The organism is Bacillus sp. IBL03825, assembly GCF_024712505.1.
In the GTDB taxonomy this organism is placed as follows: Bacteria; Bacillota; Bacilli; order Bacillales; family Bacillaceae_G; genus Bacillus_A; species Bacillus_A wiedmannii.
This window is the reverse complement of record NZ_JAMXKE010000001.1, coordinates 5104989-5162659: the sequence shown is the minus strand read 5'-3', so window position 1 is coordinate 5162659 and position 57671 is coordinate 5104989. Positions and strand designations below refer to the sequence as shown.

51 protein-coding genes and 1 pseudogene (2 of these 52 cut by a window edge) are annotated in these 57671 nt (G+C 34.5%); 41 read left to right on the top strand and 11 right to left on the bottom strand.

The features are described from left to right. From murA to galU, 21 genes and pseudogenes are all read left to right on the top strand, one after another. Positions 1 to 153: the 3' portion of a UDP-N-acetylglucosamine 1-carboxyvinyltransferase gene (gene murA / locus NHG49_RS26680; protein WP_000411269.1), read on the top strand. Its footprint begins 1152 nt before the window's first position; the window shows 153 of its 1305 coding nt (coding positions 1153-1305); its start codon lies beyond the left edge, outside the window; its stop codon occupies positions 151 to 153. A 265-nt stretch (positions 154 to 418) separates the two neighbouring features. After that, a complete protein-coding gene (spoIID, locus tag NHG49_RS26675; protein ID WP_258126743.1) occupies positions 419 to 1438 on the top strand; it encodes a stage II sporulation protein D in 1020 nt (339 codons plus the stop codon). Between the two features lie 114 nt (positions 1439 to 1552). Continuing rightward, a pseudogene (locus tag NHG49_RS26670) lies at positions 1553 to 2023 on the top strand (AMP-binding enzyme); the annotation flags it as partial. Positions 2024 to 2139: 116 nt separating this feature from the next. Next, positions 2140 to 3147, top strand: a complete 1008-nt coding sequence (locus NHG49_RS26665; protein WP_064476121.1) for a LytTR family transcriptional regulator DNA-binding domain-containing protein — start codon at positions 2140 to 2142, stop codon at positions 3145 to 3147. A 180-nt stretch (positions 3148 to 3327) separates the two neighbouring features. Next, complete coding sequence (locus NHG49_RS26660; RefSeq protein WP_064476122.1) at positions 3328 to 4170, top strand: ABC transporter ATP-binding protein; 843 nt, start codon at positions 3328 to 3330, stop codon at positions 4168 to 4170. Beyond that, positions 4170 to 4874 (top strand): ABC transporter permease, encoded by a 705-nt coding sequence (locus NHG49_RS26655; protein WP_000144455.1) that lies wholly within the window; start codon positions 4170 to 4172, stop codon positions 4872 to 4874. The genes NHG49_RS26660 and NHG49_RS26655 overlap by 1 nt, the downstream gene beginning before the upstream one ends. A gap of 162 nt (positions 4875 to 5036) precedes the next feature. Then, on the top strand, positions 5037 to 5942 hold the full coding sequence (gene spoIIQ, locus NHG49_RS26650; RefSeq protein ID WP_258126741.1) for a stage II sporulation protein SpoIIQ: 906 nt from the start codon (positions 5037 to 5039) through the stop codon (positions 5940 to 5942). A 287-nt stretch (positions 5943 to 6229) separates the two neighbouring features. Then, complete coding sequence (locus tag NHG49_RS26645) at positions 6230 to 6364, top strand: hypothetical protein (protein WP_000008903.1); 135 nt, start codon at positions 6230 to 6232, stop codon at positions 6362 to 6364. A gap of 166 nt (positions 6365 to 6530) precedes the next feature. Continuing rightward, positions 6531 to 7379: a polysaccharide deacetylase family protein gene (locus tag NHG49_RS26640; RefSeq protein ID WP_258126740.1), complete on the top strand. Its 849-nt coding sequence runs from the start codon at positions 6531 to 6533 to the stop codon at positions 7377 to 7379. Between the two features lie 325 nt (positions 7380 to 7704). Then, positions 7705 to 7977, top strand: coding sequence for a sporulation transcriptional regulator SpoIIID (gene spoIIID, locus NHG49_RS26635; RefSeq protein WP_000544012.1), 273 nt, complete (start codon positions 7705 to 7707; stop codon positions 7975 to 7977). A 161-nt stretch (positions 7978 to 8138) separates the two neighbouring features. Then, positions 8139 to 9140, top strand: coding sequence for a rod shape-determining protein (gene mreB / locus NHG49_RS26630; protein ID WP_048542658.1), 1002 nt, complete (start codon positions 8139 to 8141; stop codon positions 9138 to 9140). Positions 9141 to 9488: 348 nt separating this feature from the next. Further along, positions 9489 to 10748: a glycosyltransferase family 4 protein gene (locus NHG49_RS26625; protein ID WP_258126736.1), complete on the top strand. Its 1260-nt coding sequence runs from the start codon at positions 9489 to 9491 to the stop codon at positions 10746 to 10748. Further along, positions 10699 to 11997 (top strand): glycosyltransferase, encoded by a 1299-nt coding sequence (locus NHG49_RS26620; protein WP_258126734.1) that lies wholly within the window; start codon positions 10699 to 10701, stop codon positions 11995 to 11997. Before NHG49_RS26625 ends, NHG49_RS26620 begins: the two co-directional genes overlap by 50 nt. Positions 11998 to 12062: 65 nt before the next feature. After that, on the top strand, positions 12063 to 14786 hold the full coding sequence (locus NHG49_RS26615; RefSeq protein ID WP_258126732.1) for a bifunctional glycosyltransferase/CDP-glycerol:glycerophosphate glycerophosphotransferase: 2724 nt from the start codon (positions 12063 to 12065) through the stop codon (positions 14784 to 14786). Positions 14787 to 14790: 4 nt separating this feature from the next. Continuing rightward, on the top strand, positions 14791 to 15978 hold the full coding sequence (locus NHG49_RS26610; RefSeq protein WP_258126731.1) for a glycosyltransferase family 2 protein: 1188 nt from the start codon (positions 14791 to 14793) through the stop codon (positions 15976 to 15978). Then, positions 15941 to 18100: a CDP-glycerol glycerophosphotransferase family protein gene (locus tag NHG49_RS26605; protein ID WP_258126730.1), complete on the top strand. Its 2160-nt coding sequence runs from the start codon at positions 15941 to 15943 to the stop codon at positions 18098 to 18100. Before NHG49_RS26610 ends, NHG49_RS26605 begins: the two co-directional genes overlap by 38 nt. Before the next feature lie 219 nt (positions 18101 to 18319). After that, positions 18320 to 19603 (top strand): nucleotide sugar dehydrogenase, encoded by a 1284-nt coding sequence (locus NHG49_RS26600; RefSeq protein WP_258126728.1) that lies wholly within the window; start codon positions 18320 to 18322, stop codon positions 19601 to 19603. Beyond that, the gene (locus NHG49_RS26595; protein WP_098082142.1) at positions 19600 to 20406 is read left to right on the top strand and encodes an ABC transporter permease; all 807 of its coding nucleotides are present in this window, start codon (positions 19600 to 19602) and stop codon (positions 20404 to 20406) included. The genes NHG49_RS26600 and NHG49_RS26595 overlap by 4 nt, the downstream gene beginning before the upstream one ends. A gap of 15 nt (positions 20407 to 20421) precedes the next feature. Next, the gene (tagH, locus tag NHG49_RS26590) at positions 20422 to 22053 is read left to right on the top strand and encodes a teichoic acids export ABC transporter ATP-binding subunit TagH (protein WP_098082141.1); all 1632 of its coding nucleotides are present in this window, start codon (positions 20422 to 20424) and stop codon (positions 22051 to 22053) included. A 163-nt stretch (positions 22054 to 22216) separates the two neighbouring features. Further along, positions 22217 to 24265: a DUF6270 domain-containing protein gene (locus NHG49_RS26585; protein ID WP_258126726.1), complete on the top strand. Its 2049-nt coding sequence runs from the start codon at positions 22217 to 22219 to the stop codon at positions 24263 to 24265. A 51-nt stretch (positions 24266 to 24316) separates the two neighbouring features. Next, positions 24317 to 25198, top strand: a complete 882-nt coding sequence (gene galU, locus NHG49_RS26580; RefSeq protein WP_258126724.1) for a UTP--glucose-1-phosphate uridylyltransferase GalU — start codon at positions 24317 to 24319, stop codon at positions 25196 to 25198. Between the two features lie 57 nt (positions 25199 to 25255). Here galU and NHG49_RS26575 read toward each other — a convergent pair whose 3' ends face one another. Further along, positions 25256 to 25699, bottom strand: coding sequence for an SRPBCC family protein (locus NHG49_RS26575; RefSeq protein WP_098082138.1), 444 nt, complete (start codon positions 25697 to 25699; stop codon positions 25256 to 25258). Between the two features lie 503 nt (positions 25700 to 26202). Between NHG49_RS26575 and fabZ the strand changes: the two genes are divergently transcribed. The 14 genes from fabZ (at position 26203) to NHG49_RS26505 (ending at position 40079) form a co-directional block, all read left to right on the top strand. After that, positions 26203 to 26637: a 3-hydroxyacyl-ACP dehydratase FabZ gene (gene fabZ, locus NHG49_RS26570; protein ID WP_000884319.1), complete on the top strand. Its 435-nt coding sequence runs from the start codon at positions 26203 to 26205 to the stop codon at positions 26635 to 26637. Between the two features lie 387 nt (positions 26638 to 27024). Next, on the top strand, positions 27025 to 27222 hold the full coding sequence (locus NHG49_RS26565) for a hypothetical protein (protein WP_000982278.1): 198 nt from the start codon (positions 27025 to 27027) through the stop codon (positions 27220 to 27222). A 471-nt stretch (positions 27223 to 27693) separates the two neighbouring features. Then, complete coding sequence (gene tagU, locus NHG49_RS26560) at positions 27694 to 28605, top strand: polyisoprenyl-teichoic acid--peptidoglycan teichoic acid transferase TagU (RefSeq protein ID WP_258126723.1); 912 nt, start codon at positions 27694 to 27696, stop codon at positions 28603 to 28605. Positions 28606 to 28789: 184 nt separating this feature from the next. After that, positions 28790 to 29782 (top strand): UDP-glucose 4-epimerase GalE, encoded by a 993-nt coding sequence (gene galE / locus NHG49_RS26555; protein ID WP_258126722.1) that lies wholly within the window; start codon positions 28790 to 28792, stop codon positions 29780 to 29782. 121 nt (positions 29783 to 29903) lie between these two features. Further along, positions 29904 to 30575 (top strand): response regulator transcription factor, encoded by a 672-nt coding sequence (locus NHG49_RS26550; protein WP_088047769.1) that lies wholly within the window; start codon positions 29904 to 29906, stop codon positions 30573 to 30575. 11 nt (positions 30576 to 30586) lie between these two features. Then, on the top strand, positions 30587 to 32017 hold the full coding sequence (locus NHG49_RS26545) for a HAMP domain-containing sensor histidine kinase (protein ID WP_064476141.1): 1431 nt from the start codon (positions 30587 to 30589) through the stop codon (positions 32015 to 32017). Positions 32018 to 32083: 66 nt separating this feature from the next. Further along, complete coding sequence (locus NHG49_RS26540) at positions 32084 to 32866, top strand: DUF3919 family protein (RefSeq protein WP_000826638.1); 783 nt, start codon at positions 32084 to 32086, stop codon at positions 32864 to 32866. Continuing rightward, entirely contained in the window at positions 32863 to 33897 is a 1035-nt protein-coding gene (locus NHG49_RS26535; protein WP_088047771.1) for an ABC transporter substrate-binding protein, read from the top strand. The genes NHG49_RS26540 and NHG49_RS26535 overlap by 4 nt, the downstream gene beginning before the upstream one ends. A gap of 19 nt (positions 33898 to 33916) precedes the next feature. Further along, a complete protein-coding gene (gene pgtP, locus NHG49_RS26530; protein ID WP_046960113.1) occupies positions 33917 to 35251 on the top strand; it encodes an MFS transporter in 1335 nt (444 codons plus the stop codon). Positions 35252 to 35490: 239 nt separating this feature from the next. Further along, complete coding sequence (locus NHG49_RS26525) at positions 35491 to 36684, top strand: efflux RND transporter periplasmic adaptor subunit (protein WP_064476149.1); 1194 nt, start codon at positions 35491 to 35493, stop codon at positions 36682 to 36684. Next, complete coding sequence (locus NHG49_RS26520; protein ID WP_064476150.1) at positions 36681 to 37361, top strand: ABC transporter ATP-binding protein; 681 nt, start codon at positions 36681 to 36683, stop codon at positions 37359 to 37361. The genes NHG49_RS26525 and NHG49_RS26520 overlap by 4 nt, the downstream gene beginning before the upstream one ends. Further along, positions 37358 to 38560 carry an ABC transporter permease gene (locus NHG49_RS26515; RefSeq protein WP_000054368.1) on the top strand — a complete coding sequence of 401 codons (1203 nt, stop codon included), beginning with the start codon at positions 37358 to 37360 and terminating at the stop codon, positions 38558 to 38560. Before NHG49_RS26520 ends, NHG49_RS26515 begins: the two co-directional genes overlap by 4 nt. 128 nt (positions 38561 to 38688) lie before the next feature. After that, positions 38689 to 39390 carry a YknW family membrane protein gene (yknW, locus tag NHG49_RS26510; protein WP_064476151.1) on the top strand — a complete coding sequence of 234 codons (702 nt, stop codon included), beginning with the start codon at positions 38689 to 38691 and terminating at the stop codon, positions 39388 to 39390. Between the two features lie 218 nt (positions 39391 to 39608). After that, positions 39609 to 40079 carry a sigma-70 family RNA polymerase sigma factor gene (locus NHG49_RS26505; protein WP_258126720.1) on the top strand — a complete coding sequence of 157 codons (471 nt, stop codon included), beginning with the start codon at positions 39609 to 39611 and terminating at the stop codon, positions 40077 to 40079. A 55-nt stretch (positions 40080 to 40134) separates the two neighbouring features. On the opposite strand, the gene NHG49_RS26500 is transcribed toward NHG49_RS26505, so the two are convergent. Further along, complete coding sequence (locus NHG49_RS26500; protein WP_258126718.1) at positions 40135 to 40641, bottom strand: competence protein ComK; 507 nt, start codon at positions 40639 to 40641, stop codon at positions 40135 to 40137. A gap of 194 nt (positions 40642 to 40835) precedes the next feature. Here NHG49_RS26500 and NHG49_RS26495 point away from each other — a divergent pair, with 194 nt between their 5' ends. Then, positions 40836 to 41234 (top strand): DUF4359 domain-containing protein, encoded by a 399-nt coding sequence (locus NHG49_RS26495; protein WP_016085527.1) that lies wholly within the window; start codon positions 40836 to 40838, stop codon positions 41232 to 41234. A 19-nt stretch (positions 41235 to 41253) separates the two neighbouring features. Here NHG49_RS26495 and NHG49_RS26490 read toward each other — a convergent pair whose 3' ends face one another. Together NHG49_RS26490 and NHG49_RS26485 are read right to left on the bottom strand one after the other, a co-directional pair. Then, positions 41254 to 41469 (bottom strand): DUF2922 domain-containing protein, encoded by a 216-nt coding sequence (locus tag NHG49_RS26490; RefSeq protein WP_001197601.1) that lies wholly within the window; start codon positions 41467 to 41469, stop codon positions 41254 to 41256. A gap of 98 nt (positions 41470 to 41567) precedes the next feature. After that, complete coding sequence (locus tag NHG49_RS26485) at positions 41568 to 41792, bottom strand: DUF1659 domain-containing protein (protein ID WP_149173770.1); 225 nt, start codon at positions 41790 to 41792, stop codon at positions 41568 to 41570. Positions 41793 to 41902: 110 nt separating this feature from the next. Between NHG49_RS26485 and NHG49_RS26480 the strand changes: the two genes are divergently transcribed. Next, the gene (locus NHG49_RS26480; protein ID WP_064476155.1) at positions 41903 to 42388 is read left to right on the top strand and encodes a VanZ family protein; all 486 of its coding nucleotides are present in this window, start codon (positions 41903 to 41905) and stop codon (positions 42386 to 42388) included. A 24-nt stretch (positions 42389 to 42412) separates the two neighbouring features. On the opposite strand, the gene NHG49_RS26475 is transcribed toward NHG49_RS26480, so the two are convergent. Together NHG49_RS26475 and NHG49_RS26470 are read right to left on the bottom strand one after the other, a co-directional pair. After that, on the bottom strand, positions 42413 to 45169 hold the full coding sequence (locus tag NHG49_RS26475; protein ID WP_088047777.1) for a DEAD/DEAH box helicase: 2757 nt from the start codon (positions 45167 to 45169) through the stop codon (positions 42413 to 42415). Then, positions 45153 to 46772, bottom strand: coding sequence for an SWIM zinc finger family protein (locus tag NHG49_RS26470; protein WP_088047778.1), 1620 nt, complete (start codon positions 46770 to 46772; stop codon positions 45153 to 45155). The genes NHG49_RS26475 and NHG49_RS26470 overlap by 17 nt, the downstream gene beginning before the upstream one ends. A gap of 159 nt (positions 46773 to 46931) precedes the next feature. Between NHG49_RS26470 and NHG49_RS26465 the strand changes: the two genes are divergently transcribed. From NHG49_RS26465 to NHG49_RS26455, 3 genes are read left to right on the top strand one after another with little or no spacing between them, the layout of a single operon-like run. Beyond that, positions 46932 to 47423, top strand: coding sequence for a zinc ribbon domain-containing protein (locus NHG49_RS26465; protein WP_064476158.1), 492 nt, complete (start codon positions 46932 to 46934; stop codon positions 47421 to 47423). Between the two features lie 5 nt (positions 47424 to 47428). After that, positions 47429 to 48979 carry a zinc ribbon domain-containing protein gene (locus tag NHG49_RS26460; RefSeq protein WP_258126715.1) on the top strand — a complete coding sequence of 517 codons (1551 nt, stop codon included), beginning with the start codon at positions 47429 to 47431 and terminating at the stop codon, positions 48977 to 48979. Between the two features lie 12 nt (positions 48980 to 48991). Further along, positions 48992 to 50371, top strand: coding sequence for a zinc ribbon domain-containing protein (locus NHG49_RS26455; RefSeq protein WP_258126714.1), 1380 nt, complete (start codon positions 48992 to 48994; stop codon positions 50369 to 50371). A gap of 99 nt (positions 50372 to 50470) precedes the next feature. Here the strand turns inward: NHG49_RS26455 and NHG49_RS26450 are convergent, their stop codons facing one another. Both NHG49_RS26450 and NHG49_RS26445 read right to left on the bottom strand, forming a co-directional pair. Further along, the gene (locus NHG49_RS26450; RefSeq protein WP_098103004.1) at positions 50471 to 50773 is read right to left on the bottom strand and encodes a DUF3910 family protein; all 303 of its coding nucleotides are present in this window, start codon (positions 50771 to 50773) and stop codon (positions 50471 to 50473) included. A gap of 79 nt (positions 50774 to 50852) precedes the next feature. Continuing rightward, complete coding sequence (locus tag NHG49_RS26445) at positions 50853 to 51731, bottom strand: cell wall-binding protein EntA (protein WP_002167369.1); 879 nt, start codon at positions 51729 to 51731, stop codon at positions 50853 to 50855. A 664-nt stretch (positions 51732 to 52395) separates the two neighbouring features. Here NHG49_RS26445 and opuD point away from each other — a divergent pair. Then, on the top strand, positions 52396 to 53910 hold the full coding sequence (opuD, locus tag NHG49_RS26440) for a glycine betaine transporter OpuD (protein WP_064476162.1): 1515 nt from the start codon (positions 52396 to 52398) through the stop codon (positions 53908 to 53910). 610 nt (positions 53911 to 54520) lie between these two features. On the opposite strand, the gene NHG49_RS26435 is transcribed toward opuD, so the two are convergent. The 3 genes from NHG49_RS26435 to NHG49_RS26425 form a co-directional block, all read right to left on the bottom strand. Beyond that, entirely contained in the window at positions 54521 to 55822 is a 1302-nt protein-coding gene (locus NHG49_RS26435; RefSeq protein WP_154131443.1) for a glycosyltransferase family 2 protein, read from the bottom strand. Next, positions 55819 to 56574 (bottom strand): GGDEF domain-containing protein, encoded by a 756-nt coding sequence (locus tag NHG49_RS26430; protein WP_098094179.1) that lies wholly within the window; start codon positions 56572 to 56574, stop codon positions 55819 to 55821. Before NHG49_RS26430 ends, NHG49_RS26435 begins: the two co-directional genes overlap by 4 nt. A 260-nt stretch (positions 56575 to 56834) precedes the next feature. Next, positions 56835 to 57671: the 3' portion of a NupC/NupG family nucleoside CNT transporter gene (locus NHG49_RS26425; RefSeq protein ID WP_064476164.1), read on the bottom strand. The gene runs 375 nt beyond the window's last position; only the last 837 of its 1212 coding nucleotides appear in the window; its start codon lies beyond the right edge, outside the window; its stop codon occupies positions 56835 to 56837.

Here is a 57671-nt window from a genome sequence, read left to right as displayed (position 1 = left end):
GAAGGTTACACTCGTGTAACTGAGTTAAAGCATCTTGACCGTGGTTATGTAGATTTCCATAAGAAATTAGCTGCATTAGGTGCAACTATTGAACGTGTAAACGAAAAAGTAGAAGAAGTGAAAGAACAAGAAGTTTCTGATCTTCACGCTTAATTGAAATAGTCTCTACGTCTTTTGACGTAGGGGCTATTTTTTTGGGTTATTACTGTTATAGTCAATAAATTCTATACTTATGCACGTACCAGTAAAAATATTTAGAAAATTTTTGTTTTATCCTGCGTTAACTGCCCGTAAACATTCGATTGGTGCGGCTAATTAAAGTTCCACTTTATATGGTTCCCCTTCAGTATGTTCTAAAAGAAAGAGTTGTTCCATAAGAATGAATGGAGTAAAGCTTTTGGATATTGGGGGAAATAAGATGAAATTTTCAAAGCCACTTTTTATCACAGTAGCGCTTCTAATAGCGCTCGTTATCATTGTACCTGCTGCTCTTGTTATTCCGTTTGCGAAAGCAAAAGTAGGGGAAGAAGCAGCTTCTAAAACTCCTCCAGCGATAGATAGTATACCAGCTCCAGGGAAAGTGGATACAGCGATTCAAGTTGCTGTATATCGTGATCAGCAAAAGAAGGTAGAAACATTACCTATGGAGGAGTATGTGACCGGTGTAGTAGCTTCTGAGATGAATGCCAGTTTTGAAATAGAGGCGCTAAAGGCGCAGGCATTAGCAGCGAGAACATTTGCGGTGCAGCGTATGCTAAGCGGAGGAAAGAAAAATAATGCGGACGTGACAGATACGGTGAAAGATCAAGTGTACAAAAGTAAAGAAGAATTGAAGAAACAATGGGGTAATAACTACGAAAATAACTTGAAAAAAATCGAAGAAGCCGTTTCGAAAACCGCAGGACAAGTTTTAACATACGATGGAAAACCAATCTCAGCATCCTTCTTCTCAACGAGTAATGGCCGGACAGAAAATGCGGCTGATTATTGGGGAAATGATTATCCGTACTTAAAGAGCGTAGATAGTCCGTGGGATCAAGCCTCTCCAAAATTTACGAGCGAGCAAACTTTTACAGTAGCTGACTTTCAAAAACGTCTTGGTGTGAAGGTGTTGGCAGACGGGAAGGTTGGAAATATTAAAGATCTTACGGAAGGAAAGCGAGTAAAAGATGTAGAATTTCAAGGGAAAACATTAACAGGAAAGCAAGTTCGTGAAAAGCTAGATTTACGCTCTTCTGACTTCACGTGGAAACAAGAGAGGGATAAAATCGTCGTTACAACGAAGGGATTCGGTCACGGCGTTGGCATGAGCCAATACGGAGCAAATGGCATGGCAGCGGAAGGTAAGAAATATACAGATATCGTTGCTCATTATTATAAGGGTGTCGAAATAAAGTCGATGAATGATTATGAAGGAAAGTTAATGGTGAAGAAGTAGGGGGAAAAGAGACCGTTCCAAGAGATATATTGGGACGGTTTTCTTCTGTTAGTGGATAGGTTCCTTGTCGAATCGTTGATATATTAAAAAAATCGTCAATGTTCAGTGGTGACAGAACTCTGTTTAAGGGGCCCATGGATCGCTGGAAGCTATTATAAGGGTGAACGTACAGAAGAATCAATGAAAGACGGTTGACTCTATACAGGAGACATTGTCACGGTTGATTCGGAAGGATGTATTAAGATTGCTGATCGTACGAAAGACTGAATTAAAAGTGGAGGCGAATGGATTTCTTCCGTAGATTTGGAAAATGCCTTAATGTCGCACGATAAAGTGTTAAAAGCACCTGTTGTGGCGGTGCCGCATGAAAAATGGCAAGAACGTCCCGTTGCTTGCGTCGTATTAAAAAAGGGACAAGCAGTAGAAAGAGAAGAACTGTACGCTTTACTAGAAGTAGAATTTCCGAAATGGTGGATGCCAGATGATATTTTATTTGTAAATCAAATTCCGAAAACATCTGTAGGGAAGTTTTTAAAGAGAGCACTACGTGATCAGCTCGAGACTTATATGGTAGAACAAAACTAGAGAAGAAGGCTATCCTTTCATTTGGATAGTCTTCTTTTTATGGTGCTTCATAAAATATCAAAAATTTCCATTAATTGTTTGGTATAATGTGATAAAAAGCATTTGGGGGAGACAAAATGGCGTTATTGGAGTTGAGACAATTAGGGAAGACGAACCAGTTACCAGCAGTTGAACTGAAGGTTGAGCAAGGACAATGTGTTGTTTTGCAATGTAATAACCATACAGCTAAAGTGTTGCACCGCATTATTATTGGTGAGGAAGAAGCTTCAACTGGCAACGTGCTATTTGAGGGAGAAGCGATTGGAAAGAAAAATTATTCACGCATCGGTTTTTGTTTTTTGAAAGATGAAGCATACGACCGTTTGAAGGTAAAGGAATACTTCAAGTTTTTAATAGGACTTTATGAATCAAATATGAGCACGGAAGAAGTAGTACAATATGTCGGGCTCTTAGATAAATTAAACGTTAAAATAGAAAAACTATCATTTTCAGAGAAACGTCGCCTTCATATTGGGCGAGTTATGGTTCATAATCCAGATTTAGTTATTTTGGAAGAGCCAGAACAAAATGTAGATACAGAGAGTACGATTATTATTCGAAAAGCAATTATGAAAATGAAAGAGCAAGGAAAGGCCATTTTTATTACGTCATCGTTTCTATCGGACGCTCTTTCGTTAACAGAAGATGTATACATATTAAACAATGCTGGTGTGAAAAAAGTAGAAATCGAAAAAGAGGAAGTAGAAGAAGTTGATGAAGAAAAAGTCGTTCAAATGATTCCGCAAATGAAGTTAGAAAGAATACCAGCGAAAGTGAACGATAAAATCATTTTATTAGACCCGATGGAAATCCATTTCATTGAAACGCAAAACGGAGTGACACATATTCATGTGCGCGAAGGTGATTTCGTATGTGCATTAACATTAAGTGAACTAGAAGCGAGATTAACAGGATTCGGGTTCTTTAGATGTCATCGCTCGTACCTTGTGAATTTACAAAGAGTACGAGAAGTGATTACGTGGACTCGTAATAGTTTTAGTTTAATTTTGGATGACGAAAGAAAAAGTTCAATTCCGCTTTCAAAAGGACGAATGGATGAATTAAAAGGTGTGATTGGGCTATAAAAATTGCTCCAATAAGCTTAAAATACGATTCATTCACTGGTAAAAATACTCCTTTTACTGGTATTTTACTGCGTAACCCCGTTGTTTTTCATATGATTGAGTCAAGAAAAGCGAAACAAACAAACGAAAAGCGCTAAAGCGACTTTCATCTATAAAAAGAAAAACAAAGGGGATGACGGGATGACATTGGCAATTGAAATGAAAGATGTAATGAAAAGTTTCAACGAAAAAACGGCACTTCGAAATGTAAATATTGAGGTGAAGCAAGGAGAGATTTTCGGATTCCTTGGACCAAGTGGATCTGGAAAAACGACAACAGTAAAGATTTTAACTTCTCAATTACTCCATAGTGTTGGAACGGTAAAGGTATTAGGAAAAGATATTACAGGCCCAAGCAGCATCGATTATAAACGAATTGGTATTTTAACAGACAACAGCGGTTTATATGAAAGACTTAGCATTTATGATAACTTACTATTATTTTGTGACTTATACGATTGTAAAAAAGAACGAATTGATGAAGTGCTAGCGCAAGTGAATTTATTAGATGATAAAAAAACACCAGTAAAGAAACTATCAAAAGGAATGAAGCAGCGCGTTACATTAGCTAGAGCAATCCTTCATAAACCAGATATCCTCTTCTTAGATGAACCAACATCCGCACTCGATCCAGTAAACGTACAAAACATTCATAAAATCTTAAAAGACTTAAATAAAGAAGGAACGACGATTTTCTTAACGACTCACAATATGAACGAAGCAGAGACGCTTTGTAACCGCATCGCCTTTCTATGCGGCGGAGAAATTGTAGCGCTTGATACACCAGAAAACCTTCGTCTACAATACGCGAAAGATCAAATACAAGTTGTATTAAAAGATAAGCAAAAAGAAGTCGTGCAAAAAGATGAATTAGGTGCAAAACGTATTTCAGAATGGATGAAAAAAGGTGAATTACTATCCATTCATTCACACGAACCAACGCTAGGCGATATCTTTATTGAAGTTACTGGGAGGGGACTATAATGACATTTTCAATGAGACGTGTATCAGCTATTTTTAGAAAAGAAGTACAGGATTTTAAGACAAATTCACAAGTTTTGTTAATGGCATCTTTACCAATTATATTTGCATTTATATTTAGCCGATTTGGAGAAGGACAGGCAGGAGTTGGCATTATTACTTTAATGTCCTTTCTATTTGTAGCAGGGTTTGTTCAATCAATGGTAATTGCAGAAGAGAAAGAAAAACATACGTTACGTGTGTTAATGCTATCACCAGCTTCTTCTGTTGAAGTTCTTCTTGGGAAAAGTATATTAACAGCATGTTTAACGTTGGGCATTTCCATTGTAAACTTATTCATTTTAGATCAATTAAGTGGCAATCTCTTATTGTTAGCATTTATTTTCTTATGTGGAACAATTCTATTCATTTTAATTGGAACAGTGATTGGATTATTAGCTGAGTCTGTCCCGCAAACATCACTAATTGGAATGCCAATATTAATGACGATGTATTTAGCTGTACAATTTGAGCCAATGGTTGAAAATAAAGTAATTAAGACGATGATTAGTTATCTTCCAACATCTCATCTTGAAAAAGCGATTAAAAGCTTAGTGGATGGTGCTGGGTTTAGTAGTATTAGTGGGCATATGCTAAATGTTGGAGTGTGGCTCGTTATTTCACTTATTGCATGTTTAATCGTATATAAAAAGAAACAATTGGACTAAAAACTGAGCGGAAAGTGCTCAGTTTTTTCTTTTTTCTATCATTTCCTCGGAAATTTTACAATTCCTATACATATTTTTACATATTTTGTCGAAAAGTAATTAGTTATACGTTGTATAGGATACGTGAATATTGTTCAAAATGATTGCTGAGGTGATGATGGAATGCGAGGAAGAAATAATAAAAAGTCGCAAAAGGTAGTACATTTATTTCAAAAAAGATGGGTGTTTCCGGCACTATACATTGCATGTGCAGCGGTAATTTTAATGGTTGCGCTATGGTTCCAAGGAGCTAATCCGAAGAAGACTCCGAACCAAGATCAAGCAACACCGTATACACAATCGGAAGATCCAGCAGTACCAGTAACGAAATCTTCAGAAGTAGTGAAAATGCCAGCTGCCGCTAATGCGGAAGTAGTCGTGCAGAAGAAATTCTATGAAGATGCAGCAACTGAGGCGGAACAAGAAAAAGCACTTGTCTTTTATAACAACACATATTCCCCAAATAAAGGAATCGACATTGCTGCGAAGAATGGAAAAGAATTCAATGTAGCTGCTGCTTTAAGCGGTACAGTAACGAAAGCTGAAAAAGATTCACTTCTTGGTTATGTTGTAACAGTTGATAGTGGAAATGGTGTAGCAGCTTCTTATCAAAGCTTAGGTAGTGTGAAAGTAGAAAAAGGTGCACGAGTTGTACAAGGTGAAGTATTAGGAACATCCGGTCTAAGTGCAATGAATAAAGAAGCAGGTTCTCACGTTCACTTTGAAGTACGTAAAGACAATGTGGCTGTGAACCCTGAGCGCTACTTAAATAAGTCAGTAGCAGAAATTAAAGCTGATGCAGGTGCTGCAAAAGCAACGAATGCTTCTGGTAAAAAGGCTGATGACAAATCTCAAAAAGAAGAGAAGTCAACGAGCACGAAACCAGAAAGTAAAACAGAAGATAAGTCTCAAAAAGAAGAAAAATCAACAAGCGGTTCGACTAGTGACAAAAAAGAAGAGCCGAAGAAAGAAGAAAAATCAACAAATGATTCTACAGAATCATCTAACAGTTCTTCTTCACAAGAATAAGAAAGTGAAAAAATCAGTTCTCACTAGGAGAGCTGATTTTTTTACTTTTACCCCGCATTAACGGGCAGTAAGACCTCTACTTCAAAATTCAGTGAAAGCTAAGAAGTTAGGCCTGGGGTCAACTGCCCGTAAAAGCCCGATTGGTTCAACTAATAATCAGTGGGAAATGGCGCCCACTGATTAAAGTTTCACTTTATATAAAAATACTCAATTTCGAGAAAAAAGTTGCAATAACAAGGAAAAATGACGAGATTCTCGAATATATATTAAAAAAAGGAGGGGATACTGTGTCATTTTTATTTGTTCTGTCGACTGCTATTATTTTATTGTTTGTTTTATTCACTTTATATTATTATATTGCCGGTAAGAAAGAGGTTCCCCACCATCAATTGTTAGAAGAAGAGTTGGAACGAGAAGAATGACACTCTAAGAAAGAGTGTCTTTTTCTTTTTGTACACCTATTGGAATTTTTAAAGCTAGGCCGTATAATACTAATTGTGATTTTTTTACATAGGAAAACGATATTTGAATACAGTAGGAATCTAAAATACTGTGTTTTTTTGTTGTGGTTGAGGGGGAAGTTTTAAATTGAAAGCTAGAGAGAGTAAAAGTTCGAAAAAATTAATTATTTTAATGGCGGTTGTAGTAGCGCTAATCGCTGGGATTGGATTTTTTATTTTTAATAAAATGAGCACTGCAGGTAAGCAGGAGAAAGTGCCTGTTTTATTATATCATCATTTACTAAAGGGAACTGAAAAAGAAAATAGTGAAGCTTTTAAAAATAAAGGAACAGTTTTAGCGGTGGAGCAATTTGAGAAACAAATAAAATATTTAGCGGATAATAATTATAGAGCAATTACTGCAAAAGAATTAGAGGAATTTATAAAAAATAAAAAGAATCTTCCAGAAAAAAGTGTTTTAATTACTTTTGATGATGCATCAAAGTCAAATTATATTTATGCATATCCTATTTTAAAAAAATATAAAATGCATGCCATTTCCTTTGTTGTTACATCAAGAATTAACAATCAAGAAGAGAAATTTGATCCTAAGAAAATCCAAGCTCTAAGTAAATCTGAAATGGATAAAATGCGAGATGTTTTTGAATTTGGTAGCCATACTGATTCTCTGCATAAATTAGAAAAAGGAGAAGCTGTGGTATTTAATAAGAATAATGCGGAAATTAAAAATGACATTTTAAAGAGTAAAGATGCTTTAAAGACGGATTACCTTTCTTATCCGTTTGGAAAATACAATGATAAGATTGTTAAAGAATTAAAGGATTCTAAATTCCAGATGGCATTTGTAAACACATCTGATTATGCTACTAAAGAAAGTGATATATTAAAAGTTAATCGTTTTGTTATTAAGGCAGATTTAGATATAAAAACATTCTCTGAAATAGTAAAAGGGAATTATGGTAAACAAGATAAATAATCGAGATAAAGAGTATGTGGTATTTGATTTCAATTAAATACCACATACTCTTATTTTTTTATCATAAGGTGTTTTATAGATAAAATACTAAATTTGTAGCATCTTCTCTGTAAAAATATTGAACATGTAGCATATATCAGTAGTGCGGGCAATACAATGGTATAAACCAAAGCAAAGAGAGTGTTTGAGGTGAGAAATCGTGAATCATTTCATTATAAATCCAAGAATGTTTAACGCTTACAAACAGCACTCACACTTACTTCTTAGTCGTATGCAGCGAGGCTCATTTCACACTTCTCACATCCAATTTAGGGAGGCGAGTGGTGTGCACGATTACATCAAAGAGAGAACTATCAAGATTGGTAAGTATATCGTGGAGACAAGAAAGACAGTGCGTGTCATTGCAAAAGAATTTGGGGTATCAAAGAGTACAGTCCATAAAGATTTAACGGAACGTCTACCAGAAATTAATCCAGAGCTCGCAAATGAAGTAAAAGAAATTCTTGATTATCATAAGTCTATTCGTCATTTAAGAGGCGGAGAAGCAACAAAGCAAAAGTATAGAAAAGAAGATGTAGAAAAGCCGGTCCGTCAATAAATATGCGATCGCAAACATTCCGTTTCAATTCGGTAATATTTTTCAGAAGAATTCTTTTTGCGAATATTACGTTTCTGTTAAATTTATGATAAAATCAGAAATTAGGTGTAAAAGAATTCGGGTGTAACCTGATTTTGAATATCGAGGAGGAAATGACGGGAATGTTTGCGCGAGATATCGGAATTGACCTAGGTACGGCTAATGTATTAATTCATGTTAAAGGCAAAGGTATTGTATTAAATGAGCCATCTGTTGTGGCAATTGATCGTAACACAGGTAAAGTATTAGCAGTAGGTGAAGAAGCAAGAAGTATGGTGGGACGTACACCTGGTAATATTGTAGCAATTCGTCCGCTTAAAGATGGTGTAATCGCAGATTTCGAAATTACAGAAGCAATGTTAAAGTATTTCATTAACAAATTGGACGTAAAGAGCTTCTTTTCAAAACCTCGCATTTTAATTTGCTGTCCAACAAATATCACATCTGTAGAACAAAAAGCAATTCGTGAGGCTGCTGAACGTTCAGGTGGTAAAACAGTATTTTTAGAAGAAGAACCAAAAGTAGCCGCAGTTGGTGCTGGTATGGAAATCTTCCAACCAAGCGGTAACATGGTTGTTGATATTGGTGGAGGTACAACAGATATCGCTGTACTATCTATGGGTGATATTGTTACCTCTTCCTCTATCAAAATGGCTGGCGATAAGTTTGACATGGAGATCTTAAACTACGTTAAACGTAAGTATAAGCTATTAATTGGAGAACGTACTTCAGAAAATATTAAAATTAAAGTTGGTACAGTATTCCCAGGTGCGCGTAGCGAAGAGCTTGAAATTCGCGGACGTGACATGGTAACGGGCTTACCACGTACAATTACAGTATGCTCTGAAGAAATTACAGAAGCACTAAAAGAAGACGCGGCTATCATTGTACAAGCTGCAAAAGGCGTACTAGAGCGCACGCCACCAGAACTATCTGCGGACATTATCGACCGCGGTGTTATTCTAACAGGTGGTGGAGCTTTACTACACGGTATCGACATGCTTCTAGCAGAAGAACTAAAAGTACCAGTATTAATTGCTGAAAACCCAATGCAATGTGTTGCGGTTGGTACAGGTATTATGTTAGAGAATATCGATAAATTACCACGTCGTGCTTTGCGATAAATATTGAATTAATATTATTTGAAATACTGTAAACCTTGAACAGTTAGCTTTTTTATCTACTGTTCAAGGTTTATTTGTATTAAGGCACTTATTAGTAAATATCAAGAATGTAACACTTTTTATTTATATTTATATATATCGTTGTATTTATATTAGTTATAAAAAGCTAAATTATTAATTAGAAAGGTTCAATTTTGTCAGATTTAGTGATATCCTTGTATTTGTAAATTTAAAGCGAACTTTGTAAATTTAAAGCGAACTTTGTTAAAAAATAGTAAAAATAGGCAGTGATTAGGTAAAATAGAATGGGGTATTATTTGATATGGGAGGAAGAAGGGACATAGAGAAATGAAGAAAGTGTTAGTAATAGCACAAAATTTTTATCCGGAAATTGGAAGTGCGGCCAATAGAATAAAGAATATTTATTTGGAATTAAGTGAAAGAGGATACGATGTTACAATCTTGACTACTGATCCAAGATATCCAAATGAGAATTTATATAAGAAAAAGGAATTTTGGGATGAAGAATCGATAAATAGCGAAGATGTTATAAGAGTAAAGCCAAGAGTAAAAAAATACACAAATAATATGCTAAGGAGATTATTTTTGTATTTAGAAATCACAATGCTTTTTATTATGGCTATATTCCGTATGGATAAAAAATATGATTATGTATTCGTTTCAACTCCGCCTATTTTTATTGGTATAGCAGGTTTTTTTGCTAAAAAAAAGTTGAAAGCTGAATTGTTATTAGATGTCCGAGATTTATGGCCGGAATCATTGTTGGGAGTTGGAGTCTTTGCAAATCGGTTTGTATTATCGATAGCATATGCTTTAGAAAAGATATTATATCGTGTAGCTGATCAAATTATTGTAAATAGCGCTGGGTTTATTCCATACCTGGAGTTAAAAGATGTTAGACGTGAAAAAGTATCATTTATGCCAAACTCTTTAACAGAAGAAGAATTACATATGATAGAAACTAAACAACCTATAACTGATTCGAGTACTGAGGTAGTTGAAGTAATTTATACAGGAAATATCGGGTTAGCTCAAGATGTACTAAAGTTGATTGAGGTGGCTGAATATCTACGAGAAAAGGAAAATATTAAATTTAAAATAATTGGCTATGGGTTTAAAAGTTATCAGGTGGCTGAAGTTATTAAAGAAAAAAAACTTTCTAATATAGAAATTATTAAAGCAAAAAGTCGTAATAAAACCCTAAAAGAAGTTGCAAAGGCACATATTGCATATGTTAGTTTAGTAGATGAAAAAGTATTTCAAACCGTTTTACCAGGAAAGGTTATTGATTATATGTGTATGAAAAAGCCTATTATTGGAGATGTGTCTGGATATGCTGAAAAAGTTATTAATGAAGCTCAATGTGGTTTGATTTCAAGTGATCGAACAGCTAAAGAATTAGGAGAGCACGTTATCAAACTAGCTGAAAATGAGATATTACGTAGAAAATTAGGAAATAATGGTCATGAATTTGCTTTCCAATATTTGAGATGGAAAAATAATATTAAAGTATTAACAAGTTTAATGGAGGAAAATGATGCAACAGAAGAAAGTGTGTATGTTCGTATGGAATCACTTCACAAATGATGCTCGTGTATTAAGGGAATGCACGGCTTTAGCTGAAGAGGATTATGAAGTAGACCTGATATGTATTCATGATTGGAAACAAAATGATTTACCTAAGTGGGAGATGCGAAAAGAAGGATTTACAGTAACACGTGTAAATAATCGACTATCTCTTTTACAAAAAGGCTTGGGTGCAGCAAAACGAGTAAAGCAGTTGATAACGAAAAATATAGTTACAATGTTTTTATTTGGAGTAATTGCAGCACTTTGTTTGTGGAAATTCCCAATGATAACATGTTTGATATTGTTATTTGGTGCAATATTTTCTATGAGAAAGCTACGTACATTAATTGTACGCTCTTACATACTGATTCAAATGGTTAAGGTTGGTTTGAAAAAAGAATATGATTTCTATCATTCCAATGATTTAAATACACTACCACAAGGATGGCTTTGTGCAAAAGTATTTAGAAAAAAGAAATTAATCTATGATTCACATGAGGTACAGACCAGCCGTACCGGATACAATAGTAAAATTTATGGGATTATGGAAAAATTCTTTCTGAAATATACAGATGTAATGATTATGGAAAATCATACTCGTGCAAAATATGCGGAAGATTTATATGGCTTTTACCCTAAGGTCATTCATAATTATCCTTTTGTAACACAACCAGAGGACAGTAATTCGATTAATTTGCATGAAGTGTTAGAAATTTCACAGGAAGAGCCTATCTTATTATATCAAGGCGGAGTTCAAGTGGGGAGAGGTCTAGACAAGCTAGTACAAGCAGCTCCAATGTTTAAAAAGGGCACACTTGTATTTATTGGTGATGGACGTATTAAACCTGAGTTACAGAAGATGGTATTGGATTTAGGTTTGGAAAATAAAGTGAAATTCATTCCGAAAGTACCTGTGAATGAATTATTACACTATACAAAGAACGCTTATTTAGGTTTTCAAGTTTTAAATAACGTTTGTTTTAATCATTATTCAGCTTCATCTAATAAACTATTTGAATATATGATGAGCGGGGTTCCTGTTGTTGCTTGTAGTTTTCCAGAGATACAACGTGTGGTGGAAAATGAATATGTTGGGGTTTGTATAGATTCTCACAATCCTGCTTCCATTGCTGAAGGAGTAAACTATATACTAGAACATCCAGAAGAAAGAGAAAAAATGAGAGAAAATAGCTTCATTGCCCGTAATAATTATAATTGGGAAAATGAAAAAAAACTCTTTATAAATATATATAATAATTTGGAATAATATACGAGAAAATATTTTCGATTTCTAAGTTACCATATGAACTAAAAGATGGGAATGAGGGTTTCTTGAAGGAAGTAAAGCTAAGTGTAGTAATTACAAATTATAACAAAGAACAATATTTAGCTCAGTGTTTACAGTCTGTTGTTGAGCAGACATTAAAGGGGATCGAAATAATTCTTGTTGATGATGGCTCAACCGATAATAGTATGAGAGTATTGGGGCAGTATGAAAAGCAACATAATAATTTGAAAGTTTATAGACAACAGAATGCTGGTGTGAGTGCTGCTCGTAATGCTGGATTACAAAAAGCAAAAGGGGAATATGTTACATTTTTAGATGCGGATGATTATGTACATTTAGCTGCATACGAGAAAATGTATGAGGTTGCGAGTGGAAATAATGCAGATATGGTTATTGCCAATATTATTTGTTTTAATGAATATAAAAATTGGCCACTTTCATATATGAAAAAATTATTCAATAAGGAATTCCCATTAATTAGAAACGTTGCGGAGAACTTAGAATTACATTTCACTCCATCCGCGAGCAATAAGATATTTAAAAGAGAAATGTGTGTCCTTAATGGTATTCATTTTGATGAAGATCTTTGGGTAGGGGAAGACTTGCTATTTACACAACAATGTTTGTTGGTTGCAGAAAGGATAATCGTAAGTGAAATACCGTTGCTGTATTATAGGATAGTAGATAACGTTAATAATAACCTATCTAAAAATACAACGATTACATTTTTTAATCAGTTAGTTATATTACAAATGAAATTAACGGCCATGTATAGAGAGAGAGAAAGGCTTGCATTAATCCATACTATAGAGGCAAGGCAGTGGAAATTCTTTGTGGATTCCATTGTTTTAAAGGGAAAAGATTTTTCAAATGAAAAGCTTTTAGAAGTCATTCAACTTGGAAATAAGTTTCTATCAAGCCTAATTAGTTTTAAACATGTAGAAGATTTTAATGTGCGGGATCAATTAATAACTGAAATGATAAAAGAAAATGATTATATAGGTTTAGAGAAATTATTAAAAATCCTTCAGGATGAATTGATTTCTAAAGAACATGTATATGATAATGAGAAATATTATTATTTTTATTATCGATTTTTCCCTCGATATAAAGAATTATTACAAGTTAATAATTTAACCGTAGTTCATAAAATTGAAGGAATAAAACTTCGTAAAGAGATTCTTGCAATTAGTGGATATGCATTTGTTGAAAATTTATCAACTAAAAAAATAAAAAAAGAATTAGTATTTTATAAAGATGAAACCACTAAAACAATTCAACTAAAAAACTCCTTACGTACTGATATATCATACCTATTTTCTAATAATACCATTGACTATAATGATGCGGGTTTTAAAACAATAGAAGTCAATGTAAGAGATTTGTTAGAAGAGGGAGAATGGAAAATATCGATACGCCTCAGCATAGGGAAAACTGTTATTGAAGAACCGCTAAGGGTTCTGTTAGCGCAGTTACGCAATAATACAAAGTATCAAAATGAAAATTCATTGGATATTAAGATGCTATATAAAAATGGTGAAGCTACAATTCAAATTTATAAGTCTAACTATATGAAGAGAATGATGAATACATATAGTGAAGTTAAGCGATCAATTCGCTATGATTTAGGATTATTTAAAAGAAAAAATTATAAAGCATTACTTGCAATTATATTCTATAAATTATTTGGATCATATTTTCGTAGAAAGAATATATGGTTAATTGGTGAAAGAGAAGATACAGCACAAGATAATTCCTATCACTTATTTACGTATATTCGAAAGAAACATCCTGATGTTCCAGCTTTTTATATTATTAATAAGGAAAGTAATGATTATAAGAATATCGAAGGATTAGGTAATATAATCCAATATGGAAGTTTTAAACATACATTCTATTTATTAATTTGTAATAAAACAATTAATAGTTATTCAGAAACAGCCAATATGTATACAGATGATTATAAACACATTTTAAAGTATTATCCCGAATGGCAGCAAAATAAGAAGATTTTTATTCAACATGGGGTTATAGGTGTAAGTCGTGTAAATCATGTGTTAAATAAAAATCGAATGGGCTATTCTCTATTTGTTGTGTCCTCACAGTTTGAAAAGGAGCATATCGTCAAAGAATTTGGATATGAGGAAGATGAAGTAATCGTAACGGGGCTTGCACGTTGGGATGCATTAAAGGATGAAAGTAAAGGAAATGAAATTTTACTCATGCCAACTTGGAGAAGTTGGATTAAAACGAAAGACCAATTAATGAAATCTAAGTACTGGCAGACATATATGTCATTTTTAAAAAGTAAAGAGCTCCATCAGATGTTAGAAGAGCAAGATATGACATTGACTTTCTTTCCTCATTATCAGACTCAAAAATTAGATGCAGAAACACCTGTATTTCATGAACGAATCAAGGTCATGAAACAAGGTGAAGAAACAGTACAAAGTCTATTAAAACGACATTGTTTACTAATTACAGATTATTCTACAGTTTCATTTGATTTTGCTTATATGAATAAGCCAGTTATTTTTTTTCAGTTTGATTATGATGAATTTTATTCTAAACACTATAATGAAGGCCCGATTAATCATAGGACAGAGTTGTTTGGAAAAAGAGTAGAAAGTGAAAAAGATATATATCTTTTACTAAATGATTTTGAAAGTTCATTGAAAAGTCTTAATTTGGAGCAAGTAAATAAGTACGTTATTAAGCCAAAAGAGCTACATTGTCAAATGTTATTCGAAAATATAAAGGGAGTGTAGAGATTTGAAAAAGCCACTAATTTCGGTGATTTTGCCTATATACAATGTAGAGATGTATATAGAGGAGTGTTTAAATTCTTTAGTAAATCAAACAATTGGTGTAGAGAATTTGGAAGTTATTATGGTGAATGATTGTTCTACAGATAATACGGGAAAAGTTTTAGATCAATATGCTGAGAACTATAATAATTTTAAAGCTATACACTTGGAAAAAAATTGTGGCGCACCTGGTAAACCAAGAAATATTGGTATTGATATTGCGAAAGGAAAATATCTAATATTTATGGATCCAGACGATTATATACCAGCGGATGCATATGAAACTTTACTTAATATTGCCGAGGAGTATAAATCAGACTTTGTTATGGGGAAAATGGAAAGTTTTAATGATAGTGATGGATCAACATTCCAACATTCAACTTTTAAACACTATCTTTTACAAAAACCATATATGAATACTAACATAGAGGTATCACCATTCTTTTTACAGGTGAAAACAGCTATTACTTTAAAGTTAGTAAGGACGGCATTTGTTAGACAACATAAAATTTCTTTCATCGAGGGAATGAGGAATGGGGAAGATAAATTTTATGATGTTCAATTATTTACAAAAGCTAAAAAGTTTAGTTATATTCCCAAAAATGTTTATAGGTATAGGGCACGTGATGATGATCGCAATCTATCGTTGACACAGCAAGATATTCTTTCTTCTGTTGAGAATGATGTACAGTCTGTAGATGCAATTAAACCAAAATTAAACGATAAGGAATATAGTTATTTTCAGGTAAATGCGTTAAGGTCAATTCTTTGGAAAATTTGTGATCCAGATTTTAATAAACTACCAATTGAAGAGAAGAAGAGATTAATTAATTTAGTGAACAGAGTAGTAGATGGTTATGATATTGAAATAGTGAAGAAATATTTAGTTTGGGAAGAACCCTTCTTAAGTCTAATCGAAAAAAATTATATAAATGAAGCATTGGCATATAATAGCATGTTAATTTCAAGAAGATGGTGGTTAAAACAAGGAACCGAATTACAGCAAAGATATAGGAAACAAACGGCTATCCGTAATAGCTTTTCTTGGAGGATTACTAAATTTCTTAGAAATAGGAATTTTAAATTAAAAGATATTATCAAAGGGAGATTTTTGAATGAAACTAAGCGTAGTAACACAATTACGGGCTCATGATGAAGGTGTAATTAAACAGGCCTTTGAATTGTTACAAAAACAGACTATCGGTGCTAATGAGTTTGAATTGCTTATTTTTTATAATTATGAAAATGTTACTTTGGATATGGTTAGATTTGTAGAAAAATTAAAAGAGAGCTGTAAGCTGAATATAATATTAAAAGAAGGAAAGATTGATGTAGAAGGATTAAGAGGGAAGTATATTACTTTCTTTGATTTTTATACAAAGTTTAGGCCAAATGTATACGAAAGTTTATATAATGCTGCACAAAAGAAGGATTTAGATTTTATATCTGCTTGTTTAGAAGAAAAAAATGAGAAAAAAATTATAAATAAAAAAAATATAATACAGAGTAACTTTGCTACAATTACAGCATTAAAAATAATAAAGAAAGAAGTTTTGTTAGCGAAGGAATTTAATTTTATCTCTCAATTAAATGAATCGAAAATTAAATATTTAGATGTTAAGTTATATTTGGCAGGTCTAAATTATGATTTTGCAACTAATATAAAATATAAAAACAAAACACCATTTAATGAAAAGTATATAATAAATTCAATAAAAGATATTCAGTATATTTTTGATTCTTTGATAAGTGATTATGGAGAAGAGTTTAATCAAGATTTGAAAATTATACTTTTTAAACAAATATTAAATTTAGTGGATAAAAACACCTTTTTAAATGAAGTAGAAAAAGATCATCAAGAGACATTATTGAATGTGTTGAAGGGCCTCTTATCTATCTCGGATGAACGTATTTATAAGGGGAATGAAGGATATAAGGAATTTTTAAATCTTATAATTTTGGGTTTATATGATGAAGCGATGAAATACATGGTGATATTTAGGAGTAAGAGGTACTGGTATAATCAATCACAAAAGTATGAAACGTATTTTGAAAAAAATCCACATCTCTTAGAAGAATCTTTATCTTGGAAAATTACAAAACCTATCCGAGGAATTCAAAGGGTATTTGGATATGTTAAAAATTCATTGTATAAAGTACTTATTCTTGTATTGAGTTTATTTGTAAAGATACGCTTTGCAGGAAAAGAGATTTGGTTAGTTGGGGAGCGTGAGGATCAGGCTGAAGATAATGGATTCTTCTTCTTCAAGTATTGTCGCGAAAAATATCCATCAGAAAAAATATATTATGTAATTAATGAAGATTCACCTCATTTAGATAAAGTTGAGCAATATGGTAATGTTATATATCATTCTTCTTTTAAGCATAAGGTTTATATGCTGGCTGCAAGTACATATATAAGTGCTTGGGTATTCGAAGAATGTTCATATCCTAGGCCGAAACAACAATTTATTAAATGGTTTGGAAATATAGTTTCTAAAAAAAATAATATTTGTTTGCAACATGGTGTAATCATTCATAATATTGCTCCGTATTTAAGTAAGGAGAGATATAAGCAAGATTTAATTATTTCAAGTTCAGAGTATGAAAAGCGGATTATTACGAAGACATTAGGGTATCCTGATGAGGATGTAGTTGTAACTGGATTAGCTAGGTTTGATAATCTTCACGAGAGAAAAACGAAAAAACAAATGCTCATCATGCCGACATGGCGTAGACACTTATTAAATGTAAATAAAGCACAGTTTTTACAGTCCGATTATTATAACGTGTATAAAAGTTTAATTGAGAACAAAAACTTTCTAAATTTAATAGAAAAGAAAAATATAGAAGTTAAATTTTATATACATAGTCAAATGCAAAAGTTTATGGATGAATTTGTTGTAGAGCATCCTAAAATAGAGTTTCTTGTAAAAAGTAATGCGACTGTATCAGAATTATTAAAAGAAAGCGCACTATTAATCACTGATTATTCATCAGTGTCATCTGATTTCTTATATATGGAAAAACCGGTTATAATGTATCAGTTTGATCCGCATAATAATCATCATGCTCCTTGTGAAGAAATTAGATATAGTGACTTAGGTTATATTGTGTCTGAAGAACAAGAGTTAATTAAGCAAATAAATAAAGTTATGGATGATAATTTAAAGATTAGTAAAAGATATTTAGCGAATTCTAAAAGGATTTTTAAATATAAAGATACTAAGAATGCGGAGAGAATATATAAGATAATTAAAGAAAAGACTTCTTAAAAACAATAAATGTGTAGAGAAATAATTTAATGTATTTGGGAATATTTTTATTTATTGGTGTGAAAGAAATCTAAAATAGCAGATTTATATAATGTATGTAAATGAAATAATTATTAGATAATCCGCATTTTGCATTGAGGGATTAAATTGTTTTTATATGAATTTATTTTGGAGAAATAGATTTCTTTATTAATAAAATACGTGGAGATGAGAAATTTAGTGAAAGTTTGTGTAGTAGGTTTAGGATATATTGGTCTCCCTACGGCTGCCATGTTTGCGAAACACGGGGCTGAAGTAGTAGGGGTAGATATCAATCAACAGGTTGTAGAGAAGTTAAATCAGGGAGAAGTTCATATTGAAGAACCGGGGCTTGGAGAAGTTGTTCAGGAGACAGTAAGGCAAAAAAAACTAACTGCTTCCCTTGAAGTGGTCGAAGCAGATGTTTTTATTATTGCCGTTCCTACGCCAAATAAAGATGATGAATATAAATCATGTGATTTAACAGGCGTTTTAACAGCTGTTAAAGAGGTTATTCCTAATATTAGGGAAGGAAATATAATAATTATAGAATCAACAATTGCACCTCGGAGTGTGGAGGATTTTGTTAAACCTCTAATAGAAGATGCTGGTTTTGTAGTTGGGAAAGATGTTTTTTTAGTACATTGCCCAGAGCGAGTTTTACCAGGAAAGATTATGGATGAAATTATTTTTAATAATAGGATTGTAGGAGGGGTAACCCCAACATGTTCTAAAATGGCAGCCCAAGTGTATAGCTTATTTGTGAAGGGTGAAATAATTCAAACTGACGCTAAAACAGCAGAAATGTCCAAGTTGATGGAGAATACATTCCGGGATGTAAATATTGCACTATCAAACGAATTAGCAAAAATATGTAAAAAATTAAAAATAAATGCCTTAGATGTTATTGAAATGGCTAATAAGCATCCACGTGTAAACTTACATCAACCAGGTCCTGGTGTAGGAGGACATTGCTTAGCAGTCGATCCGTATTTTATTGTAGCCAAAACGCCGGAAATAGCGAATATTATTCAGATGTCTCGTGATGTGAATGTTTCTATGCCATTGTACGTTTGCGAGAATGTTGAACAATTGCTTAAAGGAATTGGTTCGCCTAAAATTGCTGTATTTGGAATTACATATAAGGGAAATACAGATGATATGAGAGAAAGTCCAGCTTTAGAGATCATTGATGAGTTATATCAAAAAGGATATAATGTGACGATTCATGATCCTTATGTTAAGAGTGAGTTATTTAATTTGAAGACTGTAGAAGAAGCTGTAGAAGGTGCAGATTTAATATTAGTATTGGCTGATCATAACGAGTTTAAAACTATAGATTACAGCCAATTTGTTTCAAAAATGCGCCAACCAATTTTATTCGATGCTCGAAATTGTATACCTTTAAATAAAATAGGTAAAATGAAAGTCGTTAATTTCGGGAATATTCATGAAATGTTGGAATCAGATGAGGTTTTTGTATGAAAGCTGTAAAAAGTGTTATTAAGGAACAATTAGATAACTTATATTTAATGGGTAGGCTTTCTATATATGAAATTAAGCAGCAATACGCTGCTAGTACATTAGGGATTATATGGGTGTTTTTAAACCCTTTAATTCAAATTTTTGTATATTGGCTGGTATTTGGTTTAGGAATTCGAGGTGGGGCTCCTGTAGAAGCGGTTCCGTTCTTCGTTTGGATGATTTGTGGTATTATTCCATGGTTTTTTATAAATGGCTCAATTATTCAAGGATCAAATTCTATTTATGCTAAACTAAATACAGTTTCTAAAATGAATTTCCCGTTGAGTGTAATACCTACTTATATTATCTTATCGCAATTATATACACATTTAGTGTTACTGGCTGTTTTAATACTTATTGTTATATGTATTAAAGGTATAAGTATTCTTAGTATAGTTGGATTGATTTATTGTATATTTTCTACATTTAGTTTTTTAATTGCTTTAGCTTTTATTACCTCTACTATCTCTACAATTTCAAGAGATGTACATTTATTTATTCAATCGATTACAAGAATGTTATTTTATTTGACACCAGTTTTGTGGAAACCAAGTGAGCATATGAATAGTATATTTGCATTTTTAATGAAGATAAATCCGTTTTACTATGTAGTTGAGGGATACAGATTTTCATTATTACACGGAAGTATTAGTTTTATAGGTTCATTGTATACATTATATTTTTGGGGAGTAACAATTATTTTGTTTGTGATTGGGGCAATGTTCCACATTAGATTCCGTAAGCAGTTTGTTGATTACTTATAAAAGGTGAATAATCCAATGAGTTATAAAGTGAAGTTTGAACATGTTACAAAAAAGTATAAAATGTATAGTAAATCTTCAGATAAACTAAAGGATTTATTTTTTAGAAATGATAATGGTGATTATCATTATGCTTTAAATAATGTTAGTTTTGAAGTGCCAGAAGGAGAAATTGTTGGGATTGTTGGTTTAAATGGTTCAGGGAAGAGCACGTTATCAAATTTAATTGCAGGTGTTACTATTCCAAATAAGGGGAAAGTTACAATTAATGGTTCTGCATCGTTGATTGCAATTTCCTCTGGGCTAAATAACCAATTAACTGGAATTGAAAACATTGAGTTAAAAGCCTTAATGATGGGGCTTACAAAGGATCAAATTCGAGAGATTACACCAAAGGTTATTGAGTTTGCTGATATAGGGAAATTTATATATCAACCTGTAAAAACTTATTCAAGTGGAATGAAGTCAAGAATTGGATTTGCGATTTCGGTTCATATTAATCCTGATATTTTAGTAATTGATGAGGCTCTTTCTGTTGGAGATCAAACTTTTACTAAAAAATGTTTAGATAAAATGAATGAGTTTAAGGATCAGGGAAAGACGATATTTTTCATTAGTCATTCTCTTACACAAGTAAAGAATTTTTGTACTAAAGTAATTTGGTTACATTACGGGAAAATAAAAGACTATGGTAATGTAAATGAGGTATTAGACTACTATAATGATTTTTTAAAAAATTATAACCAGATGAGTGTTGAAGAAAAAAACAAGTTACGTGAAGAACAAGCATTACAATTTCAACATGGTTTATTGCAGGAACATCCAGTGGTGCCCCCTAGAGGCGAAATACGGAAGTCTAAATCAAAAAAGAAAGGTATTATATTATTTGGAACCATATTTATCATTTTAGTATCTGCAATAGTAATGGGTTTAAATTACAAAGGAATTCTTTCAATAATGAATGGAACTAAAAATAAGGAAGGTTTCGTTCAAGGTGAAAATGCTACTAAAGAGAAAAAGGTTAAGGCAGAGCTTCCAATTGATAAGAAATATATGGTGAATAGTAATGATATTAGTATCCGAAAAGAGCCAAGTATGAGTAGCGAACGTTTAGTGTTGGCTCAATTTGGAGAAATATATAAAGTACCGAATAATCATGAAACTAATAATGGATGGATACAAATAGTTTTGCCAAATGGGGAAAAGGGTTGGATAAATGGAGAATATATTAAACCATTTTTATCCAATAATAAGATGATAGAAGATGCTAAATTAGATAATATAATAACATTAATAAATCGTGTGTATGGATTACCTGTAAAATCAGTGAATACATATGTTGGGAAAAGTTTAAGTGAACTTGAAGCCTTATATCCTAATAACCTAATTTCATCAAAAACGATAGTAGGTAAAACAGAATATAGAGATGGAAAAGTCAAGTTTGTTATTTCAGGGTCTAAGGTAGTAGAAATGAGCTTTCAGGATATCTCAATGTCTATTAGTAAGTTACAAGAAATTCTGGGCAAGGAAAGTATAAATAATGATTTTGAAAAAAATTATTTATTTGAAACAAAACGTTTTTATGTTATAGCACGCTCCGATAAAAGCCATCAAGAGATTCAAACGCTAACAATTATGTCAAAAGAATAAGGAAAATAATTTTGAGATTTACCTAGAGTGTTTAGGTAAATCTCATTTTAGAAATCAATAGACCTTTAAAGGCTCTTGCATACAGCTTGAAAATAAATAGTTGCAATTTTTATTGTTTATAAAATGTGTACTAATAATTAATGAGAAAGAGTGAGGTTTATAAATGGGTGTTAGGATAGAGAAGTTGGGATATAACCTTAAAAAAGGAGATATGAAGATTATAGGAACTTCTACTGCCGGGAGCGGGAGACTGATTTTACGTAAGAAAAGTAATCATCGTGATTTTGAGTTCCCTTTGGAAGTAAAACTGGGGGAAGTACTACAGGGGGAAAAATTTCAAATTGATATTAATTTGAAATCTATTTTAGAAAAGCAAGGATTAAACAATGATACTGTATGGTTAATATATATGATTTCTGGGGAAAATGAATATGTGGTTAAGGTTAAAGAAAACATTGAGGAACAGTTTGAATATTATTATGGTGAAAATAGTATTTTTAAATTAATTCCATATATAGCGAAAGATGGAGTTTTAGCATTTTATACAAGAGGGCTAGAATTAGCACCATTTGTTAAAAAAATGGAGTATTTGAATGGTAAGCTTTTATTAAATATTTTGTTAACTGGAAAGGATAATAAATATCTAAAGGAAGAAAAAATAAAGCTTATTTTTAAAAGAAGAAATCAAGTTAATATGGCTTTTCATGGTACGAGTATAAGTACTACATACATACCGATAATAAAGGAATCTATGGATATAACGATGGATATAGCAGGGGAGATTCCATATATTAACCAGGATAAAGAAACATGTTGGGATGTTTTTGTGAATATATGTAGTAAGGACGGAAATGAATGTTATAATTTACCTTTAGAAACTGATAGTGTAGTAAAAGAACAAGCATTTAGATATACGCAACTTAAGGTAAATAATCTTTCCTATATTAAACCTTATATTACAGGGGATAATCGATTAGCTATTTATCAATCAAATATCCTTCATAAAGTTCGAGCTATAGATATTATAGAGGATAATGAATCTATAAAAATTGATATAGGGCTAGAAATTTTTAATAATCAAAAAATAGATGAGTTAAATTTGGTTATTAAGAGAAGAGAGAAAACTGGAAATGGATATGAATATTATGAAGAATTTATATATGATGTAGAGGAAAGTGGAGATAAATATATAGCTCGAATTAATAAAAAAAGTTTATCTCATAAACATATTTTAAGAGATAAAGAAGTATGGGATTTTTTTATAAGATTAAAGTCAGGTAATAATAAAAGTGATTTGCAACTGAATATTTCCAAACAATATAAGAAGAAGTTTTCATATTTTGATATATGCTATAAAGATAAAAATATGGAGGGTAAATTATTTATAAATGGATCTTACCAGCTCTCTTTATATACTATAGATGGGAAGAATAGATGTGCCATCAGAGTAGCTGTATTGGGAACCTGCTTTAGTCGAAATGCATTTAATTCAAGCCAATATTTTAATCCAGATTATAAAAAAATATATGAATGTGTTTATACACAATTTCATTCGTCACTAATTAGCCTTGTCTCAAAACCAGTTTCATTAGATATTAAAGAATTAGAGAACATTAAAGAAAGTGATAGAAAATTTGTTGAAGTTGACTTTGATAAAAGTTTCTTTAATAAGTTAAAAGAATCAGAGGCTGAATATTTAATTTTGGATCTTTATTCTGATGCATCTAAATCTATATTAAAAATTGATAGTGATAGATATATTAGCTGTAGTTATATATTAGAGGATAGCAAATATATAAAAAAATTAGAGAATAGTAAAATAATAGATCATACAAATAATGATGAGTATTTTGAGATTTGGAAAGGTGCTGTTGGGGATTTTATCCAAAAATTAAAAAGTATATTACCAGAGGATAAGATTATTTTAAATAAAGGTAGATTCACGCCCATTTATTTTGATGAAAATAGAGAAGTTAAATCATTCTCAGATCCACAATTGATTTCTAGGAATAATCATTTTTGGGATAGACTAGATAATTATGTTATGCATCTTATACCAAAAGCGAAGGTTATTGACTTAACAAATACAAGTTATATTGGAGATGCAACATATCCATTTGGTAAATCATTTTCGCACTACGAATCGGGGTATTATAAGGAATTTTTAAACCGCTTAAATAGCTTAGTTATTTCAGACCGTTTAAGTAGGTGATAAGGATAAAATAAAATTTCTTTAAATTATATAAGTTAAGGTGGTTTATTGATGAAAACAGTAAAAAAAGCTATTATCCCAGCAGCTGGTTTAGGAACTCGTTTTCTACCAGCAACTAAAGCAATGCCGAAGGAAATGTTACCAATTGTTGATAAACCAACAATTCAATACATTGTAGAAGAAGCGATTGAATCCGGAATTGAAGATATTATTATTGTAACTGGAAAAGGAAAGCGTGCTATCGAGGACCACTTTGATCATTCGTTTGAGTTGGAGCAAAACTTATTAGAAAAGGGTAAGCATGAAATCCTTAAGAAGGTGCAAGAGTCTTCCAAAATTAATATCCACTATATTCGTCAAAAAGAACCGAAAGGCTTAGGTCATGCTGTATGGTGTGCTCGTAAGTTTATTGGTAATGAGCCATTCGCTGTTTTACTTGGTGATGATATTGTACAAGCTGAAACACCATGCTTACGTCAATTAATGGATCAATATGAGGCAACACAATCATCGGTAATCGGTGTTCAAACTGTTCCGGAGACGGAAACGCATCGCTATGGTATTATTGATCCGCTAGTACAAAAGGGTCGTAGTTATCAAGTCAGTAAGTTTGTAGAAAAGCCAGATAAAGGAACAGCACCATCCAACTTAGCAATTATGGGGCGCTATGTATTAACACCTGAGATTTTCACGTTCTTAGAGAATCAACAAACAGGAGCAGGTGGCGAGATTCAGTTGACGGATGCTATTCAGCGCTTAAATGAGATACAAAGAGTATTTGCTTATGATTTCGAAGGAAAGCGATACGACGTTGGAGAGAAGCTTGGATTCATTCAAACAACACTTGAAATGGCATTACAGCATGATGAGTTAAAGAATGCATTATTAAGCTATATGGAGAAATTATTAAAAAAAGAAATGGTTAATAATTAACTTTCATAAAAAAACATCTCGGAAAGTTATTGTAAAATAAATTTCTGAGATGTTTTTTTATAACTGTTTCATTAATTTATCTGCCACTTTTTTAGAAAGCTGCTTTGTCATTTTAGGAACAAATGGTTTAATTGCGCCGTTAAAAACAAAGGCTCCTTTACCAGTTGTTCGCAATTCTAACTGACTTGTTATTTTTGTAGTAGAAGAAGAGGTTGATTCAGCAAGAAAAAAGCCGCTACCAACTAATTTTTTTGTTGGAGAAGTCATCGTAAAGCTAATTTTATCAGGCATTTGCCATTCAATAATTTCAACATTTAGATTAACGTCTCGTTTAATAAATCCTAAATCACCGTGCAAACGCCAAGTTGAATGTTTGTCATCAATAATTTTATGTTTAACATAGCCTGTGACTAGTGGAGCCCAATTGTTTATATCGCTAATAAATTTCCAAATTTGATTTGGTGAAGCATTTAACTCGATAGTATGTATACCTTTTGCCATTTTGGGATTCCCTTCTAAAAATAAAGATATTTGAACGATCAGGTTAAAATTCTATATTCATTTTATTATAATGTAAGTATGTAAATTCTATTATAAGCGTTTTTTTCTTTTATTTTAATGATTTTTTACTAAAATTCATATTTCTAAATATCACATTTAAGAGAATGTAAGGAAAATAGAGAAATCCTGAGCAATATTAGGAAATTAATGCGAAAAAGGTCGAAAATTAGGTTTTAATTTCTTATTTTTGTCATATATAATGAATCTTGAATACGACATTAAGGCTTAATATATTTAATATAATTTGCCTTTCCCTAACTTGGGTATACACTCTTTTCAACCTCCGTGTCAGAGATAATATATATTGAAAAGAGTGTATACATTTTTTTATTTTAGAAGTGAAATTCTAAAATCTTTTTTATAATGACAAATGAGAGTTAAAATGGGATAATGATAGTATAACTTCTGGTGGTATGACCAATCTTGTTTAAGGAGAGAAGTGTATGCTAGATATTCAACAAATTAAAGAAATAATTCCTCATCGCTATCCATTCCTACTAGTGGATAAAGTTTTAGAAGTAGAAGAAGGAAAGCGGGCTATTGGAATAAAGAATGTTACAGCTAATGAAGAATTTTTTAATGGACATTTTCCAGATTATCCTGTAATGCCAGGTGTTTTAATTGTAGAGGCTTTAGCACAGGTTGGCGCTGTTGCTATGCTGAAAAAAGAAGAGAATCGTGGTCGTTTAGCATTTTTTGCAGGCATTGATAATTGCCGTTTTAAACGACAAGTCCGTCCAGGTGACCAGCTTCGTTTAGAAGTTGAAATGACGCGTGTACGTGGAGCAATTGGAAAAGGAAAAGCAATTGCTACTGTAGATGGTGAAATTGCTTGTGAGACAGAAATAACGTTCGCTCTTGGAGAGAAAAAAGAATAGTAAACGTAAAATGTTTTTTTATACAGATAGGTGGATACCGGGCTGAGTTTGCAGCCTTGTGTCCACCTATTTTATTTGTGTAGTAATATGTGATTTGTTTAGCAAAGAAGTTTAGTAGTAGTAACACTTTAGAATATTAGTAAGAGTTTTTATTAAATAAGTTAGGGGGGGAAATTGGAATAATAAGAAGGGAATTTATATAAATTTGCAGGTATTTATAGCATGATGAAAGAATAAAGCAAAGGTAGGAATTTATAAATTAAATTGTTAAGTGTATAAGGGTAGGATTTTTAAAAAATTACAAAAGTTCGCAGCGATTTCATAAGAAAAACACAACTTTTTAGTAAAAGGAATATAAAATGATTTTATCAAAATAGAGAAAAAGAGATGATGAATGTGAAGCTATACGAGGTTTTACATGATTATGAGAATGGAAAGTTTAAAGATGGCGATATGTTTTTATATCAAAATAACCCAAGGATGATTGCAATTTTTAAATCAGGTAATTTTGTTTGGAGCGATGACTATGTAGCTGTTAGTTGCAAAGATATTTCAAAAGATATTTGGTATATCAGAGAAAAGTAGTGAAGGTTTAAAGGTACGATGTATAGGGGTCATTAGGGTTAATTATCCGAATATTAAGTCATTTATGTTTGGTATGCATGGAGCAAGGAATTTCTATAATTATAGGAGAAACCCATCTTAATGCGAGAGGATGGCCGAACTGCAAAATAATTAGAAATAAGAAGATTGAATCTTATTATTTTATATGATAACATGCCCTATAGCAAAAATAGAGTCCATCTAGCATGATGAACTCTATTTTTGCTATAGGGCATAATTTTATAAAGAAGTTACACTCATATGAATATAGAAGATAATAAAAGACTTCATCATTCAGTTAATAAGAATAGATGGAAGTTTCCCTTGTTTTGATGGCAAATACTGTTTGCTCTTTTTAATTTATCTTTTATTTTTAATCAAGAATAATGTAATATAGTGGGGAGTATAAAAATAGATATATTATTTTTAAATTTTGATAAAGAGGGTAAAGGTATGAAAAAGAAAATTTTATTTTGGGTACTCGGTATTATCGGGGTACTAATAATAGGCGGAGGAATTTATGCCTATAATGTATATTCTTCTGTATCTAATACATTAAAGGAAGTTCATCAACCTTTAAAACGTGATCAGAACAACAGTAACGTTGGAGAAAAAGTTAGCAAGAGTGAACCAGTGTCAATTTTATTGCTAGGAGCAGATGAGCGCAATGATGATAAAGGGCGTTCAGACTCTTTGATGGTAATTACATTAAATCCTAAAAATAACTCTATGAAAACAGTAAGTATTCCTCGTGATACTTATACAGAAATTGTTGGAAAAGGTAAAAGCGATAAAATCAATCATGCTTATGCATTCGGCGGAGTAGATATGTCTGTAGCGACAGTAGAAAACTTCTTGAATGTTCCTATTAATTATTATATTGAAGTGAACATGGAAGGATTTAAAGATATTGTTGATGCAGTTGGTGGGGTAGATGTAAATAATGATTTAGAATTTACGCAGGATGGACATCATTTTGCGAAAGGAAATATTCATTTAACAGGTGACCAAGCTCTAGCCTTCACACGTATGCGTAAACAAGATCCACGTGGTGACTTTGGTCGTCAGATGCGCCAACGCCAAGTGATGCAAGGTGTTATCAAAAAAGGTGCAAGCTTCTCTTCTTTAACAGGTTATGGAGATGTATTAGCGGCAATTCAAAAGAATGTGAAGACAAACTTAACGCAAGATCAAATGTTTGATATGCAAAAGAACTATAAAGATTGCTTAAAAAATAGTGAGGATATCCAAATCCCGGGTGACGGTCACAAGGCTGCTAATGGCATTTGGTACTACTATGTTCCAGATGCAGCAAAACAAGATTTAACGAATAAATTAAGAGCGCATCTTGAAGTAACTAAGTAATAACCCAACTTCTTTAGACAGAATTCGGTTTCCCAAGTGCTAAAGGACATGAAGTCTGGGCACAATATGTAACGGATTATTTCGTTGCTAAGTAATAAGGGTACACAAAAGGTATACGAGCAATCGTATACCTTTTATAATAAGAGAGTGAATAAGAAATCCTAATATATGTAGGAGGAAGACAATGAATTCAATCTTAATCTGCGGCGGAGCTGGTTATATCGGTTCTCACGCTGTGAAAAAATTAGTAGACGAAGGTTTATCTGTAGTAGTAGTAGATAACTTACAAACGGGTCATGAAGATGCAATTACGGAAGGTGCGAAGTTTTATAATGGCGACCTTCGTGATAAAGCATTTTTAAGAGATGTTTTTAAACAAGAAAATATTGAGGCAGTTATGCATTTCGCAGCTGATTCTTTAGTTGGAGTTAGTATGGAGAAGCCTCTGCAATATTATAATAACAATGTGTATGGTGCACTTTGCTTATTAGAGGTAATGGATGAGTTTAAGGTAGATAAGTTTATTTTCTCTTCTACTGCGGCGACGTATGGTGAGGTAGATGTAGACCTTATTACTGAGGAAACGATGACAAATCCAACGAATACATATGGAGAAACGAAGTTAGCGATCGAGAAGATGCTTCATTGGTATAGCCAAGCTTCTAATTTACGTTATAAGATTTTCAGATACTTTAACGTGGCTGGTGCAACTCCAAATGGTATTATTGGGGAAGATCACCGCCCAGAGACGCATTTAATTCCTCTTGTGCTGCAAGTGGCGTTAGGTCAACGTGAGAAGATTATGATGTTTGGTGAGGATTATAATACACCAGATGGTACTTGTATCCGTGACTATATTCATGTTGAAGATTTAGTGGCAGCTCACTTCTTAGGGCTTAAAGACCTACAGAACGGCGGAGAGAGTGATTTCTATAACTTAGGAAATGGTAATGGTTTCAGTGTAAAAGAAATCGTTGATGCAGTTCGTGAAGTTACAAATCATGAAATTCCAGCTGAAGTAGCGCCACGTCGTGCGGGAGATCCAGCACGTTTAGTTGCTTCTTCTCAGAAAGCGAAAGAGAAGTTAGGTTGGAATCCTAAGTATGTAAATGTGAAGACAATCATTGAGCATGCTTGGAATTGGCATCAGAAGCAACCTAATGGGTATGCTAAATAAATATAATAAGTGAAAGAGAGGGTATTGTCGTTCAACATATGTTCGACAATACCCTCTCTTTTTTTGTATGATTTTTGCTATACTAAACTGTACTATAATACGGGATGAAAGGAGGAGAATAATGAAAATACTTGTAGTTGATGATGAATCGAGTATTCGTAATTTGATTCGGATGCAGTTGGAGATGGAAGGGTATGAAGTGCTCACGGCGGCTGATGGAAGAGAAGCTTTAGAGAAATGGAATGAAGGGCCGGATGTATTGATTTTGGATGTTATGCTACCAGATACAGATGGGTATGAGTTGCTTCGCTTGTTCCGTGAGAAGAATAGGGATATTCCAGTGCTCATGTTAACTGCAAAGAGTCAGATGAATGATAAATTGCTTGGTCTGCAGCTTGGTGCGGATGATTATGTGACGAAGCCATTTAATTATGCTGAGCTTATTCTTCGGGTCAAGAATATGACGCGGCGTGTGAAGAAGGCAGAGGTAACGGTAAGTCATGAAGTAATTGGGGCAGGAGAGATAACGATTTGTCCTAAGGAAAGAAAAGTGCATGTTAGTGGACAAGAAATTCAGTTAACGTACCGAGAGTTTAATTTATGTCAGTTGTTTGCTTCAAATCCGCAGCGTGTATTTATGAGAGATGAGTTACTTGAGAAAGTATGGGGGTTTGAGTATATCGGAAATACGAGAGCGGTTGATATTATGGTGCAAAGACTGCGGAAGAAGCTAGGGAATAGCGGGGAATATATTAAGACAATTTATGGCGTTGGCTATAAACTGGATTGTTAAGTGGTGATGGTATGTCTTTAAAAAGAAATATGGTGTTTGGAATAGTGGGACTGTTAATCCCGATTTTTGTTCTTTTGTACGCAGTTGTTTATATTACGTTAGAAAAGAATATGTATCATAACGCGGCAAATTCTTTAGAGAAATTAAGTGTAGAAGCACAAATTTATACGATGAATTATTTAGAGAAGGAAGCAGAGGTAGAGACGCTCGGTCCGAATTCACTTTTAATTGCTTCGTATTTAGCGAAGCGTATGGATGTCCGTGTACAGATGATTGGAAAGAATGGAGATGTTGTTGCGGATACGCAAAAGGGAGCACTTCTTCATCGGAACATTGATATTGAGAGCTCTTTGAAGGGGAAGAAGTCTTATGTTTTTGAAGAGGGAGACCCAGCTCCAATTCTTTTGTTTTCAAGCCCAGTTTATTATGGAAACGATGTCATCGGAAGTGTTCGTTTTATAAATGAGTTAACGGGTGAGAAGGAAGTTTTAACAAATGTTGGCTGGACGTTTTTAATGACGTCTCTTTGTCTAGTAGCTGCGGGTATTTTCTTTGCAATTCGTTTGGCAAAGTCTCTTCATAAGCCAATCGATCAGTTAAGACAAATGGCAAAGCGGCTTGCGAATGGGGATTATAAAAGCAAGATTGAGCTAAATGAATATGTGGAAATTGCTCAGCTTTCAGCGTCTTTTAATGCGATGGCGGATGGAATTGAACTACATATTAAGCAATTGAAAGAGGAGAAAGAGAAGCAGAAAGATTTCTTAGACCGTATTACACATGAGTTGAAAACACCGCTAACGGCGATTATTGGCTATGTGGATTTAATTCCAAAGTTGAAGGCAAAGGAAGATGTACAGGAGAGCCTGCGTTATGTGGCTGTAGAAAGTGAGCGTCTATTATCACTTGTAGAGGAATTACTTAAGTCTTCAAAGTACGGGACGAGTACGTTTGAAGTGTCACCTACAGTTGTGAATATAAAGGAATTAGCAGAAGAAGCAGTTTCAATTGTGAAACCTCGCCTGCAGAAATTTGAGATTGAAGTGATAAATGAGTTAACAGATGTACATGTTGTTGCGGATTTCGATAAGACGAAACAGATTTTCTTAAACGTGCTTGATAATGCGATAAAATATAGCGATGCTACGCAAATTCGTATGAATGTAATTGTAAATGAACGTGAGGCAAAGGTTTTTGTTCATGATGATGGCATTGGTATAGATGAAGGTGTGCTTGCAGAGTGGAATGAATCGCCAGAAGGGAAGGTACTGCCTTCTAGTTACGGGAATGGTTACGGTTTGTATATTTGTCAGGAGATTATGAATAAGCAGGGCGGAAGTATGCGAATTGAGAGCAGTGAAGAAATAGGCACTACAATATTTATTACATTCTTGCTTCCGAGACGAATGGAAGACATAAAAAACCTGAAAGCGGTTAAATGATACATTTATGAAACAATTATGCGGTATTTTCGAAACAACGTTTTTTTATCTTGGAGGTAGGCAGAAATGAAAAGGCTATCATTTCAAATTCTTATGTTTGTCCTTTGTATAATTGTTTCTCTTATTTTGTTTTATGTGATGGAGAAGCAAATATACAATCGAATCACAATAGTGAATGACAAACAAACTGTTTTACAAAGGGTGAATGAATCCCTGCCTACTGAAATGAAGGTTAGGCATGAAAAGTGGGGAGAAATTGTTATAACGGATGAAGTTCGTTTGCATACGATTGTTTCATTCTTTGACCGAATTCAAATAGAACCGAGAGAAGCTAAGAATCAAGAACAAGTATTTACTGGAGAAGTAACGTACTTGAATGGACATAAACGTACTTTTGCAGTAGGTGACTTGTTCCAGTACGGGGCTGATATGTACGGAAAGAATGGTACGGATCCAATGATTTCAGCATTTCAAACGTATTTGTTAAGCCTGTATTACACACCAGAACGTATTAGTGATTTTTTTGCGTCAGCGCAGGATGTCATAGTACGTCAAGGTGATGTAGAACGTGCGATGAATCTTACGCACATACTTGATTCGATTCGGTACGCAAAGCAAATTACAGATTACGGAGAAATACAGAAATTATTACAATCACAGAATGAACCGATTGCTTATATTACCGCTTATAAAACAGGGAAGCGTATAAAGAATGAGCGAGAAGATATTCTTACTATTTCTGTATATCCATCGTACTTTGTTGTGCAATATCTCGGTGATAATAACGGGAATGTTATGTATATGAAAAGCTCCCTCGCAAATTTATTTGTAAAGGAGAATGTGTCATGAGAAAGATAGCCTTTTTCTTCTTTTTGCTAGTAATTGGAGGAGCGATGTCTAGTTGCTCTCGAGATACAACCTCTATTAAATATAATAAAAGTGGTCTCCCTATTTTGGATGATCGTCATCTTGTTGCGTATGTAGCAGCTCGTGAGGAAGTTGGTGAAGCTTTGCTGTCATCATTTTGTAAACCACGCGGCTGTACGTATGAATTTATTCGTCTTTCGACAGAAGAGCTTCTTCGGAGGGTAGAAGAGGAAGCGGGAAATCCGAAAGCGGATATTATTATTGGCGGTACGGTAGACGCGCATCAAATGATGAAGCAAAAAAATCTATCTATTCCTGTTACGAGTCAGCATGCGAACCGTATTTCAAAAACTGTTAAAGATAAAGACGGTTATTGGTACGGTTATGAAGTGGAGAAGCTGGCAATTGCGATCAATAAAGAGCGGTGGAATGAAGAAATAGCACCGCTCGGACTTCCTTATCCATCAAGGTGGCAAGATTTATTAAATCCAGTATATAAGGGGAAAATTGTTATGCCAGATCCAAATGTCTCAGGAACAGCATATACGTTTTTTCAATCACTTATTGATACTTTAGGTGAAGGGAAAGCGAAGGAATATGTTAAGAACTTGGCAGGACAAGTTGGAGAAGTAACAGTGAATGGTTACATACCGGCAGAACTTGTTGCAAGCGGTGAATATATGATAGGCATCAATTTCATGGGAGATCAGAGAATGCTTCAAAAACGAGGCTTTCCTATTTTAAGTAACGAACCTGAGCAAACAGGATTATCTGTTAATGCGATTTCGAAACTAAAACGTGCACCGAATGGTATTATTTCGGATTTATTTATTGATTATTGTTTATCAGAAGAAGCGGGTCATATTTTAGAAAAGGTTTCGTTTGGCGTACCAACGATGTTTGCGAAGAATGAGAAAGAAATAGAAGGACAGCCGGTTAGAAGAACAAACAAAAATATATCAAATAGCGGAATAATCGAGATATGGAATAGACAGCGTCTCTCTCAGAAGTGAGAAAAGGAGACGAAAGAATATGTTTAAATGGCTTAAGCCAGCACCTGCAATTGAACGTTTGCCAGCAGATATGATTGATCGAGTATACAAATTACTACGTATTCGTGTATTAATGGGAATTTCAGTTGGGTATGCTGCTTATTATTTAGTTCGTAGTAACTTTACGTTATCAAGTACGTATTTAGTACAAGAATATGGATTTAGTACAGCTGAAATTGGACTACTAGGTTCAATCATGGCAATTGTTTATGGATTTAGTAAGTTCTTTATGGGGAATTTGTCAGATAAAGCTTTCGCCCAGCGCTTTATCGCAGTCGGTTTATTCTTATCAGGGCTTGTAAATATTTGTTTCGGTTTTGCATCGTCATTTGGAATGATTGTTACACTACTTGTTCTAAACGGTATTGTACAAGGTATGGGAGCACCCCCTTGTAGTATCGTTATGACGAAATGGTTCTCGAAGAAAGAACGCGGTACGAAAACGGGTATTTGGAATATTTCACATAACGTTGGCGGAATGCTCGTACCACCACTTGTCGGAATTGGTGTAGCTATTTTTGGTGAAAATCATTGGCAAGGCGGCGTGTTTATTTTCCCTGCGATTATCGCAATGGTAATTTCAGTTCTTGTTTGGATTAATGCGAAGGATACACCAGAATCAGAAGGTCTTCCTCCAATTGATGAGTATCGTAATGACTATGAAAATCTTGAAAAAGCAGATAATGCTAACAAGATGTCACCAAAAGAAATTTTAATGAAGTATGTAGTGAAAAATAAATTTGTATGGTTCTTATGTATTGCAAATGCATTTGTGTATTTAATTCGTTTCGGCGTTATTAACTGGGTTCCACTTTATTTAACGACAGTTAAAGGCTTCTCAAAAAATGAAGCACACGCGGCGTACGCAATCTTTGAAGGTATGGCAATTCCAAGTTCATTAATCGTTGGTCTTTTAAGTGATAAATTATTTAAAGGAAAACGTATGCCATTATGTATCATTAGTATGGTCGGAGTTGTTATTGGTACGTTTGTATATTGGCAAGCAACTAGCATACTTGTTGTAAGTATTGCAGTTTCTATCATCGGTTGTTTAATTTATGTACCACAGTTCTTAATCGGTTTAAGTGCGATGGAATTAGTACCGAAATTTGCAGTAGGTACGACAGTTGGTATGTGTGGTCTGTTCGGTTATGTGGGCGGAAGTCTTGTAGCTAATGCAGCGATTGGTATTATTGTTGATCGTTCTGGCTGGGACGGTTGCTTCATCTTACTATTAACAGGTGCAATTTTATCAACAATCTTCTTGTTCATCGTTCAACGTGGACATGAGGGGAAAAAAACTAAAGTAGCATAATATTTTGCCTGAAAAGCTATCCAATTGTTATATTGGATAGCTTTTCTTATATTAATATAACCTTTCCTTAAATCTATCTTAAAAGACAATATGTCATATTTCTAATCATTGGAATTTTTGTTACAATATAAATGGATGTGTAAAACTTTGTAAAAAGAATGTAATAATATGTAATTCGTTTTCAGAAAGTTTTATACAATTTTTATATTAAACTATTAAGTTATAAAGGGAGAGAGAATATGGTACCAAATACGGTTCGTACTCCAAGCAAGAAGAAGAAATGGATTATTATCGGGGTTATTGCACTAATTGTTATTGTAGCGGCGGTTAATATTTTTATTATGCAAGGCAAGAAGAAGGGGGCATCAACATCTGCTGATGCTGTGAGCTTTGAGAAGGTAACGGAGCGAAAGCTTAATAATACGAAATTAATTTCTGGCCAGGTGAAACCAGGGAATATTGAAAGTTTCTATGCGGATCCGACTAAAGGGAAAGTGAAAGATATTGCAGTGAAAGAAGGACAAGAGATAGAGAAAGGTACGAAGTTATTCTCTTATGATAATGAAGAGATTAACTTGCAAATGAAGCAAGCTGAGCTTGATCAGAAGATGGCGGATATGCGTTATGATCAAGGGAAGAAGAAGATTGATTCGTTGAAGAAAGAAATTAAGAAGGCAAAGGATAGCGGAGCTGGGAAAGAAGTAACGGATCCGATGGACGAGCAAGTAAGTGAGTTAGAGATGGCACAAAAGACAACTGATCTTGAGAAAGAAAAAGGGAAGTTGCAGAAAGAAGAGTTAAGTAAAAAGCAGAAAGAGCTTACGATTTATAGTAATTTTACTGGTGTCGTTCAAAAGTTAGATAAAGATGCGGCGCAAAGTTCATCTCAAGCGTTAGGTGGTCAAGGGAAAGCATTTTTACAAGTGGCGTCTAAAGATCCATTCCAAGTGCAAGGGACGTTAACTGAGCTTCAGAAGTCACAAATTCAACCAGATCAAACATTTACTGTAACTGCTAAAGCAAATAATAAGAAGAAGTGGACAGGTAAAATTACAGAGGTAAGTGAATTCCCAACGAGTGCAGAGATGGCTCAAGCTGGTGGTATGGGTGAAGCGACTCAAAATATGTCTCAATATACATATAAAGCAAGTCTTGATAGTCAAGATGGTTTATCTCCAGGTTATCATGTTTCATTGCAAGTAAATTTAGAGAATAAGACGATGATTGCTGTTCCAACTAAGAGCATTGTAGAAAAAGATGGTGATGCATTTGTTTATGTTGAGGATAAAGGAAAGCTTCGTAAACAAAATGTGAAAAAAGGTTCTACTGATGGAGACTGGACAGAGATTGTTGAAGGCGCAAAAGTGGGGCAAAAGGTGGTTAAAAATCCTTCCGACGACGTGTATGACGGAATGGAAGTGAAAGAGAAATGATTACGTTAAATAATATTGCTAAAACGTATTATCAAGGAAAATTGGCAGTGCCAATCTTACATGATATTAGTGTAACAATTCAAAGCGGTGAGTTCGTTTCGATTATGGGACCGTCTGGTTCTGGTAAATCAACGCTTATGAATATTATCGGTTGTTTAGATCGTCCGACAGAAGGCGAATATATGCTGAATGATGTGAATATCTTAACAGCAGACGAGTCAAAGCTTGCTTTAATTCGTAATGAATATATTGGCTTTGTGTTTCAGCACTTTAATTTGCTTCCACGTCTTTCGGCAGTAGAAAATGTTGAACTTCCGCTCGTATACGGTGGTGTGAAGAAAGCAGAGCGTCGTCAAAGGGCTCTGGACGCGCTTGGTAAAGTCGGTTTGTCAGATAGGGTTCACCATTTGCCGAATGAATTATCAGGTGGACAGAAGCAGCGTGTAGCGATTGCAAGGTCGATTGCGAATAATCCAACGTTCATTATGGCTGATGAGCCTACTGGCGCGCTTGATACGAAGTCTGGTGAGCAAGTGATGAATATTTTCACGAAGCTTAATGCAGAAGGTACAACGATTGTTATGGTTACGCATGAAGAGGAAGTAGCAGCGTATTCTTCCCGCCGTATTGTACTGCGAGATGGGAAAATTACAGAAGATAGAAGGTGTGCGGTATGAGTTTACTAGATAGTATAAAAATTGCCCTATCTTCTATTTTAGCTCATAAACTGCGTTCGGCATTAACGATGCTCGGTATTATTATCGGCGTTGGTTCTATTATTACTGTCGTTGCGATTGGGCAAGGCGGGGAAGCAATGCTGAAGTCGAAATTCGCAGGTTCTGGTGGTAATAACCTTATGCCAATTCAATTTAAACCAGATATGAATGATGAGTTTGCTATAGGCGGATTTGAAATACCGAAGTTAACGGAAGAGGATATTTTAGAAGTAAAACAAGTGAAAGATGTTTCACATGTTATTACGACAAATTCGACGACAGAGATACTAGATGTAAATGATAAAAAAGCAAATCTGAATGTTATTGGTCTTGATAATGAATATTTTGCGGTTAATAAAGTAAAGGTCGTAAAGGGACGTACTTTAAATGAATCAGATATTTCTCATGCAAATAACGTTGTGATGATTAGTACAAAAACAGAAAAGACGTTATTTAAGGATGTAAACCCAGTTGGGCAAATTATTGAGATGAAAGGACAACCGATGCAGATTGTCGGTGTGTATACATCTGATAATGAGTTTATGGGATTTGAAATGGAAGAAGCGTTAATCCCCCTTACATTATGGCCTGTTTTATTCGGAACAGATGATATTCAAAATATCGCAATTCAAGCTAAAAATGTAGACGATTTAGAAGCAGCTGGTAAACAAGCTGTTGATGTATTAAATAGTCGTAAGCCAAGTGAAATTCCAGGTAAATATGAACTAGTGAATTTAAAAGAATTCCAAGAAAATGTTTCTAAAGTAACTGGTATTATGACGATGATTATCGGTGGTATTGCGGGTATTTCATTAGTCGTTGGTGGTATTGGTGTTATGAACATTATGCTCGTATCTGTAACGGAGCGTACGCGCGAAATCGGGATACGTAAAGCACTTGGGGCAACACGTAGTAAAATTTTATTACAGTTTTTAATTGAAGCAGTTATGTTAACACTTCTAGGTGGTTTAATCGGAATTGGTCTTGGATATGGCGGGGCCTATATCGTTTCCACATTTGCGAAATGGCCACCACTCGTTTCATGGGAAGTTGTCGTTGGAGGCGTACTATTCTCTATGACACTTGGTATTATTTTCGGATTAATTCCAGCGAACAAAGCTGCGAAATTAGATCCAATTGAAGCATTACGTTATGAATAAGTTAGTAGTGTAATAGAGAGGGAGCTCTCTACTACACATTACCGTTCTAGTGGGCGGTTCGTAGCCTCTATGTTGAGGAAGTGAACCGCCCGTTAGAACGGGTTATATAAATAGAAGGAGGCGTTATAATGGAAGCGAATTTGAATACGCAAAAAGCTGGTGGAGAGAAGCCATCATTGTTCGGAATGATTACTTCTCCTGGTTTACAGTTTGAGAGAATGAAGACGACTGAGAAAGTTTGGGGTATGTTCTTCATAGTTGCGCTATTACAAGGACTTGTAGGTGGTTTAAATTCGTATATTACGTATACATCACCTGAGATGATTGAAATGCAAAAGAAATTAGGTGGTGCACTTGCAGAGCAGGGCTCGCTTGTATCAAATTTAATTTCTAGTACGATATGGGGAATAGTAGGTGTTATGATTGCAACATTCGTTGTTGCAGCTATTTATAAAGTGTTTATGATGTTTTACGGGAATGATACTTCTTATAAAAAAATAGTAATGATTATTGTATACACGGATATTATTGTTATTATTGGTGGACTCATTAATGGTATTATAGCTTTAATTTTAGGTGCTGCACCAACTGCGTATACAAGTTTAGGTCCGTTATTTGAGAAAGGCTCACTTGCATATGGAATCGCTAATTCAATTGAAGTGTTCTATTTATGGAATTTAGTTTTAATTTGGTTAGGATTACAAGTTACAGCAGGATTAAGTAAAGTGAAAGCAGCTATTCCAATTATCGTTTTATTCATTATTAAGGCGGTATTCTTAGCTGCGATTGTTGTATTGATGGCAAAGTTTTTACCTGGTTTGCCGGTATAATATGATTGGACTAAAAGGTGACTCTCCCAAGAGTCACCTTTTTTATTTTTACCCTTATTTCAAATAAGACAAGCAGAATTTCAAATTCTACTTCATGTAATTTCAAATTTCGGCGGTAGTATTTAAAATTACTCACAGTGAAATCGCTTCTTTATTTTTATATTGTGGAGGTACCGGCGGAATAACAAAGAGGTATACCTTTTAGAAACAGGTACTGTGTGAAGCCAGCGATTTTTACAGAGACAGTTGTTTTATATGAAGGAATGATCGTAAATCAAATAAAGAAGCTAGGTATTTATCAAGATCATGAAGAGTATTATCAATGTGGTTTAATTGGTCTTTGGCATGCGTATGAAAGATTTGATGCGGAGAAAGGAAGTTTTCCTGCATATGCAGTTGTAACGGTGCGTGGTTATATATTGGAAAGATTGAAGAAAGAGTCTGCCTTGCAAGAAAGGAATGTTTATGTAGGTGAATATGAGGAGATTTTTTCATTTGAAGATGTTGGATTGAGAGTACAGGATTTTATGAGTGTATTAGATGAGAAGGAGAAGTATATTATTTTCGAACGTTTTTTTGTAGGGAAGACGATGGGGGAAATCGCTAGCGAGATGGAAATGACCTATTATCAAGTGAGGTGGGTGTATCGGCAAGCACTTGAGAAAATGCGAAATAGCTTAAGAGGATAAATAGGATTATAAGAATGGAAGGCAAAGGATATTGCTTTCCATTCTACTTATTCTGTTAAGGTAGTAAATGTAATAAGAGGTTTTTAAATTGTAGTGAATCTTGCATGTTCATACGTGATAATACGTATCCAGCTTTTAATAATTGCTGTTTTAACTTATGGGGACTGATATGTATTGTTGTAGTAGTGCCATTTGAAAACTGAATGTTAGATTTTTTACTCTTTTTGAAAAATTCTATGTCATCTATATGGTTATAAAATAGCCATATACAGTTTGGAGAAGAAGGAGATTCTGTTGGAAAAGCACAAATATATTCTCGATGATTAATCGGAATTGGGACATTTTGTTTAAATTTAAAGTTTGTTTGGACTGCATTACGTCTGCCTTGATAAGTAGAATGAACATTGGTTAGACAAGATTGCTTGATGAGTTGGAGAGCGGTTTGACAGGAGTAAAGATGGTTCCCGCTACTGTCAATAATTTTGGTGCGATAATAAGGGTGCTTGTAAGGTTCCAGCATCATTGTAGAATTAGAAATAATAATATCATTTTCGTCATTCATAATTTTGATTCCTCCTTTATAAATAATTTTAATTCCAAATATAATTATATACGAATTAAGTAAATTGATTGTTAATATTCCGTTTCATATTGTAAATTTTGGTTATTCGTTTACAATCAATAGATGATAGTCTTTCTAATTTGCATCGCTTGTACATATATATGAAAATAGAAAAGAGTAGGCGGTGAGATAGTATGAAGAAAAGGTATATTATTATGGCTCTAGTTGTTGTTCTTCTAGTATATTTAGCAAATAGTAATCCGAGTAAAGGAGAATATACGGACTGGGCAGCAAAGCAGTTTATGAAACGTAACGATGTAAGTAAGAAGCTAGACGAAGTTCAAAAAGAAAATGAAGAGGGCCTCCTTGGCGATTTAGCATCGGCTGGTAAGAAGTTGGCGAAAAAATATGTTGAGCCACAAGTTGGATTATTAATCGAGAATTATACAAAGCGAAATGATTATATTTTCTTCTCAACATATACGACCGAGTTTGATATAGGCGGAGAGCACTATAAATATGTATGCGTCGGTTTTTCAAAAATCTTTATTCCGATTGAAATGCCGAAGAAAAAAGACGAATCTGCAAAATGATGCAGATTCGTCTTTTTGTTTATAAGGTAATAGGAACTTCAGATACATTCTTTTCTACGAGACGAGCTCCTTTTTTTCGGGTATTATCATTAATTGTTGAAAATACAGATGAGGCAAGGATGGTATCCATTACTTGATTTACGACTTGTGCATCGACAGGTGTGATAGGTTTCTCGATAGAAAAAACAACTGTTTTTCCATCTTCTTTCGCGAAAATTAATTCTAGTACTTGCATACGTTATTTCCTCCTTTTTATTTATCCCGCTATATTGCGAGTAGGGTGTTGGTTCATACTTAGGGGGGATGAACACCCCCACTGAGTACAGTTTAACCTTATAGGGTAGAAAGATCTGATGTGCTAACAAGCTGTATAGCGTGAAGCGGTGCTGCTTGTAAAGAAGCAAGAGCACGTGCTACGTTGTGTACTTGCTCTAAGTTTGCGTTTGTTTTAACACGCTTAAATTGTTTTTGCTTAAAAGCTGTTTTTCCGTTCTTATCTAATCCATTGTTTAAGACAAGACGTAAAGTTAAGTCCGTTACGATTGTTTCGACTGCCATGTTTATCACCCCCTTTCACTTTATAAATAGGTTGCAAATGTCATGTTTTGGCGTGAAATTTATTCTTTTTTTTGGTACTCTTAAAAGATTAAGAGAGGGGCTTCGGAAGAATGAAACGTAAATGGTTATTTTGGATTCCTGTTTTACTATGGATGGGGTTGATTTTCTATTCCTCGGCACAACCATATAAAAAGCAGGATATGCGCTCGGATATTGAACAATATGTAAATGTGGAGTTTGTGAAAGATCATTTTTCATGGGTATCTATTGATTATGGCGGTGGTACACCTGTTAGCATTGCAAATAAAGGTGTAGGCGGATTTATTGAGTTTTTCCTTCGTAAAGGTGCTCATTTTATGGTGTTCTTTATGCTAGGTTCATTGACGTATTATGCTTTTCATCGATCGGGTCATTCGAGAAAACGGTGCTTTATATACGCTCTTCTTTTCGTTGCGGGATATGCAACATTTGATGAAATTCATCAATGGACTACGGGAGATCGTACACCGATGTGGCAAGATTCATTACTGGATACGTGCGGCGGATTAACAGGGATTATAATAAGTAATTGGTTTTGGAATAGAAAAAGAAGCTAATCTTTTGAGATTAGCTTCTTTTGTTTATACACCAAGTAATTCTTTTAGTTCATCTGTAGATAGTTCGGTCATCCAACTATCGGTTGTAATGACAGCGTTGTTTAATGATTGTTTTCTTTCTAACATTTCATCAATTTTCTCTTCGAGTGTCCCCGTTGTAATCAGTTTATGAACGTGAACGAAGCGTTTTTGACCAATACGATATGCGCGGTCTGTTGCTTGGTTTTCTACAGCTGGATTCCACCAACGGTCGTAGTGAATGACATGGTTGGCAGCGGTTAAGTTTAAGCCAGTTCCACCTGCTTTTAACGATAAGATGAAAATGTCATACGTTCCGTTTTGGAATTGCTCGATCATTTTGTCACGTTCTTTCTTCGGTACACTACCGTTTAAGAAGAGGACGCGCTGACCGAAATGTTCTTCTAACACATTTTTTAGCATGTTCCCCATACCGATGTATTGTGTGAAGATTAAACAACTTTCATTTTGATCTTTTATATTTTCAATTAGTTCCATTAGGGTGCTTGTTTTCATGGAACGTTCGATTATGTCTTTTGGTTCTGTTTCTTTTAAATAAAGAGCGGGGTGATTACAAATTTGTTTAAGTTTGTTCAGCATGAGTAATATAAATCCGCGTCTTTCAATCCCGCTTAATCCTTCTACATTTTGCAATGTATCTTGAACAAGTTGTTCATATAAGGAAGCTTGTTCACCAGTAAGTGGACAGTAAGCTTTCTGTTCTTGTTTATCTGGTAAGTTTAATGCGACGGTTTGATCTTTTTTCGTACGACGCAGTAAAAACGGCGAGATAAAACGTTGAACTTGTTGGATTTTTCCTTCGTCACGGTCCTTTTCAATCGGTGAGACGAAGCGGCGCTGGAATTGTCCTAAGCTGCCGAGATATCCATGATTAATGAAGTCGAAAATAGACCAAAGCTCGGCAAGTCGGTTTTCCATCGGTGTACCGGTTAAAGCGATTTTGTGATTTGCTGGCAAGTTTCGTACTGCTTTCGATTGTTTCGTATGTGGGTTTTTAATATTTTGTGCTTCATCCAAAATAACAGCATCCCAGCATAACGTACTAAGTTCCTCTTCATCAAGCTGAGCTAATGCATAAGATGTTAATACAACATCTGCTGATTGAAGGAAGTCTTTAAATAATTCGCCTTTCGCTCGGTTACTTCCATAATGTAACTGAACGCGTAAATTTGGTGCGAAACGCTCAAATTCTTTTTGCCAATTTCCAAGAACAGATGTCGGTGCCACGATTAAAGCAGGGCCTGTTTGGAGATTGTTCTCTTTTATATATAGTAAGTAAGTGATCGTTTGAATGCTTTTTCCAAGTCCCATGTCGTCAGCTAATAATGCTCCGAATCCAAGCGTTCTTAAATATAATAACCACTCAATGCCATGTTGTTGATACGGACGGAGTGTTGCGTTTAGTGCAGAAGGAACATCTACTTTTGGAATATCTCCAATGTGCAATAGTTTTTGGAATAGCTCTTCATAATATCCATCTAGCTCGATTTCAATATCGGTAAATGGACTATCTTCTTCTACAATTTCTGTTTCAGCAGTGTTTGATAAATGTTGCTGAAGGACATCTTTCATTTCTAGTCCATATTTATCGGCACGGTTCATAAGCTTTCGTACTTCTTCAATAAAGGCTGGATCCAGTCTCATCCATTGACCATTTATATTGAATAACCGTTTGTTTTGTTCAACGAGTTCGAAAAATTCGCTTTCGGATAAATCAATGCCGTTCGTTGAAATGCGCCAGTCAAAGTTAACGAGTGTATTCATGCCGAAGAAAGATTGCGTTTGCGTGGCATTTTGCTTCAACTGCACACGTAATTTTGGTTTTGTCGCTTTTAAATTTTGCCACCAGGATGGCAGTAAAATCGTAATACCTGCAGCGAGTAATTCGTTACTTGCTTCTGTTAAGAAGTTCCACGCTTCTGTTTCAAAGAGCTCACTTCGGAATGTATCGCCTTCTTTTAACCACGGTACGAGCTTACTGAATCCTTCTTGTGTTTCAAGAATACGTTCTTCATAATCGTGCCATCGTTTTGGCAAAGAATCGATACTTTCATATACATATATGCGATGTGCCCCGCGCTTTGGTGTAACAATTGTCTCAAGCTTCCACATTTCAAATTCTTCTTGCGGCTCTTGTAGCCGTAGTCCGATTGTAAAGGGAAGGTCATCTTCAATGTAACCAATTTTTCGAAGCCAATCTTCTTCATGTAGTGCTGCATCCAATTGTCTTTTCGTAAAGTCGTAATGTTCATAAAGTCTCTTGGCATCTTCCCATCCATCGTTTGAACGGTTATCTTGTAATATGCTTTCATTTACCGCGGCGGAGAAAAGAGATGCCAATGTGTCATCTTCAATTGGGCTATTTTGCACTTTCCAAGATGGTTGCTGAGACCAACGCTCCATATCAGGTACGAAGCTACCGCTTGTGAAGGCATCCCATAATTCATTCGCATCTTTCGTAAGTGCTGTAATAGGGCCATTCATTTGAATATGGGCAAAGGAGTTCATCGGTTTATTAGCGATGTATTCAAATGCTTGTGCGTTTGTTAGCATAACACCTTGTTTTCCTTCAAAGGTCGCTTCTTTTAGAAACGTGCCGTAGAAGGAGGTAGAGTGCCATGTAAATGCATTTCGTTTCCAACTTGTTACGGATAATGGAGTACCGCTGTCATCTTCTCCCCAAAGGAACCAACCTTGACTAACGTGCTGGAGCCTAATTGTTACTTCAGTTTGATTGATCATCAATTAATTTTCCTTTCCGTAATTCCTCTTGTAGTGCACGCAGACGTGAATGTAAGTTTGCGATGTGAATAATGAAAGCATCCCATTCATCAGTACGCTTTAATCGTTTATATAATGTACGTAATTTCTTTAAGTAACGAACTGCACGTCTATATGATTTGCGGTTTCGCTCTTCAATGGCCTCGGTAGCAGCAAGGTGATAAAGAGGAAGGGCTGCTTCTGGTGCTTCCTTTTCAATATCTTTCAGTGGCTCTTTCAAAAGTTCAATTGCTTCAAACCCATGTAAGAGCTGAAGTTCTGCCCATGTACGATATTGCTTTTTCGCGAGTACGTATTGCTCATAGTTTGCGAAACTATATGGTAATAGTTCTTGCAAAATCATTTCGAGTCCGGCTTGTTCATTTGTATGGTTTGCATACGTTTCATACATGATGACAAATAAGCGAACGATATCTTTTATGAAAATCGTATTTTCGTGCTCATGTATCGTTTTCTTCACTTGTTTATACGTAAAGGAAAGCCAGTTTTTCGCACGATCCCACTGCATTGTATTTAATAGCTCTTCTAACCAATAGAAGTACAGACTTACAACAGAAGCAGGCTGTTTCTTTAGTAAGTCCATAGCTATTAGGTCTTCGTCATTTAAAAAGAGTAGATGAGAAGATGCTAATGCTTTGGAAAGTGGATTGATTTTCGTATCGATTCGCTTTTCTTCTTCTTGCAGTTTCTCTTTATTGTGTAAGAGTTCACTCCATATGTGACGATAAATAAAAAATCTTTCTTGCGTATAGGCGTCGGTGGAGAAGAATACTTCGTGAACGAGACGAGCTGTTTCTTGCAAAATTGCTTCAGACTCTGAAGGAATCGCTTCTGATTGTAAGTCCCGAACGATGGATTCCACTTTATCTACAAATAAGCGAACGACGTTAACAGGCTGGTGATAAGAATACGTTTTATTTGCTTCGAAGTCCTGAATTTCTTCTAATAATTTTTGAAAGCAATAAAGCGCTGCATGTAGCCTGAACAACTCATGTATCACAACGATACGCGGAGCTTTCCGCTCCAGTTTCGTATAGAAGTCTGTAAAAATACTCATAAGAAAATACATTTGTTTATAAGTAAGCCGAGCTTGTTCTTTTTTAAATGATTCATATTCGTTGTCAAAATACGATTGCCAACTTTTATAATCCGTTTCTTCAAACGCTGATGATTGCAATACTTGTCTTGCAGTTCGAATAGGAGGAAGGGAAGGTTTCGTATTATTTTTAAATAAAGTTAATACATCTCCTACTTGCCCGAAACTAGATGCTGCAGATAGTAAAACAGCGAGCATATGCTCACATTGCGTTGGTGCAAAGCAATCGCAATAGCTTTCAGCGACGTTACGAATCGGGATATGGACGCTATATACGCTGCCTCCAGCATCTACAGTTCCTGATAGCGTATAACCATCAAAGTCAACGTTGTAGACAACACCACTACGATATAGGTGCCGAGCTGTAGCGACATGTTCCTGATCAGCTGTTTGCTGTGGATCTAGTCCTTGAACGAACTCATTCGCAATCATCATAATTTCATCTTTCGTAATTGAGTGTTGCAGCATAATATTCCTCCGTACACATATTTCTTTCCTTTACCATTATAAACAAAAAATGCTCAAAACAGAAAAAATGAAATTTGGATTACATAAATTGAAAATCATGGTAATATATATAATGTTAATTTCGCATATTACTATATATGTATAGGGGGGGGAAATGATTTGTCAGATTTACAGACGAAGTTAGGCAGTGGAATGAATAAGTTACAAGAAGGAATTGAGCAAGGGAAGATGAAGTTACAAGTTGCGCAAGAAATCGCTCAACTGAAAAAAGAAATGCAAGTGCAAATGCAGAAAAAGGCAGAGGTTCTATTAGAGATTGGACAACGAGTCTATGTTCAATTAAGAGGAAATGGAGTAGATGAAGCGAGCTTAAAAGAAATGATTGCTCCAGTTCAAGAATTTGATGTAGCTATTTATCAAGCAAGAAAACGCATTGTTGAACTGCAAAAGCAACAAGGCGAGAAAGCTACATGTGAATGTGGTGGACCTTTATCAATAAATGATAAGTTTTGTGGTTCGTGTGGAAAGCCTAATCCAATGTTAGCGATAGAAAATGAAGGTGAAACGACAAATTGTATTTCATGTAATGAACATATCGATCAAAACTCTACTTACTGTCCGGTTTGTGGAATTAAGCAAAGTGGGGAGTGAATTAGATGTATTGTCGCACATGTGGAAATCAACATGGTGAAGAGGTAAACTATTGCCCTAATGAAGGAAGTATGGAGATTGCAGGAGCTATAGATGCAGTAACGTTAGAACAAGATACTGCAAAATACTGCAAAGGTTGTGGCGGTGAAAATGCTCAGCAAAATTTATATTGCCAAAAGTGTGGGCATTCCTTATTTATTGTGAAGAAAAAAGAACAATCTATTAAATTGCCTACAATGGACGGTACTCCTGAAGTTAAATTTACAGCAGATAAAGCCGTTTTAAAAACAGGTTTTATTGGTGGGATTGTTGCAAGTATTCTCATGTTAATTGCTGGTTGGATTGGTAGTGTATTATTTGCTTCTATATTAAGTGAGATGTTTAGTAAATTTGCGAAAGAATTAGAAATGTTGCCAAGCTTTTATTCAAGTGCAACTTCTACGATGTTAAGTTATCATTTACTTGGTTTTACAGCTAGCGACGAGAGTGGATTGATATTTTCTTTATCTTGGCATACTCCATTTACATTACTATTAATCATTCCATTTATGATTTTCGCTGGTACAGGAATTTGGTTAGGAAAGCAGCGTGTTGCAAAAACGATTAAGGATCAAATCTTTATAGCAGCAACAGTTGGTATTATTTATGGTGTCTTTTTATTCATTATAAGTTTTATAGCATCACAATCTTTCGCCATTCTATTCTCAGAAGCAGGTAAGATTACGGTTGGCTATTCAGCGATTAAGAGTTTATTGAGTGGTTTTGCATGTGGGACATTATTTACCTTAATAGGATTTATTGCTCATACAAGCAAAAATAATATGGCAGCAGCATTTCAAGAGTTAATGCCATATGGAGCGTCTGTTTATTACGGTATTTCAGCCATGATAAAAGGACTTTTAATAACAGCAGTAGTGGTTTGTATTATGGCGTTAGTAAATAAGGAAGACAGTATTGAACCGTTAAAAGAAATAACAACTTTAAAATCTGAAAGTACATTATTAGCATTAGAGTTAACACCTCAATTATGGAGTATGGCTCATTTTGCTCCGTTAGAAGTATCAAGTCCAGCACTTAGTAAGGAGTTTACTGGAATTGGTAAGAAATCAAAATCATCTGAGAGCACATTATCATTTTCATTTATATCAGGCATCTCTGTAAATGGCGTAGTGGTTAGAGATATAATGATTTCAAAAGGAGCAAGTCAGGAAAGCCTTGCTGAATTTGATGAAGTGAATAACGTATTCCATTACGGTTTATTAATGCTTATTATTCCATTGTTCCTTATGTTTAGAGCGGGAAGAAAGTTAGCTGAATTATCGACTGCCAATATATATATTACATTAGCAGTATGCAGTGGTTCTTACACGATTATGATGATTGTAATGAATATGATTTCTAAGTTCCAAATTGATGTTTCAGGGACTGTAACAAGTTTGTTTGGAACAAGTGGAACGGTATTATCTATGCAAAATTCATTTGTATATTTAACTATATGTAGTTTTATTGTGACATATGTAGCAGCATTTGTTGGAATGAAGTTAGCTAAAAAATAGGAGGAGAGCACGTTGAAGTTTTGTGGAACATGTAAAAAGAACGTTGCAGACCATTTGAACTTTTGTCCCGAGTGTGGGAGTAAAGTAGAAGTAATCGTCGATAACACCGTCGCTTCATATACAGAAGTGCAAAGCGAGACAAAACCAGCCAAAAGTAAGAAAAATTTATTTTTAATCATTGGTTTCGCCATCATTGCCATTTTATTATTTGGGGCATATAAATTTGGAGCATACAAGTTTTCAAAAGAAAAGCAAATAAATGTAATGATTGAAGCATTCCAAAAGAAAGATATTACTGCAATTGATGAGTTTGTGAAAGCGAATGATTCAAGCTTAAAGATTAAGACAGAGGATATTAAAGCGTACATGCGTTACTTAAAAGAGAACCCTTCTTACAATAAACAATTATTGTCTTATTTACAGAAAGAGACAGTAGATCAAAAGTTAACAAAGGATAAAAATTCGTTTAAAGATGGGGAAATTATAGAAGAGGGAAAAGAGTGGTTCTTATATCCAAAGTATAAGTTTAGCATGAAATCTTATTATATGAGTGTTAGTACAACTGCAAAGAATGCGGAAATATATGTGAATGATAAAAAAGAAACAGAACTTTCTAGTGATAAAACTTCGAAAGAGTTGGGACCATACTTCCCAGGTACGTATGTTGTCAAGGCAACAGCGAAGACAGAACTTACTGAATTAGAAACAGAGAAAGAAGTAGATTTAGCAGATGAACAGGGCGAGAAAGTGAATGTAGATTTATCACTTGAAGGAAAGTATGTAAGCATTTCTTCTGATGAAAATGATGCAACCGTATTTGTAAATGGTAAAAAACGTGGGAAATTAAGTTATGGTAATTATAAACTGGGTCCTGTATCCACAGATGAAACAGTAGAAGTACATTTAGAGAAAACTACTGATTTTGGTGTAATAAAATCTGAAAGTATTAAAATTGGAGACCAAAGCACGTATTACTTAAAATTCCCGAAAGAAACATCAAGCTCAGCAGTGGGTGATTTTGTACGAAATCACATTTATAATAACGTACGTGCGATTTCGTTAAATGATTTTAGTTTAATTGAAAATGATTATGATAAGAGCGGGAAATCGTACAAGGAAGACCGTGATTACATACAGTATCTACACAAAAAAGGAATTACAGAAGACTTATTAACGATGGATGTTCGTAATGTAGAACGTCAAAGTGCTACGAAATATAAAGTAACGACATATGAAGAGTACCATATTCGTTACGGTGATGGGTCTGTAAAGTTCAAAAGCTTTAATAATGACCATATCGTTACTGTTAATGGAAATGGAAAGGTGCTATATCATTCTCTGGGTGCCAATGATACGTTGAAATCAGAGGAAGTATCTGGTCCGACTCGTTAATAAAAGAGAGAGGTTGTTCAATATTGTTGAACAACCTCTTTTTTATAGTTTACTTCTTTTGTGAATTTTTGCCGGTAAAATGATATCCCTTTTTTACAATTATGAGCGCGTTTCCTTTAATATCGCTTGCACATATGGATCATGTAATATTTGTTCTATAATTGGTAACATGTTTTGTTTGAATGGAATATCAATAGGGAATGGCTTTTGAGAGCCGGGTTTGATTCCATATTGGACAATTTTGTAATGTGTATTTTCTTCAGAGCTGAGCACAACTAATTTATATCTATTGTCATCGCCAGCGAGTGAAAAGTCGATGGAAGTAGCGTCGTATGTTACTTCATCTTTATATATATACGGTTTTGGGGTACCGATCCAGTCTATTTTTGCTTGTACATTCATGAACATAACCTCCTTATAGTTATTATAAAAAAATAAAAGCCAGCTCTCAACAAAGAGAACCGGCTTTAGCAGTCATTGGTTATTTTAAAATTTTCACTTTAACAGTTTTGCGTCCCCATTTTTGAGCAGCGCTATCTGATCCAAGTAGGATGTCGATACGGTTACCTTTAATTGCACCGCCAGTATCTCCAGCGATAGCTTCTCCGTAACCTTCTACCCATACTTTAGATCCTAATGGGATTACTTTCGGATCAACAGCGATCATTTTCATGTTTGGGTTCGCTGTTAAGTCATGACCCATTGCAGTTAATACACGGCCACCGTATGTGCCACCGTTTTCGCTCGGATGAGCTGTATATGCTGTAGCTACAACTGTTAACTCACGACCACCAGAAGGTGTGCTAGTTTCAGCAGCTTTCACAGCAGGCTTAGCAGCTGGTTTTGCTTGTGCTGCAGGTGCTTGTGCTTTAGCTGGTGCTACAGTTTTAGCAGGAGCAGGTTGTTCTTGTTTCTCAATAACAGGCGCTGTGCCTGTTAAGAAAGGAACGTGAACATAAGCTGTTTTCCCGTTATATTCAAATTGTAACCACTCATTTTGTACTTGGTTCGTTGTTTCGATCATATCGTCTTTCTTCAACGTTCCAAGAATTTCTGAGTTTGTGTTCGCTTCAGCACGTACATTTAATACGTTAGCTGTTACATAGTAAGAGTTCTTTGTAAACTCTGCACTTACGAATGCGTCTTTACCATCTAATTTGATTTGTGACCATCCGTTTTCTGTATTTAGAACATCTAATTTATGACCATTCTGTAATTTACCGACAACTTTTGATTCAGTAGTAGGGTTTTCTCGTACGTTTAGTACGTCTGTTGTTACAACAGTTTCTGCATTAGCAGATGCGGTGAAAATCCCAAGACCAAAAACTGCTGCTGTTGCTATTCCAATTAATTTTTTCATGATAGCCTCCATTGCGTTTGTTTTCGTGTCCTCATTATAGCAACAGATTTTTTCGGATTTCGGGAAAACACACAATTACAAACCATTCGTAATCAGTCGTTAACATCCTGTAATATAACAAAAGATATAGGAAAGCGTTTTTCATTCTATGTGATTAGTAGGTTTCTACTTATATTCAAAATATTTAATACAACATATATTTTTCGGCGTAAATAAAAATGTTACAGGAGTGTTACATAATATTTACTAAACGATTACATTCCTTGAGTATTTTGCCGTTTTATGGGTAATATAGTTATATAAACATAAACATTTCGTTTGTGAAACTATAAACACGTGCTATATACTAGCAAAAAAACCGCATAATTGTTACAAAAAGAAAGGGTTGCAAGGAAGAAAAATGCCCTTTTTTACATCTGTAACACATCCTTTTTTGGGAAAATACATTCCCATCCGCATTTTTCTCACACAATTTGACAGCAGTATTTCGATCTTGTAGCTCTTGCAGAGTGAAAAGGTTATACGGAAGGTAAGGCTGTCCATAAGAATTCGAATTGGTGAAGGTGAAAGTAAGAAAATCACCGTAAAATTATAGTTTTCTATCCGATTTTACATATCGGAATTTATGTTATTTACAAAAGTGAAACCTACGAAGGGGGATTTGATGAGGAAACTGACAAAAACATTCATCGTATCATTAACATTATGTATTGCATTTACACTTTGGGGGATTATTCCCGAATCTATTATTGGAAAAGGTAGCTTAGGAAATGTAACAACCGCAATTCAAACTGCATTAGTTAGTAAGTTTGGATGGTTCTATATTATTTCTGTTTCTATTATATTAGGTGTGTCTATCTTTTTAATTGTTTCGAAATACGGTTCTATTCGTTTAGGTAAAGATGATGATGAACCTGATTATAGTTATATGACATGGTTTGCTATGCTATTTAGCGCTGGTATGGGTATTGGTTTAGTTTTCTGGGGCGTTGCCGAACCATTAAACCATTTGTACGCACCTCCGTTTGGAGAAGGTGCAACTGAGGAAAGTGCGCGTCTTGCACTACGTTTTTCATTTTTCCATTGGGGATTACATCCGTGGGGACTATATGCATTTGTAGCGCTGTGTATTGCTTACTTTACTTTTAGAAAAGGAAAAGCAAGTACGATTAGTGCGACAGTAGGTCCGTTATTTAAAGGCGGAGAGCATGGACGTATTGCTCATTCATTTGATGTGTTAGCTGTTTTCGCAACTGTGTTTGGTGTTGCAACATCATTAGGTCTTGGTGCGAAGCAAATTGCAGGTGGTGTTAGTTATTTAACATCTATCCCGAATTCATTGCCGACACAGTTAGTTATTATTGCAATCGTAACAGTTCTTTTCATGTTATCTGCGCAAACAGGTCTTGATAAAGGAATTAAATATTTAAGTAATGCGAATATTATTTTGGCGTTTGCACTTATGATTATTGTATTATTTGCAGGTCCAACAAACTTTATTATGAATTACTTCACTTCAACAATCGGTTCTTATATTCAGGAATTGCCAAGCATGAGCTTCCGTTTAAGTCCATTAGATGAAGGCGGAAATCAATGGATTCAGTCATGGACAATTTTCTATTGGGCATGGTGGATTGCATGGTCACCATTCGTAGGTACGTTTATTGCCCGTGTTTCACGAGGACGTACGATTCGTGAGTTTGTTATCGGTGTGTTACTCGTACCGACTGTAATCGGTGCGCTTTGGTTCTCTGTTTTCGGCGGGACTGGTATTCATATGGAGCTGTTTGGTGATGCTCATATCTTCGACAAAGTGAAAGAGATGGGAACAGAAGTAGGGTTATTCGCTATGTTTGATCAGATGGGAAGCTTTGGATCAGCTTTATCGGTATTAGGTATTCTGCTTATTGCAACATTCTTTATTACATCTGCAGACTCTGCGACATTCGTTTTAGGGATGTTAACGACACATGGTAGTTTAAATCCACCAAACCGCATTAAAATGGTTTGGGGTATCGTTTTAGCATCGATAGCTTCTACCTTATTATATGTTGGTGGATTAGAAGCACTGCAAACAGCAGCTATTATTGCGGCATTCCCATTCGTCTTCGTTATTTTCTTTATGATGGCAGCATTATTTAAAGAGTTACAAAAAGAGGGGCGTATGAAGCGTCATTAATAATAGAAGGAAAAAGAGCTGATTATGTATCAGCTCTTTTTTATATAGAAGGAATTTTAAACACAAGTAAGGGAAATAAAATACTTTACTATATAAGTAGTATGCCTTTTATATAAAGAAAAATCGATACGTTTCGACAAAATACGATAATTTGTAAATTCTATTCATATTTTTGACAAAAAATTGTCGGAAATGTGTTGTCACGTTTATGTATATGTGCTATATTATTTCCTGTAAGCGATTTCAAATAGTTTTAAAGCGCATTCAAGGGGGACATCTAGAATAATGAAACGTTACGAAAGAAAGTGGAAGCATATTTGTTTGAAACGTGTGGCACATCGTAGTGTCCAAGAAAGCACGGAACCTAAGACTGAAACGCGCAAAGAACAGCAAGAGAAGCAATTGGTTCTACAAAAATAGCAATCACTTTTTCGTATATAAATGAAGGTCAATCGTTCGTTGGGGGATGGACGTGAAATTACTTTCAGCTAAGGGGTATTGTCTGATATATAATTTATACGGCAATAAATCAGCACAGAGCATACGGCGCTCTGTGCTGATTTTTATTTTGTAAATAAAAATCAGTGGGAGAACCCCACTGATTAAAGTTTTACTTTTCTTTTTTGAATCGAACTGTTTTATCCCAGCCAATGACTTGTTTCTTGCTCTTTGCACGTAAGTATAAAATTAAGCTGCGAATGAATAAGTACGTAAAGAGCTGTGCGTACGTAAAGTACATGATAACACTAATAAAAATATTAGTTGGTGTAAAGGTTCGTTCCACACTCTGGGCACTAAATAATTGAGAAACGTATGTAATATATGCGACATACCACATAAATAGTAGCGGAATGCTATATTGAATTTGGAATATCCCGAGTAACCCAATTACAAACCAAACGTTCGAAATGATTAAGAATAGCCAAAATACAACATACACTAAAACTTGTTGTAAGGAATGGACGAGAAGTTTTCCTTTAAAGAAACTTAAGGAAGAAAACATTTTTTCTAAAATGTACAAGTTCCCTTGGAGCCAACGTGTACGCTGCTTAATAAGGATCCTTAAATGCTCGGGTTCTTGTTCCCATGTAATCGATTCTGGAACGATTGGTAAGAGATAGCCTTTTTGTGTAATTCGTAATGTTAATTCAGCGTCTTCTGCAATTGCATACGGGTCATAGCCGCCAAGTTCTTCTAATGCAGAGCGACGAAGAAGCATATTTGTTCCTGTTAGTGAACCTGTTTGGAATAGTAACCAGCGTCCGGATTGCATAAGGAGCTGGAAGATTTGAAATTCTAATGAAATCATTCGTGTTAGCCAGTTTCTATTTTCATTTACAGTACGAACGTGACCAACAGCTCCAACGGCATCCTCGGTTGTTTCAGCGTGTTCTACAAGCATTCGCAGAGCATGTGGTTCAGGCTGGTTATCTGCATCATACACACAGAAGTATTCACCATCTGAAATACTAAGACCATAGTTTAATACACGTGATTTCCCTTTTGGTTCACCCGCCGGAACACGAATGTGACGAATATGAGCATAAGCTTTGTCAAAATCGTCACCAATTTCAGGTGTCTCATCTTGCGAATTATCGTTTAATAAATAAACAGTTAGTTTACCTGGATATTCAATCTTCGCCATCGCCTCTAAAGTATCTTTAATAACGACACCTTCATTGTGGGCAGGTATTAAAATGTCGACGCTTGGATAATGTTCTAGCGTACGATCTTTTCGTTTACTATTTCGGTGAACTAAACCTGCGAGTGTTAAGAAAGAATAGTAAACAAGTAAGGCAGAGAATAGAAAGGCTGTAAAAATAAGTATATACTTAATCGAAAATGTGATGCTAATCCAAAACACGAGTACGCAAAATAGAAGGAATAAAAGAAGTATAACGAGTGTCATCATAATAACGTCTGTCCTTTGTTCCCAATTTGCTCGCGTGAAATTTTTATATCTTGGATCGCTTCAGCAGCAAGCCATTGCTCCATTTTTGGCTTTAGGCGATTCATTACAATGTCAGCACCGGCTTCATTTGTGTTTTGTAATAAAATAACGAGCTTATTATTATCATATTCAGCAGCAAGGTCAAAGTCAGCTCTTATTGTTTCAACTAATAATGAAGCTACACGGTCCATAACACTTTCCTTCGTATATTTACTAAAGGAAGTAAAGTCAAAATAAATAATAACGCCTGTTTCATTACGGCGATTCATTGCATTTATTAATAATGCTTGTCGTCTTTCGAATTCTTGTCTTGTTAATAATTTTGATTCTCCAATGTATTGTTCTAACGTTCTCACACGTTCGGTTAATTCTTTATTTTCATGAATAACCTTCTTTAATAAATGAGTTGAGATATATACGATGAAGAAGTTTGCTGCCATTAGGAAGTGAGTAATAATGTATTCCCATTGTTCTGATGTACTCCATAAGTAAAGCCATGCTTGGTAGAACAGGTAGAATACCGAAATAATGGTTCCTAATATAAAGAGAACAAATGCGGTTTTATCAGTCAATAATAGAAATAGTACATTAACAATTACATATATAATTGTAAAAATGAGAGCATGCTCATATTGCGTTACATGTACAGTTGTAAAATAAAATAAAATTTGTAAAATCCACATAGAGAGGACTTTATAGAAGTTATCTTTCACAAAATTTTCCTCCTTAAAGGTAATTCATGCAAGGATACTTGTAGTATGCGCAATTATTAAGAAATAGACCGGATGACTAGGTTATTTTGGAGAGCAACCACAAGTAGTGTCTCTCTTTTGTAAGAAAAAATAAACAGACTTACTAATTATTGTATCATAATATTCTTATATTTAAGCATAAAGTATTTAATATATACCGAAAAAATATACAACATATAATAAAAAGCCCCCTCTTTAGAAAGAGGAGACTTTGCATCATTTTATAGGAACATCATACCTGCAACTGCTGCATTTAAGAAGTTTGCTAATGTACCAGCGATAACTGCTTTAATCCCTAACTGTGCAATTTGTTTACGGCGAGTAGGAGCTAACGTTCCTGTTACACCTAATTGAATTGCGATAGAAGAGAAGTTTGCGAATCCACAGATTGCGAATGTTAAAATTAAGTTTGTTTTTGCAGAGAACTCTGCCATGTGTGGTCCTAAGTTTGCGTATGCAACGAATTCGTTGATTGCAAGTTTTTGACCGATAAAGCTTGCTGCTTGTACAGCTTCACCAGGAGAAACCCCGATTAAGATTGCAAATGGTGATAGTAAGTAACCGAAGATTAAATCAAGGCTAAGTTTAATATGGAACAGAGAGCCAATTAATCCTAATAGACCATTTAATAAAGCGATTAATGCGATGAAAGCCATTAACATTGCTGCTACGTTAATAACAAGTTGCATACCTTCAGATGCACCACGTGCAGCTGCATCAATAACGTTTGCATCTTCACGTTCTGTAGAAAGTTCAACGTTATTATCTACTTTTTCTGTTTCTGGCATAATTAATTTCGCAATTAATAAACTTGATGGAGCTGCCATAATTGCTGCTGCTAATAAGTGTTCTAACGGAATACCCATTGCTGCATAGCCGACAAGAACCGATCCGGCAACAGCTGTCATACCGCTTACCATAATAGTGAAGAATTCACTATTTGTTAAACGTGCTAAGTAAGGTTTGATTAAGATTGGAGCTTCAGTTTGTCCTAAAAATACAGTTGTTACTGAGTTTAAACTTTCTGCTTTAGATGTTCCAAGAAGTTTACTTAATGC

What these genes read in the sequence shown, in the direction of transcription:
- NHG49_RS26490 (WP_001197601.1), bottom strand. Translation starts at nt 41,469, where the DNA reads ATGCAAGTACTAGAATTAATTTTCGCGAAAGAAGATGGAAAAACAGTT.
- NHG49_RS26475 (WP_088047777.1), bottom strand. Translation starts at nt 45,169, where the DNA reads ATGATCAATCAAACTGAAGTAACAATTAGGCTCCAGCACGTTAGTCAA.
- NHG49_RS26540 (WP_000826638.1), top strand. Translation starts at nt 32,084, where the DNA reads ATGAAAAGGCTATCATTTCAAATTCTTATGTTTGTCCTTTGTATAATT.
- NHG49_RS26525 (WP_064476149.1), top strand. Translation starts at nt 35,491, where the DNA reads ATGGTACCAAATACGGTTCGTACTCCAAGCAAGAAGAAGAAATGGATT.
- NHG49_RS26550 (WP_088047769.1), top strand. Translation starts at nt 29,904, where the DNA reads ATGAAAATACTTGTAGTTGATGATGAATCGAGTATTCGTAATTTGATT.
- spoIID (WP_258126743.1), top strand. Translation starts at nt 419, where the DNA reads ATGAAATTTTCAAAGCCACTTTTTATCACAGTAGCGCTTCTAATAGCG.
- pgtP (WP_046960113.1), top strand. Translation starts at nt 33,917, where the DNA reads ATGTTTAAATGGCTTAAGCCAGCACCTGCAATTGAACGTTTGCCAGCA.
- NHG49_RS26500 (WP_258126718.1), bottom strand. Translation starts at nt 40,641, where the DNA reads ATGAATGACGAAAATGATATTATTATTTCTAATTCTACAATGATGCTG.
- fabZ (WP_000884319.1), top strand. Translation starts at nt 26,203, where the DNA reads ATGCTAGATATTCAACAAATTAAAGAAATAATTCCTCATCGCTATCCA.
- NHG49_RS26595 (WP_098082142.1), top strand. Translation starts at nt 19,600, where the DNA reads ATGAAAGCTGTAAAAAGTGTTATTAAGGAACAATTAGATAACTTATAT.
- NHG49_RS26495 (WP_016085527.1), top strand. Translation starts at nt 40,836, where the DNA reads ATGAAGAAAAGGTATATTATTATGGCTCTAGTTGTTGTTCTTCTAGTA.
- NHG49_RS26515 (WP_000054368.1), top strand. Translation starts at nt 37,358, where the DNA reads ATGAGTTTACTAGATAGTATAAAAATTGCCCTATCTTCTATTTTAGCT.
- NHG49_RS26660 (WP_064476122.1), top strand. Translation starts at nt 3,328, where the DNA reads ATGACATTGGCAATTGAAATGAAAGATGTAATGAAAAGTTTCAACGAA.
- galE (WP_258126722.1), top strand. Translation starts at nt 28,790, where the DNA reads ATGAATTCAATCTTAATCTGCGGCGGAGCTGGTTATATCGGTTCTCAC.
- NHG49_RS26605 (WP_258126730.1), top strand. Translation starts at nt 15,941, where the DNA reads ATGAAACTAAGCGTAGTAACACAATTACGGGCTCATGATGAAGGTGTA.
- galU (WP_258126724.1), top strand. Translation starts at nt 24,317, where the DNA reads ATGAAAACAGTAAAAAAAGCTATTATCCCAGCAGCTGGTTTAGGAACT.
- NHG49_RS26620 (WP_258126734.1), top strand. Translation starts at nt 10,699, where the DNA reads ATGCAACAGAAGAAAGTGTGTATGTTCGTATGGAATCACTTCACAAAT.
- NHG49_RS26445 (WP_002167369.1), bottom strand. Translation starts at nt 51,731, where the DNA reads ATGAAAAAATTAATTGGAATAGCAACAGCAGCAGTTTTTGGTCTTGGG.
- NHG49_RS26625 (WP_258126736.1), top strand. Translation starts at nt 9,489, where the DNA reads ATGAAGAAAGTGTTAGTAATAGCACAAAATTTTTATCCGGAAATTGGA.
- NHG49_RS26485 (WP_149173770.1), bottom strand. Translation starts at nt 41,792, where the DNA reads ATGGCAGTCGAAACAATCGTAACGGACTTAACTTTACGTCTTGTCTTA.
- spoIIQ (WP_258126741.1), top strand. Translation starts at nt 5,037, where the DNA reads ATGCGAGGAAGAAATAATAAAAAGTCGCAAAAGGTAGTACATTTATTT.
- tagH (WP_098082141.1), top strand. Translation starts at nt 20,422, where the DNA reads ATGAGTTATAAAGTGAAGTTTGAACATGTTACAAAAAAGTATAAAATG.
- NHG49_RS26435 (WP_154131443.1), bottom strand. Translation starts at nt 55,822, where the DNA reads ATGATGACACTCGTTATACTTCTTTTATTCCTTCTATTTTGCGTACTC.
- NHG49_RS26665 (WP_064476121.1), top strand. Translation starts at nt 2,140, where the DNA reads ATGGCGTTATTGGAGTTGAGACAATTAGGGAAGACGAACCAGTTACCA.
- NHG49_RS26480 (WP_064476155.1), top strand. Translation starts at nt 41,903, where the DNA reads ATGAAACGTAAATGGTTATTTTGGATTCCTGTTTTACTATGGATGGGG.
- mreB (WP_048542658.1), top strand. Translation starts at nt 8,139, where the DNA reads ATGTTTGCGCGAGATATCGGAATTGACCTAGGTACGGCTAATGTATTA.
- tagU (WP_258126723.1), top strand. Translation starts at nt 27,694, where the DNA reads ATGAAAAAGAAAATTTTATTTTGGGTACTCGGTATTATCGGGGTACTA.
- opuD (WP_064476162.1), top strand. Translation starts at nt 52,396, where the DNA reads ATGAGGAAACTGACAAAAACATTCATCGTATCATTAACATTATGTATT.
- NHG49_RS26460 (WP_258126715.1), top strand. Translation starts at nt 47,429, where the DNA reads ATGTATTGTCGCACATGTGGAAATCAACATGGTGAAGAGGTAAACTAT.
- NHG49_RS26545 (WP_064476141.1), top strand. Translation starts at nt 30,587, where the DNA reads ATGTCTTTAAAAAGAAATATGGTGTTTGGAATAGTGGGACTGTTAATC.
- NHG49_RS26470 (WP_088047778.1), bottom strand. Translation starts at nt 46,772, where the DNA reads ATGCTGCAACACTCAATTACGAAAGATGAAATTATGATGATTGCGAAT.
- NHG49_RS26520 (WP_064476150.1), top strand. Translation starts at nt 36,681, where the DNA reads ATGATTACGTTAAATAATATTGCTAAAACGTATTATCAAGGAAAATTG.
- NHG49_RS26565 (WP_000982278.1), top strand. Translation starts at nt 27,025, where the DNA reads ATGATGAATGTGAAGCTATACGAGGTTTTACATGATTATGAGAATGGA.
- NHG49_RS26585 (WP_258126726.1), top strand. Translation starts at nt 22,217, where the DNA reads ATGGGTGTTAGGATAGAGAAGTTGGGATATAACCTTAAAAAAGGAGAT.
- NHG49_RS26450 (WP_098103004.1), bottom strand. Translation starts at nt 50,773, where the DNA reads ATGAATGTACAAGCAAAAATAGACTGGATCGGTACCCCAAAACCGTAT.
- yknW (WP_064476151.1), top strand. Translation starts at nt 38,689, where the DNA reads ATGGAAGCGAATTTGAATACGCAAAAAGCTGGTGGAGAGAAGCCATCA.
- NHG49_RS26535 (WP_088047771.1), top strand. Translation starts at nt 32,863, where the DNA reads ATGAGAAAGATAGCCTTTTTCTTCTTTTTGCTAGTAATTGGAGGAGCG.
- NHG49_RS26575 (WP_098082138.1), bottom strand. Translation starts at nt 25,699, where the DNA reads ATGGCAAAAGGTATACATACTATCGAGTTAAATGCTTCACCAAATCAA.
- NHG49_RS26655 (WP_000144455.1), top strand. Translation starts at nt 4,170, where the DNA reads ATGACATTTTCAATGAGACGTGTATCAGCTATTTTTAGAAAAGAAGTA.